The organism is Saccharopolyspora cebuensis, assembly GCF_039542665.1.
GTDB lineage: Bacteria > Actinomycetota > Actinomycetes > Mycobacteriales > Pseudonocardiaceae > Saccharopolyspora > Saccharopolyspora cebuensis.
Genome location: NZ_BAABII010000026.1, coordinates 1 through 56,025, shown reverse-complemented (window position 1 = coordinate 56,025; position 56,025 = coordinate 1). Strand labels below are relative to the sequence as shown.

53 protein-coding genes, 2 pseudogenes and 1 riboswitch are annotated in these 56,025 nt (G+C 73.0%); of the genes and pseudogenes, 34 read left to right on the top strand and 21 right to left on the bottom strand.

The window, feature by feature from the left end; all coding sequences use genetic code 11:
* Window positions 1-109 precede the first annotated feature (109 nt).
* Entirely contained in the window at window positions 110-772 is a 663-nt protein-coding gene (locus tag ABD976_RS28430) for a copper homeostasis protein CutC (protein ID WP_345368154.1), read from the top strand.
* Between the two features lie 67 nt (window positions 773-839).
* Complete coding sequence (locus ABD976_RS28425) at window positions 840-2,828, top strand: glycoside hydrolase family 84 protein (protein ID WP_345368153.1); 1,989 nt, start codon at window positions 840-842, stop codon at window positions 2,826-2,828.
* 46 nt (window positions 2,829-2,874) lie between these two features.
* Here ABD976_RS28425 and ABD976_RS28420 read toward each other — a convergent pair whose 3' ends face one another.
* Window positions 2,875-3,093: a PspC domain-containing protein gene (locus ABD976_RS28420; RefSeq protein ID WP_345368152.1), complete on the bottom strand. Its 219-nt coding sequence runs from the start codon at window positions 3,091-3,093 to the stop codon at window positions 2,875-2,877.
* Window positions 3,094-3,198: 105 nt separating this feature from the next.
* Entirely contained in the window at window positions 3,199-3,756 is a 558-nt protein-coding gene (locus ABD976_RS28415; RefSeq protein WP_345368150.1) for a suppressor of fused domain protein, read from the bottom strand.
* A 417-nt stretch (window positions 3,757-4,173) separates the two neighbouring features.
* Here ABD976_RS28415 and ABD976_RS28410 point away from each other — a divergent pair, with 417 nt between their 5' ends.
* The 7 genes from ABD976_RS28410 (at window position 4,174) to ABD976_RS28380 (ending at window position 12,509) form a co-directional block, all read left to right on the top strand.
* Window positions 4,174-5,058, top strand: a complete 885-nt coding sequence (locus tag ABD976_RS28410; RefSeq protein ID WP_345368149.1) for an AAA family ATPase — start codon at window positions 4,174-4,176, stop codon at window positions 5,056-5,058.
* A gap of 53 nt (window positions 5,059-5,111) precedes the next feature.
* Window positions 5,112-6,155 (top strand): vWA domain-containing protein, encoded by a 1,044-nt coding sequence (locus tag ABD976_RS28405; protein WP_345368222.1) that lies wholly within the window; start codon window positions 5,112-5,114, stop codon window positions 6,153-6,155.
* A 206-nt stretch (window positions 6,156-6,361) separates the two neighbouring features.
* A complete protein-coding gene (locus tag ABD976_RS28400; protein WP_345368148.1) occupies window positions 6,362-7,480 on the top strand; it encodes an XdhC family protein in 1,119 nt (372 codons plus the stop codon).
* 90 nt (window positions 7,481-7,570) lie between these two features.
* Window positions 7,571-8,113 carry a (2Fe-2S)-binding protein gene (locus tag ABD976_RS28395; RefSeq protein WP_345368147.1) on the top strand — a complete coding sequence of 181 codons (543 nt, stop codon included), beginning with the start codon at window positions 7,571-7,573 and terminating at the stop codon, window positions 8,111-8,113.
* Window positions 8,110-10,536: a xanthine dehydrogenase family protein molybdopterin-binding subunit gene (locus tag ABD976_RS28390; protein ID WP_345368146.1), complete on the top strand. Its 2,427-nt coding sequence runs from the start codon at window positions 8,110-8,112 to the stop codon at window positions 10,534-10,536. The genes ABD976_RS28395 and ABD976_RS28390 overlap by 4 nt, the downstream gene beginning before the upstream one ends.
* A complete protein-coding gene (locus ABD976_RS28385; RefSeq protein ID WP_345368145.1) occupies window positions 10,533-11,387 on the top strand; it encodes an FAD binding domain-containing protein in 855 nt (284 codons plus the stop codon). Before ABD976_RS28390 ends, ABD976_RS28385 begins: the two co-directional genes overlap by 4 nt.
* A 357-nt stretch (window positions 11,388-11,744) precedes the next feature.
* Window positions 11,745-12,509, top strand: a complete 765-nt coding sequence (locus tag ABD976_RS28380) for an SRPBCC family protein (protein WP_345368144.1) — start codon at window positions 11,745-11,747, stop codon at window positions 12,507-12,509.
* A gap of 241 nt (window positions 12,510-12,750) precedes the next feature.
* Here the strand turns inward: ABD976_RS28380 and ABD976_RS28375 are convergent, their stop codons facing one another.
* From ABD976_RS28375 to ABD976_RS28365, 3 genes are all read right to left on the bottom strand, one after another.
* Window positions 12,751-13,743, bottom strand: coding sequence for an o-succinylbenzoate synthase (locus ABD976_RS28375; RefSeq protein WP_345368143.1), 993 nt, complete (start codon window positions 13,741-13,743; stop codon window positions 12,751-12,753).
* 26 nt (window positions 13,744-13,769) lie between these two features.
* On the bottom strand, window positions 13,770-14,363 hold the full coding sequence (locus ABD976_RS28370) for a suppressor of fused domain protein (protein WP_345368142.1): 594 nt from the start codon (window positions 14,361-14,363) through the stop codon (window positions 13,770-13,772).
* Between the two features lie 180 nt (window positions 14,364-14,543).
* Window positions 14,544-16,205 carry a DNA repair helicase XPB gene (locus ABD976_RS28365; protein ID WP_345368141.1) on the bottom strand — a complete coding sequence of 554 codons (1,662 nt, stop codon included), beginning with the start codon at window positions 16,203-16,205 and terminating at the stop codon, window positions 14,544-14,546.
* Between the two features lie 167 nt (window positions 16,206-16,372).
* Between ABD976_RS28365 and ABD976_RS28360 the strand changes: the two genes are divergently transcribed.
* From ABD976_RS28360 to mdlC, 3 genes are all read left to right on the top strand, one after another.
* On the top strand, window positions 16,373-17,041 hold the full coding sequence (locus ABD976_RS28360) for an LppU/SCO3897 family protein (RefSeq protein WP_345368140.1): 669 nt from the start codon (window positions 16,373-16,375) through the stop codon (window positions 17,039-17,041).
* A gap of 59 nt (window positions 17,042-17,100) precedes the next feature.
* The gene (locus tag ABD976_RS28355; protein WP_345368139.1) at window positions 17,101-17,628 is read left to right on the top strand and encodes a hypothetical protein; all 528 of its coding nucleotides are present in this window, start codon (window positions 17,101-17,103) and stop codon (window positions 17,626-17,628) included.
* A gap of 121 nt (window positions 17,629-17,749) precedes the next feature.
* Window positions 17,750-19,345: a benzoylformate decarboxylase gene (gene mdlC / locus ABD976_RS28350; protein WP_345368138.1), complete on the top strand. Its 1,596-nt coding sequence runs from the start codon at window positions 17,750-17,752 to the stop codon at window positions 19,343-19,345.
* 149 nt (window positions 19,346-19,494) lie between these two features.
* Here the strand turns inward: mdlC and ABD976_RS28345 are convergent, their stop codons facing one another.
* From ABD976_RS28345 to ABD976_RS28330, 4 genes are read right to left on the bottom strand one after another with little or no spacing between them, the layout of a single operon-like run.
* Window positions 19,495-20,349, bottom strand: a complete 855-nt coding sequence (locus ABD976_RS28345) for an ABC transporter ATP-binding protein (protein ID WP_345368137.1) — start codon at window positions 20,347-20,349, stop codon at window positions 19,495-19,497.
* A gap of 7 nt (window positions 20,350-20,356) precedes the next feature.
* The gene (locus ABD976_RS28340; RefSeq protein ID WP_345368136.1) at window positions 20,357-21,163 is read right to left on the bottom strand and encodes an ABC transporter permease; all 807 of its coding nucleotides are present in this window, start codon (window positions 21,161-21,163) and stop codon (window positions 20,357-20,359) included.
* Window positions 21,160-21,927 (bottom strand): ABC transporter permease, encoded by a 768-nt coding sequence (locus ABD976_RS28335; RefSeq protein ID WP_345368135.1) that lies wholly within the window; start codon window positions 21,925-21,927, stop codon window positions 21,160-21,162. Before ABD976_RS28335 ends, ABD976_RS28340 begins: the two co-directional genes overlap by 4 nt.
* 18 nt (window positions 21,928-21,945) lie before the next feature.
* On the bottom strand, window positions 21,946-22,959 hold the full coding sequence (locus tag ABD976_RS28330) for an ABC transporter substrate-binding protein (RefSeq protein WP_345368134.1): 1,014 nt from the start codon (window positions 22,957-22,959) through the stop codon (window positions 21,946-21,948).
* A 689-nt stretch (window positions 22,960-23,648) separates the two neighbouring features.
* On the opposite strand from ABD976_RS28330, the gene ABD976_RS28325 reads away from it, so the two are divergent.
* The 4 genes from ABD976_RS28325 to ABD976_RS28310 all read left to right on the top strand — a co-directional run bounded on the left by ABD976_RS28325 (window position 23,649) and on the right by ABD976_RS28310 (window position 28,621).
* Window positions 23,649-26,843, top strand: a complete 3,195-nt coding sequence (locus tag ABD976_RS28325) for a sensor histidine kinase (protein ID WP_345368133.1) — start codon at window positions 23,649-23,651, stop codon at window positions 26,841-26,843.
* A 20-nt stretch (window positions 26,844-26,863) separates the two neighbouring features.
* Complete coding sequence (locus tag ABD976_RS28320; protein ID WP_345368221.1) at window positions 26,864-27,271, top strand: roadblock/LC7 domain-containing protein; 408 nt, start codon at window positions 26,864-26,866, stop codon at window positions 27,269-27,271.
* Window positions 27,272-27,363: 92 nt separating this feature from the next.
* Window positions 27,364-28,026: a DUF742 domain-containing protein gene (locus ABD976_RS28315; RefSeq protein WP_369774974.1), complete on the top strand. Its 663-nt coding sequence runs from the start codon at window positions 27,364-27,366 to the stop codon at window positions 28,024-28,026.
* A 10-nt stretch (window positions 28,027-28,036) separates the two neighbouring features.
* The gene (locus ABD976_RS28310) at window positions 28,037-28,621 is read left to right on the top strand and encodes a GTP-binding protein (protein ID WP_345368131.1); all 585 of its coding nucleotides are present in this window, start codon (window positions 28,037-28,039) and stop codon (window positions 28,619-28,621) included.
* A gap of 213 nt (window positions 28,622-28,834) precedes the next feature.
* Here ABD976_RS28310 and ABD976_RS28305 read toward each other — a convergent pair whose 3' ends face one another.
* Complete coding sequence (locus ABD976_RS28305) at window positions 28,835-31,081, bottom strand: helicase-associated domain-containing protein (protein ID WP_345368130.1); 2,247 nt, start codon at window positions 31,079-31,081, stop codon at window positions 28,835-28,837.
* Window positions 31,082-31,357: 276 nt separating this feature from the next.
* Here ABD976_RS28305 and ABD976_RS28300 point away from each other — a divergent pair, with 276 nt between their 5' ends.
* The 4 genes from ABD976_RS28300 (at window position 31,358) to ABD976_RS28285 (ending at window position 35,198) form a co-directional block, all read left to right on the top strand.
* A complete protein-coding gene (locus ABD976_RS28300; protein ID WP_345368129.1) occupies window positions 31,358-31,534 on the top strand; it encodes a hypothetical protein in 177 nt (58 codons plus the stop codon).
* A gap of 212 nt (window positions 31,535-31,746) precedes the next feature.
* On the top strand, window positions 31,747-33,201 hold the full coding sequence (locus ABD976_RS28295; protein WP_345368128.1) for an NAD-dependent malic enzyme: 1,455 nt from the start codon (window positions 31,747-31,749) through the stop codon (window positions 33,199-33,201).
* 517 nt (window positions 33,202-33,718) lie between these two features.
* On the top strand, window positions 33,719-34,198 hold the full coding sequence (moaC, locus tag ABD976_RS28290; protein WP_345368127.1) for a cyclic pyranopterin monophosphate synthase MoaC: 480 nt from the start codon (window positions 33,719-33,721) through the stop codon (window positions 34,196-34,198).
* Between the two features lie 85 nt (window positions 34,199-34,283).
* Window positions 34,284-35,198 (top strand): molybdenum cofactor biosynthesis protein MoaE, encoded by a 915-nt coding sequence (locus ABD976_RS28285; protein ID WP_345368126.1) that lies wholly within the window; start codon window positions 34,284-34,286, stop codon window positions 35,196-35,198.
* A 159-nt stretch (window positions 35,199-35,357) separates the two neighbouring features.
* Here ABD976_RS28285 and ABD976_RS28280 read toward each other — a convergent pair whose 3' ends face one another.
* From ABD976_RS28280 to moaA, 3 genes are all read right to left on the bottom strand, one after another.
* The gene (locus ABD976_RS28280) at window positions 35,358-35,999 is read right to left on the bottom strand and encodes a transglycosylase family protein (protein WP_345368125.1); all 642 of its coding nucleotides are present in this window, start codon (window positions 35,997-35,999) and stop codon (window positions 35,358-35,360) included.
* Between the two features lies 1 nt (window position 36,000).
* Window positions 36,001-36,161: riboswitch (cyclic di-AMP (ydaO/yuaA leader) on the bottom strand.
* A gap of 724 nt (window positions 36,162-36,885) precedes the next feature.
* Window positions 36,886-37,179 carry a MoaD/ThiS family protein gene (locus ABD976_RS28275; RefSeq protein WP_345368124.1) on the bottom strand — a complete coding sequence of 98 codons (294 nt, stop codon included), beginning with the start codon at window positions 37,177-37,179 and terminating at the stop codon, window positions 36,886-36,888.
* 4 nt (window positions 37,180-37,183) lie between these two features.
* The gene (moaA, locus tag ABD976_RS28270; protein ID WP_345368123.1) at window positions 37,184-38,236 is read right to left on the bottom strand and encodes a GTP 3',8-cyclase MoaA; all 1,053 of its coding nucleotides are present in this window, start codon (window positions 38,234-38,236) and stop codon (window positions 37,184-37,186) included.
* Between the two features lie 128 nt (window positions 38,237-38,364).
* Here moaA and ABD976_RS28265 point away from each other — a divergent pair, with 128 nt between their 5' ends.
* From ABD976_RS28265 to ABD976_RS28245, 6 genes and pseudogenes are all read left to right on the top strand, one after another.
* Window positions 38,365-38,778, top strand: a complete 414-nt coding sequence (locus tag ABD976_RS28265) for a TOBE domain-containing protein (RefSeq protein WP_369774978.1) — start codon at window positions 38,365-38,367, stop codon at window positions 38,776-38,778.
* Window positions 38,778-39,533: a molybdate ABC transporter substrate-binding protein gene (gene modA, locus ABD976_RS28260; protein WP_369774986.1), complete on the top strand. Its 756-nt coding sequence runs from the start codon at window positions 38,778-38,780 to the stop codon at window positions 39,531-39,533. Before ABD976_RS28265 ends, modA begins: the two co-directional genes overlap by 1 nt.
* Window positions 39,530-40,318 carry an ABC transporter permease gene (locus ABD976_RS28255; protein WP_345368120.1) on the top strand — a complete coding sequence of 263 codons (789 nt, stop codon included), beginning with the start codon at window positions 39,530-39,532 and terminating at the stop codon, window positions 40,316-40,318. Before modA ends, ABD976_RS28255 begins: the two co-directional genes overlap by 4 nt.
* Before the next feature lie 53 nt (window positions 40,319-40,371).
* Window positions 40,372-40,797, top strand: a pseudogene (locus ABD976_RS29680) (ATP-binding cassette domain-containing protein); the annotation flags it as partial.
* A 60-nt stretch (window positions 40,798-40,857) separates the two neighbouring features.
* A complete protein-coding gene (locus ABD976_RS29675) occupies window positions 40,858-41,403 on the top strand; it encodes a TOBE domain-containing protein (RefSeq protein ID WP_425570132.1) in 546 nt (181 codons plus the stop codon).
* Between the two features lie 26 nt (window positions 41,404-41,429).
* Entirely contained in the window at window positions 41,430-42,194 is a 765-nt protein-coding gene (locus ABD976_RS28245; RefSeq protein ID WP_345368220.1) for an HAD-IIA family hydrolase, read from the top strand.
* A 99-nt stretch (window positions 42,195-42,293) separates the two neighbouring features.
* Here ABD976_RS28245 and ABD976_RS28240 read toward each other — a convergent pair whose 3' ends face one another.
* Complete coding sequence (locus ABD976_RS28240; protein ID WP_369774980.1) at window positions 42,294-43,919, bottom strand: AMP-binding protein; 1,626 nt, start codon at window positions 43,917-43,919, stop codon at window positions 42,294-42,296.
* A gap of 320 nt (window positions 43,920-44,239) precedes the next feature.
* On the opposite strand from ABD976_RS28240, the gene ABD976_RS28235 reads away from it, so the two are divergent.
* Complete coding sequence (locus ABD976_RS28235; RefSeq protein WP_345368117.1) at window positions 44,240-44,530, top strand: hypothetical protein; 291 nt, start codon at window positions 44,240-44,242, stop codon at window positions 44,528-44,530.
* Window positions 44,531-44,533: 3 nt separating this feature from the next.
* Here ABD976_RS28235 and ABD976_RS28230 read toward each other — a convergent pair whose 3' ends face one another.
* Entirely contained in the window at window positions 44,534-45,505 is a 972-nt protein-coding gene (locus ABD976_RS28230) for a R2-like ligand-binding oxidase (protein WP_345368116.1), read from the bottom strand.
* A gap of 167 nt (window positions 45,506-45,672) precedes the next feature.
* On the opposite strand from ABD976_RS28230, the gene ABD976_RS28225 reads away from it, so the two are divergent.
* Complete coding sequence (locus tag ABD976_RS28225; protein ID WP_345368115.1) at window positions 45,673-46,287, top strand: HAD family hydrolase; 615 nt, start codon at window positions 45,673-45,675, stop codon at window positions 46,285-46,287.
* A 144-nt stretch (window positions 46,288-46,431) separates the two neighbouring features.
* Here ABD976_RS28225 and ABD976_RS28220 read toward each other — a convergent pair whose 3' ends face one another.
* Window positions 46,432-46,635 (bottom strand): hypothetical protein, encoded by a 204-nt coding sequence (locus tag ABD976_RS28220; RefSeq protein ID WP_345368114.1) that lies wholly within the window; start codon window positions 46,633-46,635, stop codon window positions 46,432-46,434.
* Window positions 46,636-46,963: 328 nt separating this feature from the next.
* Between ABD976_RS28220 and ABD976_RS28215 the strand changes: the two genes are divergently transcribed.
* Window positions 46,964-47,359 carry a cold-shock protein gene (locus ABD976_RS28215; RefSeq protein ID WP_345368113.1) on the top strand — a complete coding sequence of 132 codons (396 nt, stop codon included), beginning with the start codon at window positions 46,964-46,966 and terminating at the stop codon, window positions 47,357-47,359.
* 392 nt (window positions 47,360-47,751) lie between these two features.
* Here ABD976_RS28215 and ABD976_RS28210 read toward each other — a convergent pair whose 3' ends face one another.
* Complete coding sequence (locus ABD976_RS28210) at window positions 47,752-48,225, bottom strand: DUF2771 family protein (RefSeq protein WP_345368112.1); 474 nt, start codon at window positions 48,223-48,225, stop codon at window positions 47,752-47,754.
* Between the two features lie 839 nt (window positions 48,226-49,064).
* The gene (locus tag ABD976_RS28205; protein ID WP_345368218.1) at window positions 49,065-49,775 is read right to left on the bottom strand and encodes a glutaminyl-peptide cyclotransferase; all 711 of its coding nucleotides are present in this window, start codon (window positions 49,773-49,775) and stop codon (window positions 49,065-49,067) included.
* 219 nt (window positions 49,776-49,994) lie between these two features.
* Here ABD976_RS28205 and ABD976_RS28200 point away from each other — a divergent pair, with 219 nt between their 5' ends.
* Together ABD976_RS28200 and ABD976_RS28195 are read left to right on the top strand one after the other, a co-directional pair.
* On the top strand, window positions 49,995-50,813 hold the full coding sequence (locus ABD976_RS28200; RefSeq protein WP_345368111.1) for a DUF3027 domain-containing protein: 819 nt from the start codon (window positions 49,995-49,997) through the stop codon (window positions 50,811-50,813).
* Complete coding sequence (locus ABD976_RS28195) at window positions 50,810-53,785, top strand: sacsin N-terminal ATP-binding-like domain-containing protein (protein WP_345368110.1); 2,976 nt, start codon at window positions 50,810-50,812, stop codon at window positions 53,783-53,785. Before ABD976_RS28200 ends, ABD976_RS28195 begins: the two co-directional genes overlap by 4 nt.
* Here the strand turns inward: ABD976_RS28195 and ABD976_RS28190 are convergent.
* Together ABD976_RS28190 and ABD976_RS28185 are read right to left on the bottom strand one after the other, a co-directional pair.
* Complete coding sequence (locus tag ABD976_RS28190) at window positions 53,782-53,964, bottom strand: DUF397 domain-containing protein (RefSeq protein WP_345368109.1); 183 nt, start codon at window positions 53,962-53,964, stop codon at window positions 53,782-53,784. The two genes, ABD976_RS28195 and ABD976_RS28190, sit on opposite strands and share 4 nt — an antisense overlap.
* A gap of 12 nt (window positions 53,965-53,976) precedes the next feature.
* Window positions 53,977-54,828 (bottom strand): helix-turn-helix domain-containing protein, encoded by an 852-nt coding sequence (locus ABD976_RS28185; RefSeq protein WP_345368108.1) that lies wholly within the window; start codon window positions 54,826-54,828, stop codon window positions 53,977-53,979.
* 131 nt (window positions 54,829-54,959) lie between these two features.
* Between ABD976_RS28185 and ABD976_RS28180 the strand changes: the two genes are divergently transcribed.
* The 3 genes from ABD976_RS28180 to ABD976_RS28170 are packed head-to-tail and all read left to right on the top strand — an operon-like array spanning window position 54,960 to window position 55,691.
* Window positions 54,960-55,190 (top strand): HC3 family zinc finger protein, encoded by a 231-nt coding sequence (locus ABD976_RS28180; protein WP_345368107.1) that lies wholly within the window; start codon window positions 54,960-54,962, stop codon window positions 55,188-55,190.
* Window positions 55,191-55,221: 31 nt separating this feature from the next.
* A complete protein-coding gene (locus tag ABD976_RS28175) occupies window positions 55,222-55,494 on the top strand; it encodes a hypothetical protein (protein WP_345368106.1) in 273 nt (90 codons plus the stop codon).
* Entirely contained in the window at window positions 55,491-55,691 is a 201-nt protein-coding gene (locus ABD976_RS28170) for a hypothetical protein (RefSeq protein WP_345368105.1), read from the top strand. The genes ABD976_RS28175 and ABD976_RS28170 overlap by 4 nt, the downstream gene beginning before the upstream one ends.
* Window positions 55,692-55,755: 64 nt before the next feature.
* On the opposite strand, the pseudogene ABD976_RS28165 reads toward ABD976_RS28170, so the two are convergent.
* Window positions 55,756-56,025 (bottom strand): annotated as a pseudogene (locus tag ABD976_RS28165) (hypothetical protein); the annotation flags it as partial.

The following is a 56,025-nucleotide window of genomic DNA, read 5'->3' as shown; positions in this document are numbered from 1 at the left end:
CGCACTCGGTTCCCGATCCGGTGATCGCCCCCGGGCTGGCGCGGGCCGGGACCGACCGGGGCGTTCGGGGACGGGTGGGTGCGGGGACGGGTGGGTACGGTGTGCCGGTATGGGTGCGCTGCTCGAAGTGATCGTCGAGAACGCCGCTGATGCCACCGCCGCGCAGGAAGGCGGGGCGGACCGGCTGGAGCTGGTGCGGGACCGCGCGTCGGACGGCCGGACGCCGGAACCGGCGGTGGTGCGCGAGGTGCTGGCCGCCACGGACCTGCCGGTGCGCGTGATGGTGCGCGGCGAGGGCTACACCGCGGGCGACGTCGAGGCGCTGCGCCGCGAGGCGGTGGCGGTGCGCGAGGTCGGGGCGGCCGAGTTCGTCCTGGGATTCCTGGACGGGACCGGGCAGGTCGACGTCGGCACCACGCGGAACCTGGCCGACGAGCTCGCCGGCTGCCCGTGGACGTTCCACCGCGCCGTCGACCACGCCCTGCAGTACCAGCTCGCCTGGGACCACGCGGTGTCGCTCGGCCCGGACGCGGTGCTGACCGCCGGGTCCGCCGAGGGCGTCGAGGAGGGCCTCGGCACGCTGCGGGTCCTCGCCGACCAGCAGGACGTCGAGGGCGTCACGTTGCTGGTCGGCGGCGGGCTGCGGCCGGACCACGTCGACGAGCTGCTCGGCATGGGCGTGCGCGCGTTCCACGTCGGCCGCGCGGCCCTGGACGGTACGGCGGTGGACGCGGGCCGGGTCCGGGAGTGGCGTCGCCGGGTCGACGCCTGACCGCAACGCCGTGACCGGCGTGTGATCTCCTGGGGGCCGGAGCCCACCGGAGGAGGTCAGGGACTCGATGGTCCTTCGACGAGGTCGAGCGGCGCTGATCGGCGTCGCCGTCACCGCCGCGCTGGTCGCGTGCACCGACGCGCCGCCGCCCGCACCCGCCGCCCCCGAGTCGGGGGCGCTGCCCGGTGTCGAACTGCCCCAGGTGACGCCGCAGCCGAAGGAGATGCGGCGGCTCGGCGACGACATCGCGGTGCGCGGCCGGGTCGAGGTGGTGGTGGATCCGCTGGTCGACGAGCCGACGCGCGACCTGGCCCGGCAGGTGCTGAGCCAGGCCGGGGCCGAGGAGGTCGTGGTCCGCCAGCCCGGCGAGGAGGGCGGGGACGTCTCGCTGAGCGTGCGGGTCGGCGACCGCACGTCGCCGACCGTGGTCAAGGGCCTCCAGGAGCTCGGCGTCGACGCACCCGCCCCGCTCCCGCCGGAGGGCTACGTGCTGGCCGGGCGCGGCGGCGACGCGTTGTTCGTCGGGGCCTCCGACCCGGCGGGCGCCTACTACGGCGTGCAGACGCTGCGGCAGCTCACCTCGCCGGGCCGGATCGCCGGGGTCGCCGTGGTGGACGAGCCGTCGATGCCGTTGCGCGGCACCATCGAAGGCTTCTACGGCCCGCCGTGGACGCACCAGGAGCGGATGGAGCAGCTCGCGTTCTACGGCGACGTCAAGCTCAACACCTACATCTACGCGCCGAAGGACGACCCGTACCACCGGGAGCGCTGGCGCGAGCCGTACCCGCCGGATCAGCTCGCCGAGGTGCGGGAGCTGATCGGGCAGGCCGCCGCGCACCACGTCAAGTTCACCTTCGCGCTCTCGCCGGGCACCTCGATCTGCTACAGCGATCCGGCGGATTCCCAGGCGCTGCTGGACAAGCTCTCCGCCGTGCACGCGGCGGGCGTGCGGGACTTCTCGATCCCGCTGGACGACATCAGCTACACGCGGTGGAACTGCGCGCAGGACCGCGCCGTCTACGGCGAGCCGTCGCAGGCCGCCGCCGGGCGGGCGCAGACCGAGCTGCTCAACCGCGTGCAGCGGGAGTTCGTCGACCGCAATCCCGACGTGGCGCCGCTGCAGTTCGTGCCCACCGAGTACTCCGACCTGGACGATTCGCCGTACAAGGCGGCGCTGCGCGCGGGCCTGGACCCGCGGGTGCAGGTGATGTGGACCGGCGACGGCGTGGTGCCCGACGGCATCTCGGTCGACGACGCCCGGCGGGCGGGCGAGACCTGGGGCCGCGACCTGTTCCTGTGGGACAACTACCCGGTCAACGACTTCGACGGTTCGGCCGGCCGGTTGCTCCTCGGCCCCTACGCGCACCGCGAACCCGGACTGTCGCAGGAGCTCACCGGGCTCGTGGTGAACCCGATGAACCAGGCGGCGGCGAGCCAGGTCGTCGAGTTCGGCGCGGCCGACTTCGCCTGGAACGACGCGGCGTTCGACCCGGCGCGGGCGTGGCGCGCGGCGGCCGAGCACCTCGCCGGGGACCGCTCGACGGCTCCGGACCCGGGCCTGGTGGCCGATCCGGCGACGGCCGACGCGCTCGGCGTGTTCTTCGACCTGCTGCACGCGGCACCGCTGCCCAGCGGCGAGACCTGGCTGCCTCCGGCGCCGGAGCTGTCCCGCCGGATCGACGGGTTCCACCGCGCCTGGCAGGCCGGGGACCGGCGGGCCGCGCTGGACGGGCTCGACGCCTACGCGCGGGCGGTCGCCGAGGCGCCGGAGCGGATCCGGGCGGGCGCCCCGCCGAACTTCACCTCCGACGCGCAGCCGTGGCTGACCGCCGCGGACCTGTGGGGCGACGCGCTGCTGGCCTCGCTGGACGGCCTGCGGGCGCGGACCGACGGCGACGAGGCGCTGGCCGGTCGGCGGTTCGACGCGGCGGCCCGGCTGGCCGCCGAGGCCGGGGCGGTGCGGTCCTCGCCGGAGGAGGTCCGCCCGGACGCCCCGGTGCTGGTCGCCGACGGGGTGCTCGACGCGTTCGTCCGGCAGGCACCGACCCTGCGCTGAACGACCCTGCGCTGAACGACCCTGCGCCGAACGACGTCGCGCTGACTCACCCCTGCGCTGATTCCTGGGGCACGATCACCCAGCAGGCCAGGTAGATCAGGATGCCCGCGCCCATGCCGAGCAGGGTGGCGGCGACGAGCACGACGCGGACGATCGCGGCATCGATGCCGAGCATCGCGGCGAACCCGGCGCAGACCCCGCCGAGCATCTGGTCGTCGCGGCTGCGGCGGAGCTTGCGGGTGGTGGTGGAGCTGGTCTCGGTCATGGTTCCAGCCTGCGCCGCCCGGGCGCCGCGGACCTCCGGGTGCGACCCCGAGCCGACCCGGAACCGGCCCCGGAACGCACCCGCCCGCTGGTCGGGGGAGGGCGCTCAGGCCACCGACGGCCGGTGCACGTCGGTGAGGTCGCTGCCGTGCCGCTCCCACCGGTCGTAGAGGGCGTCGCGGCCGTACCGGGCGACGAGCTGCGCTTCGGCGCGGCTGACCGGCACCAGCGTGATGAGCTGGAGCACCGGCTGCCCGTCGGCGTCGAGCAGCACGTCGAACTCGTCGCCGAGGTAGGGGTGCGGCGCGGCGAGCGCCCCGGCGACCTCGGTGTCGGGCAGCAGGACGCGGTCGTTCATGATCAACGCGCCGTAGCCGACCCGGCTGCGGCTCTCGGCGAGCAGTTCGGCGAGCACGGTGAGCAGGTGCTTGGCGTAGCGCTCTTGGTCGGCGCGCAGCGTGCAGACCAGCTCCTGCGGCAGCGGGGCGCCCTCGACGCGATCCCGCAGCCCGCTGGTCAGCAGCGTGACGTGCGCGCCGTCGGAGTGGTCGCAGTACACGACGTGGTAGGACCGGAGGCGCTCACCGGTGGTCCGGCTGTCCGCGCCGCGCACCCGCCCGACGTGCTTCTCGACGTGCTCCGGGAATCCGCTGAACCGACCCATGTCCGCCTTCCCGCCGAGTACCGCCCCGCCCGATCCTAAGGAACGCTTTCGCCGATGGTCTGCGTGGCGGTGCGGGTGGCGGAACCTCAGCGGTCTTCTCGCTGCGGGATCGCCTCCTGATGTACCAACGACGTACCCGGCGTCGGCGCTGTCCTCGCGAGAAGATCGCTGAGCGGTCACGTCCGAGCACGGGCGGCGGTGCCGGTTGACGGCCGCACCGCATGCGGCTCCGCCGCATCCGGAAAGGACCCCTAAGCGGTCCCTTCCGGCGCCAGTCACCCGTTCGGGAGCTGAGTGAGGGGCACCCTTGCCCAAGTAACTGGGACAAGGGTGCCCCTCACTCAGAACCTCGGGGCGTCGGTCCCGGGTGGTTGCGGGGCCCTCACAAACCGCTTCCGTTCGCATACCCTCGGCCCCATGGCGGTGGACCGAGCGCACGACCTGACTTCCCCGGCCGAGGTGGCCAAGGCCCTGGACGGCACGGGCTACCTGCCCGACGACGGCATCGCCACGGCGGCGTTCCTGGCGATGCGGATGCGCCGTCCGCTGCTGTGCGAGGGCGAGCCCGGCACCGGGAAGACGGCGCTGGCGCAGGCGCTGGCCGGGGCGCTGGGCGTGGAGCTGATCCGGTTGCAGTGCCACGAGGGCATCGACGCGGCGCAGGCGCTCTACGACTGGGACTTCCCGCGCCAGCTCCTGCACCTGCGCACCCTGGAGGCCGCCTCGACCGGCGGGCTGGACGCCGACGCCGCCGAATCCTCGCTCTACACCGACCGGTTCCTGCTGGCGCGACCGCTGCTGCGGGCGCTGCGGGAGGCGCCGTGCGTGCTGCTGGTCGACGAGATCGACCGGGCCGACGACGAGTTCGAGGCGTTCCTGCTGGAAGTGCTCTCCGAGTACGCGGTGAGCATCCCGGAGTTCGGCGAGGTGCGGGCGGTCGAGCCGCCGATCGTGCTGCTCACCTCCAACCGCACCCGCGAGGTGCACGACGCGCTCAAGCGCCGCTGCCTCTACCACTGGCTGGAGCACCCGGACCAGGAGCGGGAGGTGGCGATCCTGCGCCGCAGGCTGCCCGGGCTGGACGACCGGCTGGCCGAGCGGGTGGGCGGTGCGGTGCGCCGGATGCGGGAGCTGGAGCTGCTCAAACCGCCCGGGGTCGCCGAGGCGCTGGACTGGGCGCAGGCGTTGCAGGCGCTCGGCCAGGACGAGGTGGACACCGAGGTGGCCGCGAGCACCCTCGGCGCGGTGCTGAAGTACCGGGAGGACGCCGAACGGGTGCGGGCCGCGGGCCTCGTGCCGTGACCCGCCCGCTGACCGGCCTGGTCGGGTTCGCCCGCGCGCTGCGGCACTCCGGGATGGCCTGCGATCCGGCGCGGGTGCAGGCGTTCCTCGCCGCCGCCGAACACGTGGAGCTGGCCGACCGGGGCGCGCTGTACTGGGCGGGCCGGGTGACGCTGTGCGCCGACCCGGACGACGTGCCGCGCTACGACGCGGCGTTCGCGCTGTGGTTCCGCGCCGAGCCGCTGCCGGTGGAGCGGCCGGGCCCGCCGGTGCCCCGCCCGGCGCGGATCGCGCCGCTGGCCGAGGACGGCGGCGAGGACGGGGAGGGCGGCGGTGATCCGCTGGCCGCGGCGGCCAGCGACGCCGAGCGGCTCCGGGAGCGCGACCTCAGCGATCTGGGCGAGGCGGAGCGGGAGCACCTGCGGCGGATGCTGGCGGTGCTGCGGCCCGATCCGCCGTCCCGGGCGGCGCTGCGCAGGCGCCGCAGCAGGCGGGGCGAGCTGGACCCGCGCGGCACGCTGCGGGAACTGCTGCGCTCCGGCGGGGAACCGGTCCGGTTCGCCCGGCGCAGCACCGCGCGCCGTCCGCGCCGGGTGGTGCTGCTGGTCGACGTGTCCGGGTCGATGACGCCCTACGCCGACGCGCTGCTGCGGTTCGCGCACGTGGTGGTGCGGCGGGCCCCGATGAGCACCGAGGTGTTCACCCTCGGCACCCGGATGACCCGGGTGAGCAGGCAGTTGCGGCAGCGCGACCCGGAGGCGGCGCTGGCGGCGGCGTCCCGCGCGGTGCCGGACTTCAGCGGCGGGACCCGGCTCGGCGAGACGCTGCGGGCGTTCCTGGACCGGTGGGGGCAGCGCGGTGTCGCGCGCGGCGCGGCGGTGGTGGTGTTCTCCGACGGCTGGGAGCGCGGGGACACGGCGTTGCTGGCCGAGCAGCTGCACCGATTGCGTCGGCTCGCCCGCGGGGTGGTGTGGGCGAACCCGCACGCCGGGCATTCCGGGTACCAACCGGTGCAGTCCGGGATTGTCGCGGCCCTGCCGCACGTTGATCGGTTGGTGGCCGGACACAGCCTGCGTTCGCTGGAGGACGTGTGGTCATGGGTGCGGCGGACGGGTTAGGACTGCTTTCACGATGACGTGCGCGGCGGTGCGGGTGGCGGAAACCCGGCGGCCTTCCCACTGCGGGAGCCGCTCGGCGAGGTACCCGCTTCGCGGCGCTGTCCTCGCGAGAAGGCCGCTGAGAACCCGCGGCGGTGCGAGTCGACGGCCTCACCGCGAAGCGGCTCCGCCGCTTCCTGGAAGGGCCCCTGAGCCGGAGGTGTGCTGTGCGTGACGTGCTGGACGAGTTGAGCAAGCGCTGGGAGGCGGGCGAGCCGGTCGGGCTCGGGACCGTGGTGGACACCTTCAAGTCGGCGCCGCGGCAGTCGGGGGCGGCGATGCTGGTCACCGGGGACGGCGAGGCGGTCGGCAGCGTCTCCGGCGGCTGCGTCGAGGGCGCGGTCTACGAGCGGGCCGGTGCCGTGCTCGGCGGTGATCCGCCGCTGCTGGAGCGCTACGGGGTGAGCGACGACGACGCCTTCGCGGTGGGGCTGACCTGCGGCGGGATCATCGACATCTTCGTCGAGCGGGTCGACCGGGAGACCTTCCCGGAGCTCGACGAGGTGGTGCGGGCGGTGCGCGACGAGGTGCCGGTGGCGGTGGCCACCGTGGTCGCGCACCCGGACGCCGGGCTGGTCGGGCGCCGGCTGCTGGTGTGGCGGGACCGGGTGGTCGGCGGGTTCGGCTCGGCCCGGGTGGACGACGCGGTGATCGACGACGCGCGGGGCATGCTGGCCAGCGGGCGCAGCGGGGTCCTGGAATACGGCCCGGAGGGGCAGCGCCGGGGCGAGGGGCTGAAGGTCTTCGTCAACTCCTTCGAGCCGCCGCCGCGGATGCTGGTGTTCGGCGCGATCGACTTCGCCGCCGCGATGGCGCGGATGGGCAGCTTCCTCGGCTACCGGGTGACGGTGTGCGACGCGCGGCAGGTGTTCGCCACCAAGACGCGGTTCCCGGAGGCCGACGAGGTGGTCGTGGAGTGGCCGCACCGCTACCTCGCCGCGGAGGCCGCCGCCGGGCGGCTGGACGAGCGCACCGCGGTCATGGTGCTCACCCACGACCCCAAGTTCGACGTGCCGGTGCTGGAGGAGGCGCTGCGGCGCGACGTCGGCTACGTCGGCGCGATGGGCTCCCGGCGCACCCACGACGACCGGCTGCGGCGGCTGCGCGAGCAGGGGCTCACCGAGGCGGAGCTGGCCCGGCTGTCCTCGCCGATCGGGCTGGACCTCGGGGCCCGCACGCCGGAGGAGACGGCGGTGTCCATCGCGGCGGAGCTGATCGCGCTGCGCTGGGGCGGTCGCGGAACGCGACTGAGCGAGGCCGACGGACCGATCCACCATCACCCGTGAGTCCGATTGCCGGGACTCGTTCGGCGTAGCAGGCTCGGGACGACGTGACCTCCATCACCCCAGTGGAGCACTCGTTGCCGAGGAGGCCCCATGCCGCGCATCACCGTCACCGTCGACGGCGATCGGTACGCCGATGACGTCGAACCGCGCCTGCTGCTCGTCCAGTACCTCCGCGAACGGCTGGGCAAGGTCGGCACCGTCGTCGGCTGCGACACCAGCAACTGCGGCGCCTGCACCGTGCACCTGGACGGGCGCAGCGCGAAGTCCTGCTCCGTGCTCGCCGTCCAGGCCGACGGCTGCGAGGTGCGGACCGTCGAAGGGCTGGCCGACGGCGAGCTGCACCCCGTCCAGCAGGCGTTCCACGACAACCACGCCTTGCAGTGCGGGTTCTGCACGCCGGGCATGATCATGCAGTCCCTCGACCTGCTCGCCGACGAACCGGACCCGACCGAGCAGCAGGTGCGCGAGGGCCTGGAGGGCAACCTCTGCCGCTGCACCGGCTACCAGAACATCGTCCGCGCGGTGCGGGACGCGGCCGGGCGGCTGCGCGCCACCGCCGAATCCGACGTCGAGCCACCGGCCCCGCGCGAGCCCGCCGACCGGGCCGCCGAGCTCTCCGGGGGCCGCTCATGACCTCGACCGCCGAACCGGAACTCGGCCGCGCCCGCCTCCGCAAGGAGGACGCGCGGCTGCTCACCGGGCGCACCCGGTGGACCGACAACCTGGTGCTGCCGGGGATGCTGCACCTCGCGGTGCTGCGCAGCCCGGTCGCGCACGCCCGGATCACCGCCGTCGACACCGCCGAGGCGCGCCGGATGTCCGGGGTGCGGGCGGTGTTCACCGGTCGCGACCTCGCCGACGTGCAGGGTTCGCTGCCGTGCGCGTGGCCGGTCACCGAGGACATGCTGGCGCCCGCCGCACCGCCGCTGGCCGTGGACGAGGTGCGCTTCGCCGGGGAGGCCGTCGCGGTGGTGGTGGCCCGCAGCGCCGCCGAGGCCCGCGACGCGCTGGACGCCATCGACGTGGACTACGCGGACCTGCCGGTGGTGCTGGACCTGGAATCGGCCGCCGCGCCGGATTCCCCGCCGGTGCACGCCGACCTCGGCACCAACCGCAGCGCCACCTGGACCTTCGACTCCGCCGCGGCGGGCACCGGCGGCGACGTGGAACGCGCGCTGGCCGAGGCGGAGGTGCGGATCGACCGGACCTTCCGGCAGCAGCGGCTCGTCCCGGCGTTCATGGAACCGCGCTCGGTGGTGGTGGATCCGACCGGGGAGCAGACGACGGTGTGGTCGGCGACCCAGGTGCCGCACATCCTGCGGCTGATGCTGGCCATGTCGCTGGGCGTGCCGGAGACCAAGATCCGGGTGATCGCCCCCGACGTCGGCGGCGGCTTCGGCGGCAAGCTCCAGGTGACGCCGGAGGAGGTCCTCACCTTCGTGGTGGCCCGCGAGCTCGGCCGCCCGGTGAAGTGGACCGAGACCCGCTCGGAGAGCATGGTCTCGGCGCACCACGGCCGCGACCAGGTGCAGAAGCTGTCGCTGGCGGCCCGGCGGGACGGCACGGTCACCGGGCTGAAGGTGGAGCTGCTCGCCGACATGGGCGCCTACCTGCGGCTGGTGACGCCGGGCGTGCCGATCCTCGGCGCGTTCATGTTCAACGGGATCTACAAGTTCCCCGCCTACCACTTCTCCTGCACCAACGTCTTCACCACCAAGACGCCCACCGACGCCTACCGGGGCGCGGGACGGCCGGAGGCCACCTTCGCGATCGAGCGGATGATGGACGAGCTGGCCGCCGAGCTCGGCACCGACCCGCTGGAGCTGCGGCGGCGGAACTGGATCGGGCACGAGGAGTTCCCGTTCGACACCGTCGCCGGGCTCACCTACGACTCCGGGAACTACGAGGCCGCCACCGCGCGGGCCGAGGAGCTGTTCGGCTACCAGGAGCTGCGCGCCGAGCAGCGGCGGCGCCGGGACGCCGGCGATCCGGTGCAGCTCGGGATCGGCGTGTCCACCTTCACCGAGATGTGCGGGCTGGCGCCGTCGCGGGTGCTGGGCTCGCTGTCCTACGGCGCGGGCGGCTGGGAGCACGCGGCGATCCGGGTGCTGCCCACCGGCAAGGTCGAGGTCGTCACCGGCACCTCGCCGCACGGCCAGGGGCACGTGACGGCGTGGAGCCAGCTCGTCGCCGACCGGCTCGGCGTGCCGTTCGAGGACGTCGAGGTGCTGCACGGCGACACCCAGAGCTCGCCGCGCGGGCTGGACACCTACGGCTCGCGGTCGCTGGCGGTCGGCGGCGTGGCGGTGGTCGAGGCCGCCGACAAGGTGGTGGCCAAGGCCAAGCGGATCGCCGCGCACCTGCTGGAGTGCGCGGAGGACGACGTCGAGTTCGACGCGGGCGGCTTCGGGGTGCGCGGCACCGGCCGCGGGGTCGCGCTCGGCGAGGTGGCGCTGGCCGCGTTCGCCGCGCACGACCTGCCCGACGGCGTGGAGCCCAACCTCGACGCCGAGGCCAGCTACGACCCGGAGAACTTCAGCTTCCCGCACGGCACCCACCTGTGCGCGGTCGAGGTGGACACCGAGACCGGCCGGGTGGGCATCCGCTCCTACGTCTGCGTCGACGACATCGGCACCGTGGTGAACCCGATGATCGCCGAGGGCCAGGTGCACGGCGGGCTCGCCCAGGGCATCGCGCAGGCGCTCTACGAGGAGGCGGTGCACGACGAGGAGGGCACCTTGACCACCGGCACGCTCGCCGAGTACCTGGTGCCCTCGGCGGTGGACCTGCCGGACTTCGTCACCGACCGCACCGAGACCCGGGCGACCTCGAACCCGCTGGGCGTCAAGGGCGTCGGCGAGGCGGGCACCATCGCCTCCACCCCGGCGGTCGTCGGCGCGGTGGTCGACGCGCTGCGCCACCTCGGGGTGCGCGACGTGCCGATGCCGTGCTCGCCGCAGCGGGTGTGGCGGGCGATCAGCGGCGCGCGGGAGAGCGCGGCGACCGCACCGGAAGCCGGGGGCGGTCTCGGCTCCACGAGGGGGGATGCCCGATGATCCCGGCCCAGTTCGACTACGTCGCGCCCACCTCGATCGCCCAGGCGGTCGGGGTGCTGGCCCGCGCCGACGACGACGCGAAGGTGCTGGCGGGCGGGCAGAGCCTGCTGCCGGTGCTGCGGATGCGGCTCGCCGACCCCGGCCTGGTCGTCGACCTCGGCCGGATCGAGGAGCTGCGGGGCATCCGCGAGGACGGCGACGCGCTGGTCATCGGCGCCACCACCACCCACCACGAGGTGCTGCGCGACCCGCTGGTCGCCGAGCACGCGCCGCTGCTCGCGCTGGCCACCCGCACCGTGGCCGATCCGCAGGTGCGCCACCGCGGCACCTTCGGCGGGGCGCTGGCGCACGCCGACCCGGCCGGGGACCTGCCCGCCCCGGTGCTGGCGCTGGACGCCGAGTTCGTGCTCGACGGACCGTCCGGGCGGCGCACCGTCGCCGCGGCGGACTTCTTCGTCGACCTGTTCTCCACCGCGCTGGGCCACGGCGAGCTGCTCACCGAGGTGCGGGTGCCGAAGTGGACCGGCTGGCGGGCGCACTACGAGAAGTTCCAGCGGGTCGCGCAGGCCTGGTCGATCGTCGGGGTGGCGGCGGCGGTGCGGGTCGACGGCGGCACCGTCGAGCAGGCCCGGATCGCGCTGACCAACATGGGACCGACCCCGGTGCGGGCCACCGCGGTGGAGCGCGCGCTGGTCGGCGGGCCCGCGACGGCCGAGGCGGTCCGGGCGGCGGCCCGGCACGCCGCCGAGGGCACCAGCCCGGCCGCCGACGCCGGCGCCGACGTGGACTACCGGCGGCACCTCGCCGAGGTGCTCACCGGCCGCGCGGTGCTGGCCGCCGCGGGCGGTTGAGCGGCTCCGGCAAGAGGGCGCCGTCGCCGAGCGGGGAGCAGCGTGGTGGTCGGCGAGGCGGAGGAGGGAGTCGCAGCGGAGCTGCGGCGACTGACGACAACGCCGCCGACCGCCACGCCGGCCCCGCGCAGGCAGGCAGTCCTGTCGCCGGAGCCGCTGAGGCGGCGATCATCGCGCCCGGCGGGGAAAGTTGGCAGAGTGGGATGGGCGGTCCACCGGGCCGCCCGTCCCGGCCGGCGGAGTCCGCTCCCCGCCGGGGCACCGCGCGATCGCGGGCCCGCCCACCGGGTCCGACGATGGCCGCGCAGGACAACGGCTCCGCGGAGCCGCGTTCGGTCGAACCAGGAGGACTCCCCCGTGCAGATGCAGCATCAGTTCACCGTCCCGGTGCCGGTCGACCAGGCGTGGAAGGCCATGCTGGACCTGGAACGCGTCGCACCGTGCATGCCCGGCGCCACCCTCACCGGGGTCGAGGGCAACGAGTTCACGGGTTCGGTCAAGGTGAAGCTCGGCCCGGTCACCCTGCTCTACAAGGGCACCGGCGAGTTCAAGGAGATCGACGAGGCGGGCCGGCGCGTCGTCATCGACGCCAGCGGCAAGGACTCCCGGGGCAACGGCACGGCGGCGGCCACCGTCACCGCGGTGCTCAGCGACGAGGGCGGGACGACGGCGGTGACCGTCGACACCGACCTCAAGGTGACCGGCAAGCCCGCCCAGCTCGGCCGCGGCCTGATCTCGGAGGTCGGCGGCAAGATCATCGGCCAGTTCGCCGACAGGCTCGCCGAGCAGCTCACCGGCGAGTCCGCCGAACCGGCCACCGCCGGGGGTCCGCCCGCCGCCGAGTCGGCCGAGGGCAGCACCGCCCCGAAGGCCCCGGCGGCCGACGAGCCCGCCGAGCGGCCCGCCCAGCCCTCGCCCGCGGACCGGTCCGTCGAGCCGAGCTGGCGGGTCACCCCGGTCGCCGGTCCCGAGCAGCAGCGCGCCCAGGACGACGAGGCGATCGACCTGCTCGGCACCGCGGGCGCCCCGGTGGTCAAGCGGGTGCTGCCCGCCGCCGCCGCGCTCCTGGCGCTCACCCTGCTGTTCCGCATCATCCGCCGCCGCAAGCACCGCAACAGCTGACCCCCAGCACACCACGGATCACCGGCGCCACTGGGACCGCCCAACACGCCCGGCCCCAACCGGGGGACACCCGGAAGTCCGCTGAGTGAGGGGCACCCTTGACCAAGTAACTGGGTCAAGGGTGCCCCTCACTCATGGCGAAATCGGGTGATGCGGGCGTGTCCGGCTTGAGCGAGAAGGCCGCTGAGGTTCCGCCACCCGCACCGCCACGCAAGCCATTCTGAAAGCGGTCCTTGGTTGGTCAGGACTCGGTGAGCAGGGCGTGGACCCGGCGGAGGCGGTCCAGCCAGCGGTGCCGGACCTGCGCGGGCGGGGTGGCCGCCGCGACCAGCGCCGGGTCCGGGGCGGGCGCGGTGGTGGGCACCGGCAGCTCGCCGTCGACCGGCAGCAGCGAGTCGGCGACCACGTCGCCCTCCAGCAGCGCCACCGTGCCGAGGCCGCAGGCGAAGGGGAGTTCCGGCAGCGCCCCGGCCAGCGCGAGCTGCGCGCTGAGCCCCACGCTGCTCTCCACCGCCGAGGACACCACGCACGGCAGTCCGCTGGCCTCGGCGACCCGCAGCGCCCGGCGCACCCCGCCCAGCGGGGTCGCCTTGATCACCGCGACGTCGGCGGCCCCGGCCAGCGCCACCCGCAGCGGGTCCTCGGCGCGGCGGATCGACTCGTCGGCGGCGATGCGCACCTCGACCCGGCGGCGCACGGCGGCCAGCTCCTCGACCGCGGGGCATGGCTGCTCGACGTACTCCAAGCCGCCCGCCGCCCGGTCCAGCTCCGCGATCCGGGCGACCGCGGTGTCGACGTCCCAGGCCGCGTTGGCGTCCACCCGGATCGCCCCGCCCGGACCGAGCGCGTCGCGCACCGCCGCCACCCGGTCCAGGTCCTCGGCGGGGGGTCGGCCCGGTTCGGCGACCTTGACCTTGGCGGTGCGGCAGGCCGAGCGGGCGACGATCGCGGCGGCCCGCTCGGCGTCCACCGCGGGCACCGTGCAGTTCACCGGCACCCGGTCGCGCACCGGAGCGGGCCAGCCGCCGGCGCAGGACTCCAGCGCGGTGCGCAGCCACGGCACCGACGCCGCGTCGTCGTAGTCCTCGAACGGGCAGAACTCGCCCCAGCCCGCCGGTCCGCCCAGCAGCACCCCGGTCCGCACCTCGATGCCGCGGAAGCGGTTGCGCATCGGCAGCGCGTACACCCGCACCGCGTCCAGTTCCGCCAGGTCGGTGAGCTCGGTCGAGGACATGCCCCGATCCTGTCACTGCGCGGTGGTCACGCCACGCTGGGCCGACCCAGGTCGAACACGTCGACCTCGAAGCGCGCCCACTGCTGGCGCAGCGCGGTGACGCCTTCGTCGAGGATGTAGTTCAGCTCGCCGAGGGTCACCGGGAGCAGGGTGAACACCTGGAGCTGCTCGACGCCCTCGGCGTCGGTGAAGCGGGTGAACTCCGCGGGGAACAGCGGGTGCCCGCTGGCCAGCACGCCGTGGAACTCGGTGCCCGGCAGCAGCGGCGCCTCGTTCGGCACGATCTGGTCGGGGACCAGGTAGGTGCGCTCCCGCACCAGCAGTTCGGCGGTGAGGTCCACCAGGTGCCGCGCGGCCTCGGCCTGCTCCTTGTAGACGGTGCAGGCGAGCTCCTGGGCCGGTTCGGCGCCCAGCGGCTGGAACCGCAGGCCGCTGCTGATCACGGTGCTCAGGTGGTGTTCGGCCTGGTGGAAGAACACCAGCCCGTAGCCGCGGTTGCTGCCCCGGACGTTCGGCGGTTCGGCTCCGGTGGGCGTCCCCGCGTGCCGCTCGAGGCTCTCCGCGAGCCCGACGAACCGGTGTGCCCCTCCCATCGCGGTGCGTTCCTGCTCGGTGGTCATCCGATCTCCAGTGTCGTGCGGGGGCACCGGTGACGGGCGACCGGTGCCGCGCTCGCACCGCCCGGCGCGCGTGGGCGACGAATCCGTGCGGGGCGGGACTGCTGTCGCCGCAACGGTATCCCCTCGACGGCCGAGCGAGGACCCGATCCGCCGACGGCGCGCCACCGAGTCGCCGAGCGGTCAGCCGACGTCGGGGATGGCGGGGCCCAGCAGGTCGTCCGAGTCGACGATCCGGTAGGCGTAGCCCTGCTCGGCGAGGAACCGCTGCCGGTGCGCGGCGTAGTCGGTGTCCAGGGTGTCGCGGGAGACCACCGAGTAGAAGTGCGCCTGCCGCCGCTCCGCCTTGGGCCGCAGCAACCGGCCGAGCCGCTGGGCCTCCTCCTGGCGGGAGCCGAACGTGCCGGAGACCTGCACGGCCACCGAGGCTTCCGGCAGGTCGATGGAGAAGTTCGCGACCTTCGACACAACGAGCCGGTTGATCTCGCCGCGCCGGAACGCGTCGAACAGCGCCTCGCGCTCCTTGTTCTTGGTGGAGCCCTCCACGATCGGCGCGTCCAGCGCCTCGCCGAGCTCGTGCAGCTGGTCCAGGTAGGCGCCGATGACCAGGGCCGGTTCGCCGGGGTGCTCGTCCAGGATCGCCTTGACCACCGGCGCCTTCGTGCGCGCCGTGGAGCACACCTTGTAGCGCTCCTCGGCCTCGGCGGTGGCGTAGCGCAGCCGCTCGTCGTCGGTCAGCGTCACCCGCACCTCGACGCACTCGGCGGGCGCGATCCAGCCCTGGGCCTCGATGTCCTTCCACGGCGCGTCGTAGCGCTTGGGGCCGATCAGCGAGAACACGTCGCCCTCGCGGCCGTCCTCCCGCACCAGGGTCGCGGTCAGCCCGAGCCGGCGGCGGGACTGCAGGTCGGCGGTCATCCGGAACACCGGGGCGGGCAGCAGGTGCACCTCGTCGTAGACCACCAGGCCCCAGTCCCGGGAGTCGAACAGCTCCAGGTGCTTGTACTCGCCCTTGGACTTGCGGGTGATCACCTGGTAGGTGGCGATGGTGACCGGGCGGATCTCCTTCTTCTCCCCGGAGTACTCGCCGATCTCGTCCTCGGTCAGCGAGGTCCGCTCGATCAGCTCCCGCTTCCACTGCCGCCCGGCGACGGTGTTGGTGACCAGGATCAGGGTGGTGGCCTGCGCCTCGGCCATCGCCGCCGCGCCGACCAGCGTCTTGCCCGCGCCGCAGGGCAGCACCACGACGCCCGAGCCGCCCGCCCAGAACGACTGCACCGCCTGGGCCTGGTAGTCGCGCAGCGTCCAGTCGTCCTGCTCCAGGGCGATCGGGTGCGCCTCGCCGTCGACGTAGCCCGCCAGGTCCTCGGCGGGCCAGCCGATCTTGAGCAGCATCTGCTTGAGCCGGCCCCGCTCGCTGGGGTGGACCACGACGGTGTCGTCGTCGATCCGGTCGCCCAGCATCGGCTTGATCTTCTTGTGCCGCAGCACCTCTTCGAGCACCGCGCGGTCCAGCGAGTTCAGCACCAGGCCGTGCGCCGGGTGGTGGGCGAGCTGGAGCCTGCCGAACCGGCCCATCGTCTCGACGATGTCCACCAGCAGCGGCTGCGGCACCGGGAACCGGGAGAACCGGACCAGCGCGTCGACGACCTGCTCCGCGTCGTGGCCCGCGGCGCGGGCGTTCCACAGCGCCAGCGGGGTGATGCGGTAGGTGTGCACGTGCTCGGGCGCGCGCTCCAGCTCGGCGAACGGGGCGATCCCGGTGCGCGCTTCCTCGGCGCGGGCGTGGTCGACTTCCAGCAGCAGCGTCTTGTCGGACTGGACGATCAGGGGTCCGTCGGTCACGGGTGCGTGCTCCCTCGGGTCGGTGAAGGCGCAGGTGGCGGTGGTCGCGGGGGCAACGTCGCGGTCGTCCGCCAGTATTCCACCGGTTGCGATTGGTGGAGGCCGCACCGTGGGTGAGGTGCGTCCGCTATGTTCCCGGATGAGGCGAACGCGACACCGGAGGAGCAGTGAGCTACCCACCGAATCCAGGGCAGTACGGACCGCAGCCGGGACCGTACGGCTCGCAGCCGGGCTGGGGACAGCCGGACCCGCACCAGTCCGGCCCGTACCCCGCGCCGGGTCACCAGGGTGACTCGCAGGACTTCTGGCGGCACGTCTCCGGGGGCGCGCCGCCACCGCAGCTGCCCAAGAAGCGCCGCGCCCCGCTGATCGTCGGGCTGGTGGCCGCGGTGGTCGCGGTGCTGGCCGTGGCGGCCACGCTGTTCATCGTGTTCACCGCCGAGGACGAGGTCGTGGCCGACGACTGCATCACGCTGGCCAGCCAGGAGGGCGGCCGGATGAGCGAGGCCGAGTGCGGCAGCGGCGAGTCGGACTACCGGGTCGTGGAGGTCGTCGAGGGCCAGCGCAACGACGTGTGCCCCGGCAAGGCGTACAACAAGATCGACGGCAAGACCTACTGCATGGTGCTCGACGTCGCGGTCGGCGACTGCCTGACGCCCTACGACGAGAACCTGCTGCCGATCAAGGCCGACTGCGCCCAGCGCGGCATCGAGAACCAGGTCGTCAAGGTCGCCGACGTCACCGACCACACGAAGGTCTGCGCCGAGCACCACGGCTGGTACTCCTACGAGAACCCGAACATGACCGTCTGCTTCGGCGAGATCCAGAGGCGCTGATCCGGGGCCGGGTGCCGGGCCGATAGCGTGGGGCCCGCCAGAACAGGAGGCCCCGCGCAGTGTTGCCCCCGCCGCCGACGGGCGGTCCCGAACCCCGGCCGCCCGGGCGGCTGATCGCCGCGGTCCTGATCCCGCTGGCGCTGCTGCTGACCGCGCTGCTGTTCGCGGTCGGCGGGTGGCTCGCGGCCGAGCGGCCGGTGCACGCCGGGCAGTGCGTGGACATCGCCGGGGGAACGTGGGGCGGGCACCGGGTGGTCGACTGCGGCTCGTCCGAATCCGACTACCTGGTGGTCCACCGCATCGCCCGCGACGGGCGGTGCCACCCCGACTACGACCTGTTCGAGCTCGACGGGAGCACCATCGCCTGCGGGATCCTGGACGTGCGCGTCGGCGACTGCGTCCACCAGCCGTCGTTCGGCCTCGGCACCAAGGTCCGCTGCGCGGATCCCTCGGCGACGCTGCTGGTCACCGCGGTGGAGGCGACCGCGGCCGGGGAGTCCGCCTGCACCCCGGACTCCGAGGTGTACTGGGTGTACGGGGAGGCGGCCCTGACCCACTGCTTCAAGGCGGTCCCGGCGTTGGTGTGAGCGCTCGGCGGCGCAGTTGACCAGTGATGCACACGATCTAGCTAGTGCGCGCCTCGTATGGTGTCGTGTAAAGCAGCCGCGCAGGTGAGCGGGGGGCGGCGCCAGATGAGGGAGAGGTGCGATGCGCGACGAGGGGCGCACTGTCAGTGACATCACCCGGGGGCTGATGCGGGAGCTCGGGCTGACGACGGTGTTCGGCAACCCGGGTACGACGGAGGTGCCGTTCCTCACGGGTTGGCCGGACGACTTCCACTACGTGCTGGGGCTCCAGGAGTCCGTCGTGGTGGCGATGGCCGACGGCTACGCCCAGTCGCGCCGCGAGCCGGTGCTGGTGAACCTGCACTCGGCGGGCGGGGTCGGACATGCGCTGGGCGCGATCTTCACCGCGTACCGCAACCGCACGCCGATGATCGTCACCGCCGGGCAGCAGACCCGCACCCTGATGTTCGACGAACCGTTCCTGGGCGCGACCGACGCCACCACCTTCCCCAAGCCCTACGTGAAGTGGAGCTACGAGCCCGCGCGCGCCGCCGACGTGCCCGCCGCGCTGGTGCGCGCCCACCAGCTCGCCACGACCCCGCCGTACGGCCCGGTGTTCGTGTCCATCCCGGCCGACGACTGGGACGAGCCGGGCGTGCCGGTCGCCGCCCGCCCGCGCATCGCGCCCCCCGCTCCCGCCCCCGAGGCGGTCGCCGACCTCGCCGAGGCCCTGCGCTCCTGCCACCGGCCCGCGTTCGTGGTCGGCCCGGCGGTCGACGCGGAGAACGCGGTGGACGAGATGGTCGAGCTGGCCGACGGGACCGGGGCCGAGGTGTGGGCGGCGCCGATGTCGCCGCGCTGCTCGTTCCCCGAGGACCACCCGCGCTTCGCCGGGTTCCTCCAGCCCGAGCAGCGCGCCGTCGCCGACGCCCTCGGCGGCTACGACCTGCTCGTGGTGTGGGGCGCCCCGGCGTTCACCTACCACGTCTACCGGGGCGAGGCCGAGACCGCGCTGCCGGAGACGATCCTGGTCCACGACGACCCGGAGGTGCTGGCCCGGGCCCGGCAGGGCCGCGGGGTGCTCGGCGGCCTCGGGCACGCGGTCCGCCAGGTCAACGCGCAGGTCGGGCAGGTGCGCCGGGCCGAACCGGTCGGCCCGGCCGAGACCGAGAAGCCCGCCGCCGGTTCCCCGATGTCGGCGGCCTACGTCTTCGACGCGATCTCCGGTGCGCTGCCCAGCGGCGCGGTCGTCGTGGAGGAGACCCCGAGCCACCGCAACGACCTGCACGAGCACTTCCCGATCCGGTCCACCGACGGCGGGTTCTTCACCGGCTTCTCGGGTGCGCTCGGCTACGGCATCGGCGCCTCGGTCGGGGTGGCGCTGGCGGACCGGTCCCGGCGCACCGTGGCGCTGCTCGGCGACGGGGCGAGCATGTACGGCATCCAGGCGGTGTGGACCGCGGTGCGGGAGCAGGCGCCGGTCACGTTCGTGATCATGGACAACGCGCGCTACGCGGCGGTGGCCGTGCTGGGCGAGGCCGCGGGCGGCAGCAAGCTCCCCGGCGTCGAGCTCGGCGGCATCGACTTCGCGGCCCTGGCCACCAGCCTCGGCTGCCCGGCGACCCGGGTCGAGCACCCCGAGGAGCTCAGCGCGGCGCTGGACCAGGAGTTCACCGACCGCACCGGCCCGAGCCTGCTGCACGTCACGGTCGACGCGGGCCAGCGCTACCTCTACTGACGTCCCACCAGGTGAACCGAGTGAGGGGCACCCTGTACCTCATGACGTGGTACAGGGTGCCCCTCACTCAGTTCGCCATCACCCGTTCGTGAGGTGAGTGAGGGGCACCCTTGTCCAAGTAACTTGGGCAAGGGGGCCCCTCACCTCGGTCAGCGGTGGGCGTTCGCCTTCTCCCTGGAGTCGGCGGACCGCTCGTCGGCGGACTGCTCGTCGGCCGGGGTTGCGGGGGCGGTGCGGACCCGGAGGAGGCGGGCGACCTCGCTGCGCAGGTGCACGAAGGACTCCGACTCGCGGGTGGTGATCTGGTCGCGCTCGTCGCCGAGCGGGATCTCCAGGTCGGCCACGATGGACGCCGGGGACTTCGACAGCACGAACACCCGGTCGCCGAGGTAGATGCTCTCGTCGATGTCGTGCGTGACCAGCAGCACGGTGCTCTCGAACTGGGTGCGCACCCGCAGCAGCAGGTCCTCCAGCTCGAAGCGGGTCTGGGCGTCGACGGAGGCGAACGGCTCGTCCATCAGCAGCAGCGCCGGGCGGCAGGCCAGCGCGCGGGCGATGGACACCCGCTGCTGCATCCCGCCGGAGAGCTGCCACGGGTACTTGCGGGCGGCGCCGGTCAGGCCCACCCACTCCAGCACCTCGTCCGCCCGCTCCCGGCGCTCGGCCTTGCCGACGCCCCGGGCGCGCAGCGGGAACTCCACGTTGGAGCGCACCGACAGCCACGGGAACAGCGAGCGGCTGTAGTCCTGGAACACCACGGCGAGGTCGGACGGCACGCCGCGCACCAGGTCGCCGTGCAGCCGGACCTCCCCGCTGGTCGGCCGGTGCAGCCCGGAGATCGAGCGCAGCAGCGTGGACTTGCCGCAGCCGGACGGCCCGACGATGCAGGCCAGTTCCCCGGTGCCCACCTGGAAGTTCAGGTCGTCGATGGCGAGGTGGCCGTTCGGACCGCCGTAGCGGTGCCCGAGACCGGACACGTCGAGCATGGTCTTCGGTTCGGTCATGATGGGGTCAGCCTCCCACTCCGGCAGACGTGGCCTGCGACGGTTGCCAGCGCAGCGCCCGGCGTTCCGCCGCGAGCAGCACCGTGTTGAGCGCGTATCCGAGGACGCCGAGCAGGACGATGCCCGCCCACATGGCGGGGAAGTCCCACTGGCGCTGGTCGAAGATCAGCCGGTAGCCGATGCCGTTGGTGGCGCCGACGAGCTCGGAGACGACCATGAGCACCAGGGCGATCGACAGGCTCACCCGCAGCCCGGCGAAGATCTTCGGGGTCGCGGCGGGCAGCACCACGCCGAGGACCCAGTGCGGCGTCGGGATCCGGAAGGACCGGGCGGTGTCGACCTTGACCTGGTCCACCGACCGCACGCCGTCGACGGTGTTCATCAGGATCGGCCACACCGCGCCGAACACGATGACCGTGATCTGCATCGTGCTGTCGATGCCGAGCAGCACCAGGAACACCGGGACGAGCACCGGCGGCGGGATCGCGCGCATGAACGCGAACAGCGGGCCGACGTAGTCCATCGCGGTGCGGGTGCGGCCGAGCAGCACGCCCAGCCCGACGCCGAGCACCACCGCGATGGCCCACCCGGCGGCGAGCCGGCCGATGCTGGTCAGCACGTCCTGGAACACCACCTCGCCCAGGAACAGCGAGGACGCCGGGCCGTTGAACCAGCTCTCGCCCATCGCCTGCACGATGCGGGTCGGCGGCGGGAAGAAGGTGCTGCCCGCCAGCCGCGCGGCGAGTTCCCACGCCACCAGCGCGATGGCGAAAACCAGCCAGCGGTTGAGGAATTCGCGGGTCTTGGTGCTCATGCCGCCTCCCGGTCCACCGCGCTCCAGCGCAGGCCGCGCTTGTGCACCTGCTCCAGGATCTCGTTGATCAGGTAGCCGATCAGCCCGGCCACCACGGTGCCGGCCAGCACCAGGTCCATCCGGCCCGCGCCGGTGCTGGCGTTGAGCGCGAAGTTGCCGAGGCCGACGCCGCCGCCCGCCAGGTACTCGGTGCTGACCACCAGAATCAGCGCCACCGCGGCGGACAGCCGGATGCCGGTGAGCACGAAGGGCGCGGAGTGCGGCAGCGCCACGGTGAACATGGTCCGGACCCGGCTGAAGCCGAACGACCGGGCGGTCTCGACCATCACCGGGTCGATCTCGTCGAGCGCGTAGATCGTGTTGAACAGGATCGGCCAGACCGCCGCGTACACGGCCAGCGCGATCTTGGTCTCCGGCCCGGAGCCGACGGCGACCAGGGCCAGCGGGATGAGCGCCACGGACGGCACCGGGCGGAGGAACTCGATGATCACCCGGCTCGCGGTGCGCACCTGCCGGACGCTGCCGAGCAGCAGCCCGGCCGGGACCGCGATGGCGATGGAGATCCCCAGCGCGATGGCCCAGGCCAGCACGGTGGCGACCAGTTCGAGCAGGAAATCGGCCTGGGTGAGCAGTTCGCCCAGGCGGAGCAGCACTGTGGACGGTGGTGGGAAGTACTTCTGGGGCACGAATCCTGATCGGCTGAAGGCTTCCCACACCACCAGGAAGCCCAGCAGGCCGATCAGTCCCCGACTCAGTTTGTTCATGTCCCTGTCGTGTCGAATTCAGTTCTTGGGCGGCTCGATGATCATGCTCGCGACGTCGAGGTCGCGATTGATGAATCCGTATTCCTTCATCAGCCGCGGAACCCGCTGCAACCGGGTGGCGTCCGGCCGCGCGTTGAAGTTCAGCAGGCTGATGATCGCGGCCGTTTCCGGGTCGATCTTGGCGAATTCGGGCAGCAGCGGTTCGATCTTGCTGCGGTCCTGGGACTCGGCGACGGCGCGGATCATGACGCGCTGGAACGCCGCGACGGTCTTCGGGTTGGTCTCGCAGAAGTCGGCGGTGGCGCCGTAGCCGGTCAGCGGCAGGTCCTCCAGCGGACCGGTCGCCGTGTCGACCACCGGCACCGCGCCGCTGTCCCGCGCGGCCTGGGTGAGGAACGGCTCGGTGAGGATCGCGGCGTCGACGTCCCCGCGCTGCAACGCGGCGGGCATGTTGATGAACGGGATCGCCGGGAACTCGGAGTTGGCGAAGCTCACACCGTGGGCGCCCATGGTCGCCTTCACCAGGAGCTCGGAGATCGTGCCCGCGCCGCTGATCGCGATCGTCTTGCCCGCGAGGTCCTGCGGCGTGCGCACGCTGGACTGCGGTGAGGTCATGATCACAGTGGTGTTCGGCGCCGCCGACGCGCAGTCCGCGACGATCTTCAGCGGTGCGATGCCCTTGGCCTGCGCGGCGAAGAACGGCACGTAGCTGCTGTAGGTGATGTCGTAGTCACCGCCGATGGTGGCGCTCAGCGCCGCGCCGCCGTCGGGGGCGGTGATGATCTCGACGTTGAGCCCTTCCTGCTGGAAGTAGCCGTTCTTGACCGCGAGGTGCAGCGGGGCCAAGTCGTTGATGGGCAGCGCGCCGACGCGCAGGTTGGCCTTCTCGACCCGGCCGTTGCCGCCTTCAGAGCCCTGCGAGCCGCCGAGGAGTCCGCAACCGGTGGTGCCCATCAGCGCACCGGCGGTCACCGCCCCACCAGCGAGCTTGAGCAGATTCCGGCGTGGAATCGCACTGGGAACGGGGCTCATGATTTCCTCCTTGCATCAGGTGCGATGTGGGGGTTCCGCGGGCAGGGTGGCTGGCCCCGGGTTGGGCAGCGCTGCCGGGTGCGGTTCCTGGCCAGGTTCGATCACCGGAGCGTCCCGGTGCGATGCGGCGCGCGCGGTTTCCGGCGCGTCGGATCGACCCGGTACGGGCGCGGATGTCCGAGCTGTCCGAGTTGGCCGGTGGGGATGCCGCTGCGGGGCGGCGGAGCATCGTGTCTCCCGGAACCTGGCGCGGGGGTGCACCCGAACTGTAGAAGGTCAATTCAGACGCAACAACCAGGTGTAACTAGCTCGTTGTCACACAACTGGCCCAACTGTTGTCTACACCACTCCCGCGAGTGATGGCGCTTCGCTCTGGGGGCCTGACTTGTGACGGGCAGTTAAGTATAGTCTCGCCCGTCGAGGTGACCTGCCTCTGCTTCGGGGGAACAGAAGGATGTGCGATCAGGGAGCGTGATGGCAAGCCCGGCTGACCGAGCCAGGCTCCGCGAGGGGCCGACCGGTGGAGCCGGTACCGCCGTCGTCGCGCTGCGGGCCGGTCCGTGCGAGCACGGGCCCGGGACGCCGGTACCTGCGCACGCTCCGAGCACAATGACCAAGACCGCCTCGGCATGGAGAGGGTGCTAGCCGTGGCGGTGCCGCACATGTCCGCCGCTGCGCAGGAAACAGGGATGCTCAACAACGACCCCGGGACCGGAGCCCGAGCCGGGGAGCACTACACGAGTGCTCCGATCACCGCTCAGCAGACGAAGTGGTGGCGGCTGCGCAACTGGCGCCTCCGGTACAAGATGGCCGCTGTCCTGCTCGTGCCGACGCTCGCCGCGCTCGGCGTCGGCGGAGTCCGCGTGTACGACGGCCTGGCCACGACCGCTCGCATGAACACCATCGTCGAGCAGGTCGAACTCGCCCAGCGCACCGCGAACCTGACCCACGAACTGCAACGGGAACGCGACTTCGCCGTCGTCTACACCACCAGCAACGGAGCCGACGACCTCGGCGACTACAACGCCCAGATCCAGCGGGTCGACCAGGCGGTGCAGCAGCTGGAGGCGTTCGAGGGGCGCGTCGAGGACTTCGTCCCCGAGGTGGCCGACGCCTACGACTCCGCCACCAACCGGTTGGACAGCCTCAGCGCGCTGCGCGGCACGATCAACGACCGGTTCACCAGCCCGCAGGCGCTGGTCGCCTACGGCTCGGTGATCGACAGCGTGCTCCAGGTGAGCCGCTCGGTGGCCACCTCCTCGTCGGACACCGGCGTGACCGGCACCGCCCGCGCCACCGAGGCGATCGCCCGGGCCAAGGAGCAGCTCGCCCAGCAGCGCTCGATCCTGCTCGGCGCCGCGCTGCGCAACGAGTTCCTCACCGGCCAGACCGACGCGATCCGGGCCGCCGACGCCCAGTTCGAGGCCGCCTACGCCGAGTTCGTCAACGCCGCGAGCCCGGCCCAGCAGGCGCTGTACTCGGCCCGCGTCGCCGGCGCCGAGGTCGACGGCTCCGAGCAGCTCATGCAGACCGCCCTGATCGCCGCCGAGGAGGACCGCGACGGCCTCGGGATCAACCCGCAGGAGTGGGGCGCCCAGTCGGGCGTGTGGACCGACCTGGTCCGCTCGGTGGAGACCGACCTGCTCAGCCAGTTCCACGACGAGTCCAGCGAGCTCGCCGGCTCCGCGCAGTGGACCGTGATCCGGGACGCCGGGCTGGTGGTCCTGCTGCTGGTGCTGGCCTTCGGCGTCGCGCTGTTCATCGCCCGGTCGATCGTCCGGCCGCTGCGGACGCTGCGCTACGGGGCGCTGGAGATCGCCCAGCAGAGCCTCCCGGACTCGATCACGAAGATCAACGAGAGCCCGAGCAGCGCCGGGCACGTCTCGGTCCCGCCGGTGCCGGTGCACTCCCAGGAGGAGATCGGCCAGGTCGCCCGCTCCTTCGACGCGGTGCACCAGCAGGCGCTGCGGCTGGCCTCCGAGCAGGCGCTGCTGCGGGCCAACGTCAACGACCTGTTCGTCAACCTCGCCCGCCGCAGCCAGACGCTGGTGCAGCGCCAGCTCGCGCTGATCGACCGGCTGGAGCAGGACGAGCAGGACCCGGACCAGCTCTCCAGCCTGTTCGAGCTGGACCACCTGGCCACCCGGATGCGGCGGAACAACGAGAACCTGCTGATTCTCGGCGGCACCGACCTGACCCGGCGGATGATGCGGCCGGTGCCGCTGTCCGAGGTCCTCGGCGCCGCGGTCTCCGAGGTCGAGCAGTACGCCCGCATCGCCGTCGCCGACTCCCCGGACCTGGCCATCCAGGGCCGCGTGGTCAACGACTTCGTGCACCTGGTCGCCGAGCTGCTGGAGAACGCCACGGTGTTCTCCAACCCCGACACCGAGGTCACGGTGCGCGCCGCCTACCGCAGGCGGGAGCTCGTGGTGGAGATCCGCGACCGGGGCGTGGGCGTCGACTCCGCCGACGTCGACGAGATCAACGAGCGGCTCACCCGGCCGCCGGAGATCGACGTCGCGGTGTCCCGCCGGATGGGCCTGTTCGTGGTCGGGCAGCTCGCCCGCCGCCACGACATCACCGTCGAGCTGCAGAACAACGGCGACCTCGAAGGCGGCGTCACCGCCACGGTGCACCTGTCCGGCGAGTACGTCGCGCAGCTCACCCCGGACGGCCCGGTGCCGATGCCGGACCTGCCGCGCGGGCCGGAGGAGCGCCGCGAGTCCGGTTCCGGCGACACCGGCACCCACCTCGGGCTGGCCGCCGCCTTCGGGCAGGGCGGTCGCGGGGGCGGCGCCGCCGAGCCGCCGACCGAACGCGCCGCGCTGCCGACCCGCTCCCGCCCCGAGGAACCGGCGGAGCTCCCGGACGAGCCGGAAGCCGCTCCGGAACTGCCCGCCGAGTACTCGGTGCGGCTGGCCTCCGGGAGTTCGTTCGGCGCCACCGACGTCCCGCAGTGGCAGGATGAGGATCAGGCGCCCGCGGACGACGGGGTCCGCGCCGTGGACTGGCCCAGCGAGGAGATCCCCGAGGAGTTCGCGGACAGCTCCTGCGCGGCCCCGGCCACCGGGGCGGACCTGTTCCGCAACCCCTTCGAGGCGGAGAAGACCGGGAACACCCCCGCCGTCGTCGACGATCCCCCCGGCCGCCCCGAGCCCGCCGGTCGCAGCAACGGCCACCAGCGCAACGGGCACCAGGACTCGGTGAGCGCCGCCGGACTGCCCCGGCGTCGACCGGCCTCGGCACCCGACTCCGACTCGGGAGCCGCCGCGCCACGGCCGCCGGCGGCTGCCGACGACGAGGCGAAAGGGGCCACCTGGGACATGGACGACGCGCCGACGCAGCGCTTGCCGATCTACGAAGCCGTGCTGTCGCAGTGGTTCCGCGAATCCGAAGGGGACGAGCCGGACACCACCGCCGCCGCGCCGCCGCCGGCGGCTCCCCGACCGATCTCGGAGGAACCGACGTCCACCAACGGTCATCGCGCCCCCGAGCCCGACCAGGGCGAGACGGAGCTGATCGAGGCGACCCCGGCCGCGTCGTCGGGCACCGGCCAGCACCCCGTGCTGCCCGCGCCCGAGCCGGGCTGGGGATCGGCCGATGACGGATGGGCCGCCGCCGAGGCGCTGGTCCAGCAGACCCAGCAGGCGCAGGAGACGACCACCTCCGCCGGACTGCCCAAGCGGGTGCCCAAGTCGAACCTGGTCCCGGGTTCGGCGGCGCCCCGCACCGAGCAGCCGGCCCGTCCGAAACCCGCCACACCGCGCTCCGCCGATGCGGTCCGGGGCAGGATGGCGAACTTCCAGCAAGGCATTCGACGTGGTCGGCACGCCAAGAACGACCAGCCCAGCTCGAATTCCAGCCGTCACGAGGAGCAGGAGTGAACGGGTCCGTGCAGCAACCGATGAGCAGCAACAGCTTCAGTTGGCTGATCACCGACTTCGTCCGCCGCGTGCCCGGCGTGGCCCACTCGGTGGTGGTCTCCGCCGACGGCTTGCTGCTCGCGGGATCCCAGGGACTGCCCCGCGATCGCGCCGAGCAGTTGTCCGCGGTGTCGTCCGGACTGGTCAGCCTCACCCAGGGCGCCGCGCGGTGCTTCGAGGCCGGTGAGGTCACCCAGACCGTCGTGGAGATGGAGCAGGGCTACCTGTTCCTGATGTCCATCAGCGACGGTTCGTGCCTGGCGGTGCTCGCCGCGCCGAACGCCGACATCGGCTTGGTCGCCTACGAGATGACCCTGCTCGTCGAGCGGGTCGGCCGGCAGCTCACACCGGAGCTCAGAGCCCAGTTGCAGGGCACGGTACGCCGGTGACCCCGGACCCGGAGAGCTGAGGGGAGCGCGCCATGAACAGCGGTTCCGAGCCGGACTGGGACGGTGACCTGTTCCGCCTCTACAACAAGCGCTTGGGCACGGAGTCCTGGCAGGACGATTTCGCCTCCGACTCCGATGCCGGGCGCTCCGGTGATTCGTTCGGCGGCCCCGAGGGGGTCGCCGGGTACGACCGCGCGCTGTTCGGCGGTCCCGGTGCCGACCTGTTCGGCTCCGGGTACTCCTCCGCCGACAGCGGCGAGCAACCCCGGCGGCGCCCGCAGGAGAACGGTCCGCCGTCGGTGTCGATGCCGTCGATTTCCCAGCCGATGGGACCGATCTCGCAGTCGATGCCGTCGATCTCCGGCTCCATGCCGGCGATCCCGCGCATCGAGCAGCCGGAGGAGGAGGCCGATTCCGGCGGTTCGCTGGTGCGTCCTTACGCCCGCACGCGGGGTCGTACGCGCACCGATTATGATCTTGCTATTGAAACGCTGGTGACCACCAGCGAGCGCGGTCGCACCCAATCGACACCGGCCAGGCCCGAGCACCGCTCGATCTCGGAGCTGTGTGTGGAGGCGCGATCGGTCGCCGAGGTGGCCGCTCACCTCCGCCTCCCGTTGGGGGTGGTGCGGGTGCTGATCGGCGACATGGCCGAACTCGGCCTGGTCCTGATTCACGAAAGTGGCATGGTCGTCGGTGATCGGCCGTCCATGGAGTTCTTGGAAAGGGTGCTCAGTGGGCTTCGCAGGCTCTGACCCCCGCGCGATGGGCGACAACAACGACGCCCGCGGCGGCAAGACCTCGACCAAGATCGTGGTCGCCGGCGGCTTCGGCGTCGGCAAGACCACGTTCGTCGGCTCTGTCTCCGAAATCGTGCCGTTGACCACCGAGGCGGTGATGACCGAGGCGAGTGTCGGCGTCGACGACCTGACGTCCACTCCCGGCAAGGTCACCACCACCGTCGCGATGGACTTCGGCCGGGTGTCCCTCGACTCGGACCTGATCCTCTACCTGTTCGGCACGCCCGGCCAGCACCGGTTCTGGTTCATGTGGGACGACCTGGTGAAGGGCGCCATCGGCGCCGTCGTCCTCGTCGACACCCGACGCCTCGCCGACGCGTTCGCCTCGATCGACTTCTTCGAGGACCGCGGTCTGCCCTACATCATCGCGGTCAACACCTTCGACGGCGTGCTGCACCACCGTCCCGAAGACGTCCGCGAGGCGCTGACCATCGACGCCTCGGTGCCGATGATCACGGTCGACGCCCGCAACCGGGAGTCGACCAAGCAGGCGCTGATCACGGTCGTCGAGCACGCCATGCGGCAGCGCATGGCCGCGGTCGGGCAGTGATCCCCGGGGAGCCCGGCACCCGACCGAGCTCCCGGCCTTCTCGACGAGTGAGGGGCACCCTGTACCACGTCACTGGGTACAGGGTGCCCCTCACTCAACGACCGAACGGGTGACCTGAGCCCGAAGAGGTCCCGAGGTGAGGGGCACCCTTGTCCGAGTAACTTGGGCAAGGGTGCCCCTCACTCACTTCACGGACGGGTGAGGCTCGGCGGCTCAGTCCTCGACGAGGGCGACCGACATGATGCGGTGCAGCGGGAAGTGGCCCAGCTCGTCGCGGCCCGTGTCGAGGCCCTGGAGGACACCACCGCCGACGCTCACCGGCCGGACGACGTGCTGGCTGCGGGTCCCGTTGGAGTCGACGAAGCCCAACCAGACGTCGCGCCGCTCGCGGGCGGCGTCGCGCAGGAGCTGCAACGTGGCCTCGGCGCTCGGCCGCCCGTGCTCGGGCACCACGGCGCTGCCCCGGCGGACGCCCCGGGCGCGGTCGCCGGAACGCAGGTGCGCGACCAGCTCGCCGAGCTGCTCCTCCGGCGGACCGGTCCGGGCCGGCGGCGCGGTGGCCCGCGCCTTGCCGCGCACCCGGGGGCCCGCCGCGCGCAGGTCCAGCACCGACCCGTCGGGGCCCTCGGCGACCGGGGCGAACCCCGCGCCGCGCAGGGCCTCGACCAGGTCCGACAGCGGCAGCGGGCTGATCAGCACGGTCGGCGCGATCTGGCGCAGTTGCAGCTCGGCGGTGGCCGGGTTGCCCAGCACCTCGGCGAGCACCACCGGATCGTCGCAGCGCAGGAAGGCCGCCGCCGTACCCGCCCGGAGCTTGCCGTGGCGGCGGGCGACGTCGTCGAGCAGGTAGGTCAGCGACTGCGGGATCGGCGTCCGGGAACGGGTCCGGAACAGCGCGTGCAGGTCCTCGGCGCCGTACCCGGCGTCGAGCGCGCGGCGCACGCTCGCCTCCGACACCCGGTAGACGGTGGCGCTGCCCGCGGACTCCACGTCGGCGACCAGCTTCATCTCGGCGGCCAGGTCCGGCTCCAGCCGACCCGGGGCCACCACCGTCAGGTCGGCCTGCACCAGCACGTGGTCCAGCGGTTCCGGCAGCGCGGACGCGAGCTGCCGGGCGGCCCCGGTCGGCCCGTCGGCCAGCAGCACCCGTCCCGCCGTGGTCAGCGCGCCGTGCGCGACCACGCCCAGCACCGTGGCCTCGGACAGCGTCGAGCGCACCGCCACGTCGCGGGCCCGGCCGCCGCGCCGCGGGGCCCGCCAGGACAGCACCGCGAGGACGTCGTCCGGCGCGGCCCCGTGCCCGGTCGGCAGCTCGTCGAGGTAGGACAGCACCCGGCGGCGTTCGCGCCCGGCGGTGGGACGGCGCAACTCCTCCGACAGCGGACCGATCAGCCGGTCCTTCTCGTCCCGCGCGCCGATCAGCCCCGGCAGCCGGGGCAGGTCGATCCACGCCTGCGCCAGCACCGCCCACTGCTGCTCGGGCATCGAGGCCGACCAGGTGTCGGACTGGTAGGTCGGCACCCAGCGGGGATCGGACTCCTCGCTGTTGGCGATCAGGTTCGCGGCCACCGCCAGCTCCACCAGCAGCGCGAGCACCTGCTCCTCGACCTCCAGGGCCTTCGCCGTGCGGCGCAGCTCGCGGACGCCGATCCCCCCGGAGCGCAGCACGTCCGGCGGGTCGTCGCTCCACGCGTGCAGCAGCGACTCCAGGTGCCGCAGCAGCTCCAGCGCCGCCCCCGCCGCGGTCGCGTCCACCGCGTCCTGGCCGGGCTCGGTCAGCTCCGGCACCGGCTCCTCGGCGACGACGCCGGTCATCGGCTCGTCACCCCGCACCGCCAGCGCCAACTGCCGGGGCAGCTCCACCGTCTCCGCGTCGCGGCGCAGCAGCAGGCCCTTGGCCAGCAGCCGCTGCACCGGGTTGGCCGCCCGCTCCAGCGGCACCCGGTTCGCGGCGTCCTTGGTCCGGCCCACCGGCGCGCCCCGGGCCAGCTTGCCGACCAGCTCGCGCTCCTCCTCGTCGAGCCCGGCCAGCGCCGCCGCCGGGTCGTCGAGGTCGTCGGCCGGGCGCCCCAGCCCGCCCGGGAACGTCGGCAGCGCCTCCCGCACCGCGGGCACCAGGTTCAGCGCGTCGTCCTCGCCCCACACCAACACCAGCGCGCGCAGCTCGCGGACCGTCCGGCGCACCCGCTGCGGGGTGATCGACGCGCCCAGCATCCCGGCGACCGCGGCCGAGTCGACCGGCTCCCGGTCGGCGTCGAGCAGCACCAGCGCTTCGAGGGTGGACAGCGCGAACGAGTCGAGGTCTTCGCAGGCCCGCGCCACCGACGAACGCACCCCGGCGCGGGTGGCCAGCACCGAGGTGTCGGAGGGCGGCGGGGTGGCCAGGTCGGGCCGGGCGCGCAACAGCGCGACGAGGTCGTCGTCGCTGCGCTCGCGCAGCCACTCGGCGAGGGGAGGCATCCCTACCACGATACCGAGCCGCCGCGGTGCGGTGGCCCCCTCGACCGGCCGGTCCCGCCGGCGGGGTGGCAGCAGGGGAACCTTCCTGTCACGGATGGCAGCAGGGGAACCTTCCTGTCACCGGTGGCAGCAGGGGAACCTTCCTGTCACCGCGGCCGCTCCCGCCACCGCCGGGGGAGTGGTCCGGCGGTGGTGTTCGCGAACACCCTTCGATGAACCGCCCGCGCTGATCCGGCAAACTGGCAGGAACCCACCAGCTCGACTCAGGAGGATGACGTGGCCGGTAAGAAGCAGGACCGCATCGACCCCGCGTGGCCGCAGGTGGCCGACGGTGAGCACCCGTTCACCGAGCTCCTCACCGACAAGCAGGGTGCGCTGTCGCCGTTCGGCGAGCTGGCCTTCCCGCTCGACGTGGTTCCCTACGAGCACCCGGAGACTCACCGGAACAAGTGATCCACGGCTGTCAAGGGGAACTCGGCGGTAACCAGGCCGGGCGTAGCTCACACTCGGGAAAGTTCTAGCCTTTTTCGTATTGGGTGAAGTTCCGGTCGCTGAGCAGCCCCGCGGGGTTGCCTCCCGGATGGCGATCTGCTCCGGCGGTCCGCGGGACCGCCGGAGAACGGCACCCGCCAAGTTCACAGCCGTTCGCTCGACAGGGGTGTGCCATGCCGGTTCCAGGTCCGGGTTATTCGATCACCGTCCGCGTCGAGGCGCCGCCGTCGACCACCGCCGCCGGTGACCTGACCAGCGCCATCGGTCGGGCCGGTGGCGTGATCACCGCGTTCGACGTCGTGGAGTCGCACGCCGATCGCATCGTCGTCGACATCACCTGCAACGCGCTGTCCGCCGACCACGCCAACGACCTCACCGTGCTGCTCAACGAGCTGCCCGGGGTCAACGTCCGCAAGATCTCGGACCGGACGTTCCTGGTGCACCTCGGCGGCAAGATCGAGGTCAGCTCGCGGGTGGCGCTGGCCAACCGCGACGACCTCTCGCGCGCCTACACGCCCGGTGTCGCCCGGGTGTGCACCGCGATCGCGGAGAACCCGGAGGACGCGCGGCGCCTGACCATCAAGCGCAACTCGGTCGCCGTGGTCACCGACGGTTCCGCCGTGCTCGGGCTGGGCAACATCGGCCCGGAGGCGGCGCTGCCGGTGATGGAGGGCAAGGCCGCGCTGTTCAAGAAGTTCGCCGGGGTCAACGCCTGGCCGGTGTGCCTGGACACCCAGGACACCGAGGAGATCATCCGCGCCGTCGAGCTGATGGCCCCGGTCTACGGCGGCATCAACCTGGAGGACATCGCCGCGCCGCGCTGCTTCGAGATCGAGGCGCGGCTGCGCGAGAAGCTCAACATCCCGGTGTTCCACGACGACCAGCACGGCACCGCCATCGTGGTGCTCGCCGCGCTGCGCAACGCGATGCGGGTGGTCGGCAAGGACATCGCCGACAGCCGGATCGTGGTCTGCGGGGTCGGCGCCGCCGGCTCGGCGATCATCCGGCTGCTCCAGCACAAGGGGCCCGCCGACATCGTCGCGGTGGACGTCGACGGCATCGTCCACACCGGACGCGGCGACACCGACCCGAACCTGCGCTCGATCGCCGAGGCCACCAACGCCGAGGGCCGCACCGGGACGCTGGCCGACGCGGTGCGCGGCGCCGACGTGTTCATCGGCGTCTCGGCGCCGAACCTGCTGCGGGCCGAGGACGTCGCCTCCATGAACAGCGACGCGATCGTGTTCGCGCTGGCCAACCCGGACCCGGAGATCGACCCGCTGGAGGCGCAGCAGCACGCCACCGTGGTCGCCACCGGCCGCAGCGACTACCCGAACCAGATCAACAACGTGCTGGCGTTCCCGGGCGTGTTCCGCGGACTGCTCGACGCCTACTCGCACGAGATCACCGACGACCTGATGGTCGCCGCGGCCAACGCGATCGCCGACGTGGTCGACGGCGAGCGGCTCAACGCCTCGTTCATCGTGCCGAGCGTGTTCGACTCGGCCGTGGCCCCGGCGGTCGCCGACGCGGTGAAGCGCGCCGCGCTGGCCGACCGCGCCGGCGATCCCGCGCCGGGCGGGGGGACGTCGCTACCCTGGGCAATGGCCGAAGACCTGGAGTTTTGAGGTTTCAGTGTGGTGGTCTTTTTGCGGGCCGGTGCGGGTAGCGGAACCTCAGCTGCCTTCTCGCGGTTGAAGGTGTTGTGGTCCCGTTGCTTGGGGGTGCCGGTGGCGGAACCTCAGCGGCCTTCTCGCTCCGGGCGCCCTTCTTGATGTATGCCAATACACGGCATCAGGGCGTCCTCGCGAGAAGGCCGCTGAGAACCCGCGGCGGTGCCAGTTGCTTAGGTGGGGCAAAGCGGAAGCGGGCTTCGCCGCTTGCCTGACGGTGGTTGCGATCGGCGCGTGCGTGGCTGGAAGCGGCTTTCGCCGCTTGCTTGACGGTGGTTCTGTTCGGCGCGTGCGTGGTGCGTCGCGCCTTTGGTCCCCGCCGGGGAGGTCTCGTCAGTCGGTTCAGGTTTCGTTGACCAGGTGAGGGGCACCCTTGTCCGAGTAACTTGGGCAAGGGTGCCCCTCACCTGGCTTCTGATCGGTGCTGCACGCGTGGTGAGGTGTGGTCGGGTCCGGTATTAGGCTCGGGTGCATGGCGCAGGACGAACTCACCCACGTCGATGCGGCGGGGGCAGCCCGGATGGTGGACGTCTCGGCGAAGGAGGCGACCGCCCGGACCGCGATCGCGACCGGCGTGGTGCGCACCACCGCCGAGGTCGTCGCGCTGCTGCGCCGGGACGGGTTGCCCAAGGGCGACGCGCTGGCCACCGCCCGGATCGCCGGGATCATGGCCGCCAAGCGCACCCCCGAGCTGATCCCGCTGTGCCACCCGATCGCGCTGTCCGGGGTCCGGGTCGAGCTGGAACCGGGTGAGGACGAGGTCCGGATCACCGCCACCGTCCGCACCACCGATCGCACCGGCGTCGAGATGGAGGCGCTGACCGCGGTCACCGGCGCCGGGTTGGCGCTGCACGACATGATCAAGGCGGTGGACCCCGCCGCCGTGCTCGACGCCGTCCGCGTCGAGCGCAAGGAGGGCGGCAAGACCGGCACCTGGGTCCGCGACCGCTGAGCGCCCGTCGCGGGGAGCCCCACCGGCTTTCCAGGACGAGGCGCGACGACTGCACGAGCAGGCTCTGAGCCCCGGGAGGCTGGGCATGACGAGAACGGCACGGGTGATCGCCGCATCCAACCGCGCGGCGGCCGGGGTGTACGAGGACCGCACCGGTCCGGTGATCGTCGACTGGCTGCGGGCGCGCGGCTTCGACGCCCCGGACCCGGCCGTGGTGCCCGACGGCGATCCGGTCGCCGCGGAGCTGCGGGCCGCGATCGCGGAGGACGTGCAGGTGGTGATCACCACCGGCGGCACCGGCATCAACCCGACCGACCGCACGCCGGAGGTCACCGCCGCGGTGCTGGACTACCCGATCCCGGGGCTGGCCGACGCGATCCGCGCGGCGGGCCTGCCCGGGGTGCCGACCGCGGTGCTGTCCCGGGGGCTGGCCGGGGTCGCCGGGCGGACCCTGGTGGTGAACCTGCCCGGCTCGCGCGGCGGCGTGAAGGACGGGCTCGGCGTCCTGGACGGCGTGCTGGAGCACGCGGTGGACCAGCTCCACGGCGGCGACCACCCGAGGCCGACCCGCACCCCGGCGGACGTGCTGCGCGCCGAGGTCTCCGGCGAACCGCTGGACGTCGACGCGCTGGCCCGCCTGGTCGAGCACCGCGCGGCCGGCGCGGTGGTGACCTTCGGCGGCGTGGTGCGCGACCACGACGGCGGCCGGGGCGTGCGCGAGCTGGAGTACGTCGGGCACCCGAGCGCCGACGAGGTGATCGCCGAGGTCGCCTCGGACATCGCGCTGCGCTTCGACGGGGTGCGGTCGCTGGCGGTGGCGCACCGGATCGGTCTGCTCGGCATCGGGGACGTGGCGCTGGCCTGCGCGGTCGCCGCCGAGCACCGCAAGCAGGCGTTCAACGCGTGCTCCGAGCTGGTCGACGAGGTCAAGCGGCGGCTGCCGATCTGGAAGCGCCAGGTCTTCGACGACGGCGCCGAGGAATGGGTCAACTGCCCCTGACGGTCCACCGCTCGCCCGTCCCGCTGCCGACTGCGGACGTGAACGGGCCCCCGCCGCTGGGGGCGTGCGGCGGGGGCCCGAGTTGGGGGGAGCACGTGCCGTGTCGGGGGGTACGACACGTGCTCCCGGCCGGTCGACCGGAGCCGACCGGCCGGCTCATCACCTGATGTCGAGCTGCTGGCCCGGGAAGATCAGGTTGGGGTCGTCGACGATGTCGGAGTTGCGCTCGAAGATCGACTGGTAGCTCACGCCGAACCGCTCGCCGATCTTGCCCAGCGTGTCACCGAGCTGGACGGTGTAGTCCGCGCCACCGGCCTTGACCTGGCTGCGCGAGCTCGACGTGGTCGAGGACTCGCTGCTGGACTCGGAGGATTCCGAGCTGCTGCTGGACTGCGAGTCGCTGGAGGACTCCGAGGAGCTCGTCGAGGAGCTCCCGCTGGTCCAGTTGGTCTTGGCGGTGCAGCCCGGCCAGGCGTTCGCGCCCTGCGCGGCGAGCACCTTCTCGGCGACCGCGATCTGCTGCTCGCGGGTGGCCTGGTGGGCGCTGGAGGCGTACTCGGTGCCGCCGAAGGCCGCCCAGGTGGACGGCGAGAACTGCAGGCCGCCGGAGTAGCCGTTGCCGGTGTTGATGCTCCAGTTGCCGCTGCTCTCGCACTGGGCCAGTTCGTCCCAGTCCGCTGCCTGCGCGGTCGGGGCCGCGATGGCGAGCGGGGTCGCGATCACCGCGCCCGCCACGGCGGCGCGGGTCAGCGTGCGACCGGAGTTGGTCTGTTTTCGGTGCTTGCCGTGATAGCGAGCCATGTCCCTCTCTCCTGCCGCGCCTGCGAGGTGAGCTGTCGGGTTCGGGCTGAGAGGCAGCCCGGCCGACTCGGGGAAGTCGGCTTCACCCCTAGGGCTTCGGGGAGCCCGGTGGTGGGTCCCCCGCCCCTGTCCGGTTTTCCTTCGTTTCGGGGTTGAGAAGTCCGCCGGACAGGGCTCGGCGCTGCGGACTTCCCGCTCCTTGCTGATCGGTTCGGGGCCGACCGATGAGCGACACTACGTAACCGAAGGGGAGATCGGAAATCTTGGAGTATGTGACGGTCGTCACGGTAACGAGCGGAAAGGGTGTGCCGATCCGGGGTATTTTCGCTGATCAGAGCGTTGTTATCGGTTCGTTTCCTGGCCGATATCGATCACCGTCCGTGAGGCGTGGGTCACCTCGTTTTCACCCTCAGATAAGGCTCGTCCCACCCGTCCAACGCGTCACCGCGCTCGTGGGGCGGCCTTCGCGCGCCCGATTCATGATCACCGAACGATATCAGAAGAATACTCAGAGTGTCCGATTCGCTCGCCGGGATGGAGGGCTTCTCGCCCGCGCGAGGGGGTCCCGCGCGACGCGCCCGGGCGGCACCCCCTTGACGACGCCCGGAATTCACTCGGATGAGACTCCACGACACGCCGGTGCGTGTTGTATTCGCACGCACGCGCGCGCCCGCGCGCGCGGATAGAAGAGGTGCGGCGCGGGGGTGGGAACGAGCTCTCAGCGGCTCTGCGCCGGAACGGAGGGGTCGTCGGGCCCCGCTGGGCACCCCGGCGCGCGCACGGCGACCTCAGCGGGCCGCACGGCCGCACTCGGTCCCGGGGACACCGCTGGAACGCCGGACGGCCCGCCGCGAGGGCCTGCGACGCGGCTCGGGGAACCGCGGGTTCAGCCGCCCGCGAACGGCGGCAGGACGTCCAGCGCGGAGCCGTCGGGCACGGCCACACCGCGGTCGCGCACCGCGACGCCGTCGAGCAGGAAGCTGCAGGCCGCGACCACCTTGGCCAGGGCCTCGCCGTGGCGTTCCAGGACCGCCTGGATCACGTCGGCGGCGGTCGCGGGGCAGCCGGGGCCGGGGGCCACGCGCACCGTCTCCTCGGCGACGCCCGCGGCGGCGCGGGCCCCGGCGAAGTACCGGACCCGCACGGCCACGGTCTCCGCCTGCTCAGCCGGGATCGTCATCGCCCTAACCCCCGATCGCGCTCATCGGCCGGGACGGCTGGGCGAAGCCCTCGGAGTCCACGCCGTGCCCGGCCGCCTTGCTCCACATCGTCTCCTGCCACAGCCGCACCAGTTCCGCGTCCTCGGCGCCGGAGCGCAGCGGCGCCCGCAGGTCGGTCTCGGTGGTGGAGAACAGGCAGTTGCGGAGCTGGCCGTCGGCGGTCAGCCGGGTCCGGTCGCAGGTCGCGCAGAACGGCCGGGTGACCGACCCGATGACGCCGACCGTCGCCGGGCCGCCGTCCACCAGCCAGCGCTCGGCGGGGGCCGAACCCCGCTCCGCCTCGTGCGGGGACAGCTCGAACTCGGCGCCCAGCCGCTCCAGGATCTCATCGGCCGTGATCATCCGGTCCCGGTCCCAGCCGTGCTGGGCGTCCAGCGGCATCTGCTCGATGAACCGGAGCTGGTAGCCGTGCTCGACGCAGAAGCGCAGCAGGTCGACGGCCTCGTGGTCGTTCTGGTCGCGCATCAGCACCGCGTTGACCTTGACCGGCTCCAGCCCCATCCGCTTCGCCGCGGCCAGGCCGTCGAGCACGTCGTCGAGCCGGTCGCGCCGGGTGAGCTCCTGGAAGACCTCGCGGTCGAGGGTGTCCAGCGAGACGTTGACCCGGTCCAGCCCGGCCGCCACCAGCGGTTCGGCGAACTTCCCGAGGTTGATGCCGTTGGTGGTCAGCGAGGTCTTCGGGCGGCTCGGCAGCGCGGCGGTGGCACCGATGATCTCCACCAGGTCCTGCCGCAGCAGCGGTTCGCCGCCGGTGAACCGCACGTTGGTCACGCCCAGCTCCTCGACGGCGATCCGGATCAGCCGGTTCATCTCCTCGGTGTCGAGCAGCTCCGCGCGCTTGAGCCAGGGCAGGCCCTCGGCGGGCATGCAGTAGGTGCAACGCAGGTTGCACTTGTCGATCAGGGAGACCCGCAGATCGGTGGCGACCCGGCCGAACCGGTCCACCAGGTGCGGCGTGTCGGGACGCCCTGCCGTGTCGGTCGCGCTGCGCACGACCGGAATTCCCAGGTCCGTCACCCCACGACCCTAACGCGAAATGGTGCGGGATTTCGATCGAGCGGGTGGAGTCACGTGCCGCCGCGACCGCACTCCCGATCTCCGGATTTTCGGAGATATTCCCTCTTCTGTTCCGCAGTTGCGGAGGTATGGTGCCCCTCGTGCCGCACTACCGTATCGCCGAAGTCGCCGGGCTGCTCGGGGTCAGCGACGACACCGTCCGCCGCTGGGTGGACGGCGGCCAGCTCCCCGCGGACCGCGACGGCGGCGGGCGCCTCGCCGTGGACGGCGCGGCGCTGGCCGAGTTCGCCCGCGCGCAGGCGCACGCCGCGCCCGATCCGTCCGGGGTGGGCCGCTCGGCGCGCAACCGGATGGTCGGGCTGGTCACCGAGGTCCGGTCGGACCGGGTGATGTCCCAGGTGGAACTGCAGTGCGGTCCGCACCGGGTGGTGTCGCTGATGAGCACCGAGGCGGTCCAGGACCTCGGGCTGGCCCCCGGGGTGCTCGCGGTCGCCGTGGTCAAGTCGACCAACGTCGTGGTCGAGACACCGGGGGAGCGATGATGCGCCGGATCCCGAAGTTCGTCGCGGCGCTGGTCGCGGTGCTGGCGGTGGCCGGGTGCGGGCAGCGGGCCGACACCGGTTCCCAGCAGCTCACCGTGCTGGCCGCCGCCTCGCTGACCGAGGCGTTCGAGGAGGTCGCCGCCCGCTTCGAGCAGCAGCACCCGGGCGTGTCGGTCCGCTTCGACTTCCAGGGCTCGTCCACCCTCGCCGAGCAGGTCGTGCAGGGCAGGCAGGCCGACGTCCTCGCCTCCGCCGACCCGGCCACCATGGCCGAGGTCGTGCGGACCGGGGCGACCGCCGGGCAGTCGGCGACCTTCGCGACGAACCGGCTGGCCATCGCGGTGCCGCCGGGCAACCCGGCGGGCATCCGGTCGCTGGCCGACCTCGGCGACCCGGGGGCCGTCGTGGTGGTGTGCGCGCCGCAGGTCCCGTGCGGTGCGGCGACCGAGGAGGTCGAGCGCGCCGCCGGGGTGCGGATCCAGCCCGCCAGCGAGGAGAACGACGTCAAGTCCGTGCTGCGCAAGGTCGTCGCCGGGGAGGCCGACGCCGGGCTGGTGTACCGCACCGACGTGCGGGCGGCGGGCGGTTCGGTCGAGGGCATCGAGTTCCCCGAGTCCGCGCGCGCGGTCAACGACTACCCGATCGCCGCGCTGGCCGACGCGCCGAACCCGGAGCTCGCCGACCGGTTCGCCGACTTCGTGCGCGGGCCCGCCGGGCGCGAGGTGCTGGCCGCGCACGGCTTCGGCGCGCCGTGAGCGCGCGCTCGGCCGTCCCCCGGGTGCTGTGGCTCCCGGCGGTGGCCGCGCTGGCGCTGGTGGTGCTGCCGGTGCTCGGGCTGTTCACCCGGGTCGATCCGACGCGCCTGCCCGCGCTGCTGCTCAGCCCGGCCGCGCTGGACGCGCTGCGGCTGTCGGTCCAGACGGCGGCGCTGTCCACCGCGCTGTCGCTGCTGCTCGGCGGCCCGCTGGCGGTGGTGCTGGCCCGGTCCCGGATGCGCGGGCTGCGGGTGGTGCGCGCGGTCGTGCTGCTGCCGCTGGTGCTGCCGCCGGTGGTCGGCGGGCTGGCGCTGCTCTACCTGCTGGGCCGGACCGGCCCGGTCGGCGGGCTCCTCGACGCGGTGGGCCTGCGGCTGCCCTACACCACGACCGCCGTGGTGCTGGCGCAGGTGTTCGTGGCCATGCCGTTCCTGGTCGTCGGCCTGGAGGGCGCGCTGCGCACCGCCGGGGCGCGCTACGAGCAGGTCGCGGCCACCCTCGGCGCCGGTCCCTGGCTGGCGTTCCGGCGGGTCACGGTGCCGCTGCTGCTGCCCGCGCTCGGCTCCAGCCTGGTGCTGACCTTCGCCCGCGCGCTCGGCGAATTCGGCGCCACGATCACCTTCGCGGGCAGCCTCCAGGGCACCACCCGCACGCTGCCGCTGGCCATCTACACCGAGGCGCAGTCCGATGTGGACGCGGCGGTGGCGATGTCGCTGTTGTTGGTGGTGCTGGCGCTGGTGGTGATCGTGGTGGCCCGGCCCAAGGCGGTGGAAGGACGGCTGTGAGCGGACTGCACGCGGAACTCGACTTCGAGCGCGGCGGGTTCGCGCTGCGGGCGACGCTGTCGGTGGCCCCCGGCGAGGTGCTCGCCGTGCTCGGACCCAACGGCGCGGGCAAGTCGACCCTGCTGTCGGTGCTGTCCGGGCTGGTCAGCCCGCCGCGCGGCCGGGTCGAGCTGGACGGCGAGGCGTGGCTGGACCCGACCCGCGGGATCGACGTGCCCACCCACCGGCGCGGCGTCGGCCTGCTCGCCCAGCAACCGCTGCTGTTCCCGTACCTCAGCGCCGCCGACAACGTCGCGTTCGGCCCCCGGGCCGCCGGGGTCGGCAAGCGCGCGGCCCGCGAGACCGCGGCGCACTGGCTTGCCGAAGTGGACGCCGCCGGGCTCGCCGACCGCAAGCCGGACCAGCTCTCCGGCGGTCAGCAGCAGCGCGTCGCGGTCGCGCGGGCGCTGGCCGCCGAACCGAAGCTGCTGCTGCTCGACGAGCCGCTGGCCGCGCTGGACGTCGACGCCGCACCCGCCCTGCGCGGGCTGCTGCACCGGGTGCTGCGGCGGCAGCGGCGGCCCACCGTGCTGGTCACCCACGACGTGCTCGACGCCGTGGTGCTCGCCGACCGGGTGCTGGTGCTGCTCGACGGGCGGGTCGTCGAGCAGGGCCCGACCCGCGACGTGCTGTCCCGGCCGCGCGAGCCGTTCACCGCGCGGCTGGCCGGGCTGAACCTGCTGCCCGGCACCGCGGACGAGGACGGGCTGGTCTTCGACGGCACCCCGCTGCGCGGCCGGACCGCCGAACCGCTCACCACCGGCGACCCGGCGGCCGCGGTGTTCGCCCCGGCGGCCGTCGCGGTGCACCGGGACCGGCCGGGCGGCAGCCCGCGCAACGCGCTCGCCGTTCGGCTGTCCTCGCTGGAGCCGCGCGGCGACGTGGTGCGGGTGCGCGGCGCGGTCGGGGACCGCTCGCTGGCCGCCGACGTCACCCCCGCCGCCGTCGCCGACCTGCGGTTGGAGCCCGGCGAGGAGGTCTGGTTCGCGGTGAAGGCGGCCGAAGTGGCCATCCACCCCCTCTTCGGAGGATCATCGGGGGCGTGACTGAGCTGGCTCCCTGGACGTACCTGATGGACATGGACGGTGTGCTCGTCCACGAAGAGCACCTGGTCCCCGGCGCGGACCGCTTCCTGGCGAAGCTCCGCGAGCACGGGGCACCGTTCATGGTGTTCACCAACAACTCGATCTACACCCCGCGCGACCTGCGCGCGCGGCTGGCGCGGACCGGTCTGGAGGTCGAGGAGGAGGAGATCTGGACCTCGGCGCTGGCCACCGCGAAGTTCCTGGAGGAACAGCGTCCCCACGGCTCGGCGTACGTCGTGGGGGAGTCCGGCCTGACCACGGCGCTGCACGGGATCGGCTACGTGCTCACCGACCGCGACCCGGACTACGTGATCATCGGCGAGACTCGCACCTACAGCTTCGAGGCGATCACCAAGGCGATCCGGCTGGTCGAGGGCGGGGCGCGGTTCATCGCCACCAACCCCGACGAGAAGGGCCCCAGCCGGGAGGGCACGCTGCCGGCCACCGGGGCCGTCGCGGCGCTCATCGAACGGGTCACCGGCCGCAAGCCGTACTACGTGGGCAAGCCGAACCCGCTGATGATGCGGTCGGCGCTGCGCGCGCTGCGGGCGCACTCCGAGCACACCCTGATGATCGGGGACCGGATGGACACCGACGTGCGCTCCGGGCTGGAGTCCGGGCTGCAGACCATCCTGGTGCTCAGCGGCATCTCCAGCGACAACACCGCGGAGCTGTTCCCGTTCCGCCCCACCAAGGTGATCTCCTCGGTGGCGGACCTGGTGGACCACGTCCTCGACCCCTTCTCGGCCTAGTGCGCTCCTCACCCGATCGTGACGTGAGTGAGGGGCACCCTTGCCCGAGTAACTTGGACAAGGGTGCCCCTCACTCACATTCCGAACGGGTGATGGCGGTCAGTCCTGGCCGAGGAGTCGCTTGGCCTCGGCGCGCATCTGGACCTTGCGGACCTTGCCGGTGACCGTCATCGGGAACTCGTCGACGACGTGGACGTAGCGCGGGATCTTGTAGTGCGCGAGCCGGCCGGTGCAGAACTCGCGCAGCGCGGGCGCGGTCAGCTCGGGGGAGCCGTCGCGCAGCCGCACCCAGGCCATCAGCTCCTCGCCGTACTTCGGGTCGGGCACGCCGATGACCTGCGCGTCGAGCACGTCCGGGTGGGTGTGGAGGAACTCCTCGACCTCCCTCGGGTAGATGTTCTCGCCGCCCCGGATCACCATGTCCTTGATCCGCCCGGTGATCTCCACGTAGCCGTCGGAGTCCATCACCGCGAGGTCGCCGGTGTGCATCCAGCGCGCCGCGTCGATCACCTCGGCGGTGCGGTCCGGCTGGTCCCAGTACCCGAGCATCACCGAGTAGCCGCGGGTGCACAGCTCCCCGGCCTGCCCGCGCGGCACGACCAGGCCGGTCTCCGGATCGACCACCTTGATCTCCAGGTGCGGTCCGACGCGCCCGACCGTGGAGACCCGCCGCTGCACCGAATCGTCGGCCCGGGTCTGCGTCGAGACCGGGGACGTCTCGGTCATGCCGTAGCAGATCGAGACCTCGGCCATCCCCATCCGCTCGATGACCTGCTTCATCACCTCCACCGGGCACGGCGACCCGGCCATGATCCCGGTGCGCAGCGAGGACAGGTCGTGGTCGGCGAAGTCGGGCAGGGCCAGCTCCGCGATGAACATCGTCGGCACCCCGTACAGCGAGGTGCAGCGCTCGGCGGCCACCGCGGCCAGCGAGGCCGCCGGGTCGAAGCCCTCCGCCGGGATCACCATCGCCGCGCCGTGCGTGGTGCAGGCCAGATTGCCCATGACCATGCCGAAGCAGTGGTAGAAGGGGACCGGCAGGCACACCCGGTCGGTCTCGGTGTAGCCGCACAGCTCCCCGACGAAGAACCCGTTGTTGAGGATGTTGTGGTGCGACAGCGTCGCGCCCTTCGGGAAGCCGGTCGTGCCCGAGGTGTACTGGATGTTGATCGGGTCGTCGCTGGACAGCGTCGCGGCGATCGCGGCGAGCCGCCCCCGGTCCGCCGAGCCGGCGGCCAGCGCCTCCCACTCCGGGGTGTCGAAGAAGACCACCCGCTCCAGCGCCGCCCGACCGTCCCGCACCTGCCCGACCATCGCGGCGTAGTCGGAACCCTTGAACCCGCGCGCGGCCACCAGCATCCGGACCCCGGCCTGGTCGAGCACGTACTCCAGCTCGTGGACCCGGTAGGCGGGGTTGATGTTCACCAGCACCGCGCCGATCTTCGCGGTCGCGTACTGGATCAGCGTCCACTCCGCCCGGTTCGGCGCCCAGATGCCCACCCGGTCGCCCTTGCCGATCCCCGCGTCGAGCAGTCCGAGCGCCAGCGCGTCGACGTCGGCGACGAACTCGCGGTAGCTCCACCGGCGCCCGGAGGTGCGCTCCACCAGCGCGTCCCGCCCGCCGAACCGCGCGGCGGTCCGGTCCAGGTTCGCGCCGATCGTGTCGCCGAGCAGCGGGACGTCGGAGATTCCCGAGGCGTAGCTCGGCTGTGCGGGTTCCACCACGACGACCTCCTCAGAAAGAGTGGTGCAGGACACTCATCCTGGTGGTCCGAACGCCCGTTCTCCACCCCCGGATGCGTTCCGATGTGCCGACTTCCGGGGGTGGCAGCAGGGGAACCTTCCGGTCACCGGTGGTAGGAAGGTTCCCCTGCTGCCACGTCGGCCGGGGCGGGGCTCACCCCGCGGTGGGATGGTCCGCGCGGTCCCGCGCGGTGATCGCGTGGCCCTGCGCGGTCGAGCCGTTACCGTCCTGAGCGGAGAACTCCTGATCTGAGCCGCACCGCACCGCCACGCCCGAGCACCGCACACGCCAGGGGGCGCCGTTGATCACCGAGCTGGAGCTGGAGCGGATCGCCGCGGCCATCGAACGCGCGTTCCGCCGGACCACCGAGGGCCCGAGCTGGGCGGAGGTCGAGCGGTTGCGCCTGCAGGCCGACCTGGTGGACCGGCTCGCCGCGGCGCAGCGGCACTGGAGCGGATCGCTGAGCGCCCGCGCCGAACTCCTCCGCGACGCCGCGGAGCGGATGGCCGACGAGCTCAACCACGTCACCTCGGCCATCGCCGCGACCCCGCCCGACGGCGTGCGAGGTGTCCGCACCCCGCACGCCGAGTGAAGTTCAGGCGGAGGACGCCCGCGCGAAGGCCTCGTCGTCCTCCTTGCCGAACTGGTCCTCCAGGTGTTCCGGGGAGGCGTCCACGTCGATCTGCGCCAGCGGCACGCCGCGCGCGCTGGAGATCGCGCCGAGCCGCCGGGTCAGCCGGTCGGTGGCGTAGGTGGTGAGTTCGTCCTTGTCGAGCTGGAAGGGCAGCACGTCGGGAGCGTCGTCCGGCCGCCACTGCACCTCGGCGATGACGTGCGGGAGCAGGCGCTGCATCTGGTCCTCGACGATCTCCCAGTTCTTCTCGTCGGCGGCGACGTGGCGGCGGCAGGTGAAGGTGCCCCAGGCCATGTGCCTGCGCTCGTCGTCGCCGATGAGCCGGATGACCTGCTGCATCCCGGGGAGGATGCCGTTGCTGCGGCAGATCTTCTGCCAGGCGAAGTAGCCGGTCAGCGCGAGGCTCCCCTCGACGACGTGGTTGTAGGTGACCGAGGCGCGGACCTGGTTCTCCGGGCTCGGGTCCTCGTGGAGCGCGTGCAGCGTCTCGGGCAGCGCCTCGTAGAAGATCGCCCGGTAGCCCTCGTTGCCCTCGATGTACTCGTGCAGGTCGTCGGTGAGGCCGACGGCGTCCATCCAGAGCCGGAACACCTGGGTGTGCTTGGCCTCCTCGAAGACGAACTGCGTCAGGTACATCTCGTCGCCGAAGCGGCCCTCGGCGGCCATCGCGGCCATGAACGGCTGGAGGTCCTCGGTGACGGCTTCCTCGCCCGCGATGAACTGCGTGCACAGGCCCGCGACGCTGCGCCGCTCGTCGTCGGTGAGGTTGCGCCAGTCCTCGGCGTCCTGGCTGAAGTCGATGTCGGTGGGGTTCCAGAACTTGGCGTTGCCCTTGGTGAACAGCCGCAGCGGGAGGGAGTCCCAGTTGAAGCCGTTGGCGCGCAAGGAGTGGAAGCCTGCGCGGTGGACGGAGTTCGCGGTGGTGCTCGTCATGGCCGACTCCAGCTCGCCGAAAATGTGAGGGAGATTACGAACTCGATTTTCGGTACGGAATAGTTTCGCGTCAAGGGAACAGCCCCGGCCGGTGGACGCGGTCCGGGCGCCGCGCTGACCCGCCGCGCGGCGCCCGGGCCTCGGGAGCAGGCGCTTAGGCTGGCCGGGTGGCCGGAGAGCTGGTGGTCGGATTCGACCTCGACATGACCTTGATCGACCCGCGGCCCGGCATGGTCGCGGCCTTCGACGTGCTGAACGCGGAGTTCGACGCCGAGTTGGACGGTGCGCACTTCGCGGCGCACCTGGGGCCGCCGCTGGCCGACGTGCTGCGCGGCTACGAGCTGGACGAGCCGCTGGTCCGCAAGCTGGTCGACCGGTTCCGCGAGATCTACCCCGAGGTGGTGATCGGCTCGACCGCGCCGACCGCGGGGGCGGCGTCGGCGCTGGCGGCGGTGCGCGCGGCGGGCGGGCGCACCCTGGTGGTCACCGGCAAGTACGAGCCGAACGCGGCGCTGCACCTCCAGGCGTGCGGGTGGACCGTGGACCGGCTCGCCGGGGACGTGTTCGCCGCGGGCAAGGGCGTCGTGCTGCGCGAGGAGGGCGCCGGGATCTACGTCGGCGACCACTACGGCGACATCGCCGCGGCGAAGGCGGCCGACGCGCTCGCGGTCGCCGTGGCGACCGGCCCGTACGACGCCGACGAGCTGGCGGCGGCGGGAGCCGACGTCGTGCTGCCCGACCTGACGGCGTTCCCGGACTGGCTCGCCGGCCACCGGGCGTGAGGACCCACCTCGCTCCGGCGGCGGCCCTTCGCCGCCGCGCCGAGCACCCGGGGCGCCACGTCGGTCGCGATCGGCTGAACGGGCGCGATCGGTCAGGTCGCGGCGTCGCCTGCCGCCGCTTTCGGGCAGCGGGGGCGTTGCGGACTACCGGCGGCGCGCGCGCAGCACGGTGGCGACCACGCCGAAGATGAACCCGGCGGGCGCGAGCAGCGTCGCCAGGTTCAGCCACACCGGCAGGTTCTGGTGGCCCAGGGCGTACAACCCGAAGATCGCGATGATCGACAGCAGCCCGGCGGCGAACAGGACGATCGACACCGGCAGCACCGCGGAGCGCGTTGAACTGGCCATGCCCAGCAGCGTAGGCCGCGCGGTCGGGTCCGCCGCAACGGGCCTCGGGCGGAAGGCTGGCCTGACCCCCGGGTCCCCGGGGTACCCTAGTGATGACGCGTCCCGGCGCGCCCGACTGCGTGGCGTATTCGGGGCGCTTTCGTCGTGCGGGGGTGGTTCGTCCCGGCGCGGCGGCCGACGCGGTCGGTCGGCTGACTGCCGCGCCGGTGCAGGTCACCGGCCAGGTTGGTCGGTCGGACCGACGGGTGGAACACCGGCGCGGCCGGTGGGACGGTGACAGGACAGGCGGGCCCGGAGACGGGCGGTTCGACAGGGAACGGTGAGGACAGTGCCGACCGGCAGGGTCAAGTGGTTCGACGCGGACAAGGGCTTCGGCTTCCTGACCCAGGATGATGGTGAGGACGTCTACGTCCGTGCCTCCGCGTTGCCCTCGGGCGTCGAAGCCCTCAAGACCGGGCAGCGCGTCGAGTTCGACATGGCGCAGGGTCGACGGGGGCCGCAGGCCCTCCGGGTGCAGCTCGTCGATCCGCTGCCGTCGGTGGTGGAGGCGCGTCGCCGCCCGGCCGACGAGCTGCACGGCATGGTCGAGGACATGATCAAACTCATGGAGGACCGCGTCCTGCCCGACCTGCGCCGCGGGCGCTATCCCGATCGCAAGGTCTCCAAGCGGATCGGCGAGGTCGTGCGCGCGGTCGCCCGCGAGCTCGACCCGGGCGGGTCGTGATCGACCGCCGCGACGCCCAGCGATCCGACGTGCTCGGCGGTGCGCCCTGCGCGCTCCGCCGAGCCGCGGCGTGGACGCGGTGATCGGGCCCGTCCGGTCCGCAGCGCTGGAACGCCCTTTCCGCCACGGCGAAGCCGGGGCCAGCACCTGAGCAGCCCGCACCGCTGAGGTCCCGCCACCGGCACCGCCACGCTGCCTCGCGGTCGTCCGCGGTCGTTGGCCGCCGCCGACGTCCAGTTCGGACTCCGCAGGGCGTCCCGGCCGTCGGCCCGCGCGCCCCAGCGCGGCCGGCCACGGGCGGGTGCGCTCCGCCTGCGCCGACCTGTCCCGGGCACCCCCGGAGTGGTGGCCGGGCGGCGACGTCGCACGCCGGAGCGCGGACGTGCCGCGCCTCAGCCGTGGGTCTGGAGCACCCAGGCGCCGCCGATGCCGAAGTTCACGCCGCCGTTGGCGCCCGCGGTGAGCACCGCGGAGAACCGCTGCACCTCGACGTGTTCGAGCTGGACGCCGTCCTTCGGCATGGTGAGCGTGTAGGCGTGCCGCTCGTCCGGGGCGAACACCGCGCTGCGGCCGTCGAGCTGGCGCCCGGCCGCGTCGCGGTAGAGGAACACCACCTGCCACGGGGTGCTGGCCACCTCCGCGGGCACCGAGATCTGCACCGGGGCGTGGTCCGGGACGCGGAGCCTGCCGAACGACCCCTCGGCCGTGTCGCACTCCTCGCCGGTCGGGTCGCAGAACAGCGTCGGGTCGACCGCGGTCGAGTTCCCGTGCGAGTAGAACGTGACCTGCGGTTCGTGCGGGGCGGCGCATCCGGTGGCGAGCACGACGCCCCCGACCGCCAGCAGCGACTTCCATCCTCGATGCACGACGCGAGCCTACGACGTGCGCTCCGCCGTCAACGGCCCCGGTGGTGACCACCGCCCGCCGCGCCACCACGAGCGGCGGAGACCGCCCCACCGCACCGGCGGACCGACCGGGCCCGCCGCGACCGGTGCGGTCGGAATCGGCGTGATCGGGCCGACCGCGACCGCACGTGCCGCGCTCGCAGCGATCCGGGCCGCAGCGGTCGCGACGGGGAGGCGGACACGGCGGGATCAGCAGGCCGGTCGTGGTGAACGGCAGCCGGGTCGCGGCGCGCGCCAGCACCGCGGCGAACCGCCCGGCGGGGCGCGGTCGACCCTCGGCGCGACCGCCGGACCGACGCCGGACCACCGCACGGCAGCGCGTCAGCAGCGGTCGCACGACCGCGCTGCGCGAGAACCGAACCGCGCACCAGTGCGATGCGACCGCGTGCCAGCCCGCGCACCAACCCACCGCGCCCGCCCACCAGCGCGCCAGCACATCGCGCGAGCCCGCCCAGCAGCGCGCCAGGGCCGCACGCCAGCGCGCGCGGGGCGTCGGCGGGGGAGCGGACCCGGGTGGGGGTCCGCCGTCGGGGACGAGCCGCAGCCGTGGTCGCCCGGCCGCCGGGTCGGGCTCCGGTCGCCCGCGCCGCGCCCACCACCGGCGCAGCGCGCCGATCAGCCCGCGCACCGGCCGGAGGCCGCCGACCGCCGACGTCCACCGACCGCGTTCCGTTCCGATCCCGTTCATCGCTGCCACCTCCGTCCCCGACCGCCCGATGCGATCGGTGTTCTCGGAGGAAAAGAGGCGCGCACCCCGCCGCCTGATGCACCCGCGGTCGCTACTTCCGCCGATCGGGTGATCAGGCCGGGACGAAGCGCACCCGGAACACGTGCGGCCAGTACTTGCCGGTGAGCAGGAACTCGTCCGTGCCGGGCACGGCGGCGATGCCGTTGAGGACGTCGGTGCCCCGGCGCTCGGCGGGCGAGAGCAGCCCCGAGGCGTCCACCACCGCGGTGACCTGGCCGGACGCCGGGTCGATCCGGGCGATCTCCTCGCTGCCCCAGACGTTGGCCCAGACCTGGCCGTCGACGCACTCCAGCTCGTTGAGCAGGTCCACCGGTTCGCCGCCGGCGCGGACCTCGACCGTTCCGCGCTCGGCGAACGTCGTCGGGTCGCGGAAGGTCAGCTCGTCGCTGCCGTCGCTCATCACCAGGCGGGAGCCGTCGAAGCAGAGCCCCCAGCCCTCGCCCTCGTACTCCACCCGGCGCAGCTCGGCGAGGGTCCGGCGGTCGCGCTCGAACGCAACCCCTTCCTGCCACGTGAGCTGCCAGATACGGTCACCGGTGATGGTGATGCCCTCGCCGAAGAACTCCCCCGGGAGCCCGACCTCCCGCACCACGTGACCCGTGGCCGGGTCGGTCGCGCGCAGCACCGATCCGCCGTGCGTGCCGGTGCCTTCGTAGAGGAGCCCGTCGGCGAGTTCGAGGCCCTGAGTGAACGAGGAGCGATCGTGCGGCAGCGTGCGGATCACCTCCGCTCGAAGGTGTGGCAGGCTTCCCGGGTGCCCTATGCCCTGATCGGATTGCTCGTGGTCGCCCTGGCCGTCGTGCTGCGTTGGTGCCTGCGGCGAACACGCCAGCAGGACGGCGCCGAGCACGAACACCACGCACCCGAACAGCACGCGTCGACCCGTCTGGAGTGGAATCCGCACCCCGAAAGCTTGACACGGGCGCAGGCGGTCACGACCCCGTACGGCACAATCGGGCACGTGACGCCTATGCCTGCTCCGATGACCAGCCCAGGCGCGGGTGCCCCGTTCGAGGACGCCGGGCAGCCGGGCGGCGATGCCGCGCACCTGGATCCGGAACTCGCAGCGGCGGTGGCCCTGGCCCGCGCGGCAGCCGAGGAGGAGGTGGAACCCGGCGCCGAGCCGGAGACCGCCGAACCGGTCGGTGCGCACGTCGGCGTGGAGGCCGAGGGTCCGCACGCGGCGACGCACTTCTTCGAGTCGAACTACTCCGGCTACGTCGGCTGGCGCTGGGCGGTGACCGTGGCCAGCGTCGGGCCGGGCGAGCCGGTGACCGTCAGCGAGGTCGTCCTGCTGCCCGGGCCGGACGCCCTGACCGCCCCGGACTGGGTGCCGTGGAGCGATCGGGTGCAGCCCGGCGATCTGGGCGCGGGTGATCTGCTGCCCACCGAGCCGGACGACCCCCGGTTGGTGCCGGGGTACACGGGCGGTGACGACCCGGCGTTCGACGAGGTCGCCACCGAGCTCGGCCTCGGCCGCAAGCGGGTGCTCAGCCTCGAAGGGCGGCTGGAGGCGGCCGACCGCTGGCACGCCGGGGACTTCGGGCCCCGCTCCGAGATCGCCAAGATGGCTCCCGCGACCTGCGGCACCTGCGGTTTCTTCCTGAAGATCGCCGGTTCGATGGGTGCCGCCTTCGGCGTCTGCGCCAACGACGTCTCGCCCGGTGACGGCCGGGTGGTGCACGTCGAGTTCGGCTGCGGGGCGCACTCCGAGGTGGAGGTCGACACCTCGTCCACGGTCCCGGTCGCCGAGATCGTGTACGACGACACCTCGGTGGAATACGAGCCGCGCAACCAGTGACGACCGATCCGTTCGGCACCGCCGCCCTGCGCGCGGACGTACTGCGCTCCTGGCGCGACTCGCCCACCCGGTTCCGGGAGGACGCCAACGCCGAGGAGGACCTCCGGCTCGGCGGCTACCGGGACCGGCTCCTCGTCGAGCTGGCCCAGAACGCGGCCGACGCGGCGGGCAGCGGTGGGGCGCTGCACGTCTCGATCGCCGACCGCGAACTGCGGATCGCCAACACCGGGGCGCCGCTGACCCCCGAGGGCGTCACCGGGCTGGCATCGCTGCGGGCCTCCACCAAGCGGACCGGGGCCTCGGTCGGCCGGTTCGGCGTCGGGTTTGCCGCGGTGCTCGCGGTCTCCGACGCGCCGCGGCTGGTGTCCACCACCGGCGGGGTCGGGTTCTCCGCGTCGCGCACCCAGGCCGAGATCGCCGACCTGGCCGGACCGGCGCGCGAGGCCGAGGCCCGCGGCGGCGCGGTCCCGGTGCTGCGGCTGCCGTGGCCCGTCGAGGGCGCCCCGCCGGAGGGCTTCGCCACCGAGGTCCGGCTGCCGCTGCGCGCCGACGTCGAGCCCGACGAGCTGCTCGCGTCGTTCACCGACCAGATCCCCGGCCTGCTGCTGGCGCTGCCCGCGCTGCGCGAGATCCGGATCGGCGACCGGACCTGGCGGCGCGCCGACGAGTCCGCCGACCAGGTCGTCGTGCACGGCCCCGTCCGCTCCGACCGCTGGCTGGTGCACCGGGAATCCGGTTCGCTCGGTGCCGAGGAGCTGGCCGGGCTCGCCACCGAAGCCCGGGAGGTGACCGGCTGGCGGATCTGCTGGGCGGTCCCGCTGGACGACGACGGGACGCCGATCGCGCTCGCCGAGGACGTGCTGCACGCGCCCACCCCGACCGAGGAGCGGGTGTCGCTGCCCGCGCGGCTGCTGGCCGACGTGCCGCTGGAACCCGACCGCAGGCGCATCGCGACCGCCGGGGCCGCCGAGGCGGTGCTCCGCCGCGCCGCCGAGCACTACCCCGAGCTGGTGCGGAAGCTGGCTCCCCGGCACCGGCCCGCGCTGGTCCCGCTGCCGGGCTTCCCGCTGTCCGACGTGGACGAGGTGCTGCGGCGGGGCGTCACCGACCGGCTGCGCGTCGCGGCCTGGTTGCCGGGCGCCGACGGCGAGGCGGTCGCGCCGGTGTCGGCGTCGGTCCTCGACCACGTCGCCCCGGAACTGGCCCGGCTGCTGCGCGAGGTGATCCCCGGGCTGCTCGACGCCGAGCTGTCCGAGCCGGGATACCGCCGCCCGCTGCACGTCCTGGAGGTGGCGCGCGTCGGTGCCGCCGAGGTCGTCGAGGCGGTCTCCGGGCTCGACCGCCCGCCGCAGTGGTGGCGCGAGCTCTACGACGCGCTGGCGGTGGTCGACGCCGCCGATCCGACCGCGCGCGAGGACCTCACCGCGCTGCCGGTCCCGCTGGTCGACGGGCGCACCGTCAGCGGCGTGCGCGACGTGCTGCTCGGCGACCGCGACGCCGACCCGGACCCGGCCGCGCTGCTGGCCGACCTGGACATCTCAGGACTGCGCATCGCCCACCCCGACGCGGTGCACCCGCTGCTGGAGAAGCTCGGCGCGCACCGCGCCGGTCCGGCCGAGCTGCTCGACGCGCCGCCGCTGGCCGAAGCGGTGCGCACCAGCGTCCCCGACGCCCGCGCCGGGATGGACGTGCTGCCGCTGGCCGAGGCCGTGCTGCGGCTCGTCGAGCGCGACCGCCCGCGCGACTGGCTGGGTGCCCTCGGGCTGCCCGACCGCGACGGCGACGTGCGCCGCGCCGACGAGCTGCTGCTGCCCGACGCGGCGCTGCTCGACGTGCTCGACCCGGAGAACCTCGGCGAGGACGCGGCGCTGGCGGTGCTCGACGACGACTTCGCCCGGCGCTGGCCGGCCGGGCTGCTGCGCTCCCTCGGCGTGCTCGACGGGTTCGCCGTGCACACCGAGGAGGACCCCACCGAACCGGACGACGACTTCGCCGACGTGCGGGAGTGGTGGTCCGAGCAGGAGAGCGCGCAGCCCGACCACTGGCCGCCGCCGGTCTTCACCGCCATCCGCGACCTCGACCTGGTCGCCGACGACGCCTGGCCGAGGGCGCTGCGGCTGCTGGTCGGCGAGCCGGAGACGGCGCACGCGCTGCGCGATCCGCGCGGCTATCCGGCGTGGTGGATCGCCCGGTACGCGGTGCTGGCCGGAGCTGCGCCGCGCGCGTGGCGGCTGCCCGGCGCCGAAGGGCTCGCGGGCCTCTACGACCCGGTCCCCGACGTTGGCGTCGACGAGTCGGCGCTGCGGCTGGCCGGGATCCGCGCCGAACTGCGGGTGCTCGACGTCGACGACGCGGCCGACCTGCTGGAACGGCTCGGCGACCCGGAGCGGGCGGTGCGGCCCGGAACCGCGCTGCGGGCGCACGAGGCGCTGGCCGAGGCGGTCGCCTGCGGGGTCGTCGACCCGACCGCGATCGACCCGCCGGAGCAGGTGCGCTCGGTGTCCGGCGCGGTGGTCAGCACGTCGAACGCCGTCGTGCTCGACGAACCGTGGATGCTCGGCGTGCTCGACGCGCCCCTGGTCGTCGCGGGCGGCAGCCCGGACGGGTTCGACGCCGAGGCGCTCGCCGAATTGCTCGACCTGCCGCTGGCCTCCGAGGAGAACACCATGCGGGTCGCCGGGCAGGGCGAGCGGCGCCCGTGGACCGAGGTCGCCCGCGTCGCCACGGCCTGCGAACTCCTCGGCGTCACGCTGCCGGGCGGTGCCGTCGACCTGCACGACGAGCTCCACGTCAGCACCGCCGAAGGGCAGCGGCGGGTGCACTGGTGGGTCGACACCACCGGGACGCTGCACGCCGAGCGCAACCCCGACGGCCTCTCCCGCGCCCTCGCCTGGTCGGCGGGGGAGTGGGGCGAGCGCTTCGCCCTCGCCGCACTGCTCGCCGACCCCGAGGCGACGACGCTGCTGCGCTAGCCCTTCAGCGCGGTGAGGAAGTCGGTCCAGCGCTCGCGGTCGAAGGTGAGCACCGGACTTGTCTCGCCGAGCTTCGAGTCACGGGCTCCGACGATGCCTCGGCCGAAGCCCACCTCTACGCACATGCCGCCGTTTCCGTTGCTCCTGCTGGACTTCCGCCAACGCGTGATGTCGTACATGAGATCACCTCTTTAGCCAACAGCGGTCAATGCTGCACGGAGCAGCTTCGCCGATTCTTCCGCATCACTGGCCATCTGCCGAAGAGTTCTGAAGGCTTTTCCGAACTGGGCCACTTCCTCCGCGCGCTCGATGTAGAGGCTCCCTGCCAGGTTGTCCAGGAAGACGACACTCGGGATGGGTTCCTGAAAGAAGAGGTGACCGAACGGCGAACCGCTGGCGGCGTGTGCACCAGCGCTCATCGGGAGCACTCGGAGGTCTGTGTGCGGATCGTCGAGGTGATCAAGCAGTTGCCGAAGCTGAGCGCGGCGTGTCGATGCGGACCCGATGCAGCGCAGTAGGGCCGACTCGTCGACGATTGCGCTCAAGTGCATGCCAGCCTCGCGAAACTTCGTCTGGCGCTGCATCCTCAGCTCGACTTGCGCTTCCGTCGCAGCAGGGCCGAGCTCACGTGCGTATGCGGTCATCAGCGCCGACGCGTAGTCCTTGGTCTGAAGAAGGCCGGGAACGAGGTCGATCTCGAAGTGGTGGATGGCGGTGGCTTCCGACTCCAGTTCCAGGTAGTCGCGGAATCGCTCGGGAAGCGCTTCGTCGTAGGCGTCCCACCAGTGGGTGCGGCGTGCGTCGCGGGCGGTGCGCACGAGCCAATCGCGAACTCCGTCCTCGGCTGCGTAGAGCTCGCAGAGCACGCGCACGTCTGCGACCGAGACGCCCATGTTCGCTGTCTCGACCTTGGACACCTTCGAACGGGACCAGCCCATCTCGTCCATGACCTGTTCCGGGGTGATCTCCGCTGCCTCCCGGAGGCTGCGCAGGGTCGCCGCGAGTCGTCGTCTGCGCACCGTTGACGCCGTGCCCTTGGTCATGTCCCCAACCTAGTTGATCACCCGAACTGGTTAATTAGGAAAATTTTCCGATCTGAAACGTTGACCTTGATCGATCCTGTTGGGACTCTCCGTACTGAGAGAACTCGCTCTGTGATCGAAGGAGGTCAGGGATGTTCGGATCGAGCAAGCTTCACTACATCTGGCGGCCGGTGACGGGTGGGCGGCATGCGTTCGCCGTCGAGGCTCGTGATCAGCCGAGCGGGGAGCTGGTCACCGCGTTCTGCGGGGTGGCGGCGGACGCCGCCGAACTCCGCGGTCGCACCGAACTGGACTGGATCCGCGAGGACACCTGCATGGACTGCTGGCGCCATCTCGCCGACCCGCAGCCGCGCCCGCGCTGACCGTTCCGCACCCACCGGAAGGACCCGACCCGTGTTCTGGCTCCACATCGGCACGTTCGTGCTCATCAACGTGCTGCTCCTCGCCCTGATCGGCACCGCGATGACCGGCCGCGCGCTCCCCGCGCAGCACGCCGGGGCGGGCGAGGGCGGCTACTCCGTCTGGCAGCTCATCGCCGCCGTCGAGGCCGAGCGCGACTGCGCGCCGCCGCCGAGATTCCCGTGCCACGACCCGGACGCGTACTACTACGACGACGAACCGGAACCCACCGGCCGCCACCACCTCCGCGCCGAGGCAGCGCCGTGAGCGAAGAGGTCCCGGTGGGGCGGTGGGTGGCCGCCGGGTACCAGAACCACGTGGTGCCCCGCTCGGAAACCCCACCGCTGCTCGCCGCCCTGTGCGGGGTGCTGTCCGAACCGGGCGAGCTGAGCGCGCCGGACGGCCGCCCCACCTGCTCGGTCTGCTCCGCAGCGGTCCGCGCGGGCCGGATCGTGCTCGGCTAGGGATCTCGTGGTGGGAAGCGAAAACGGCCCGCACCGGGGTCGGTGCGGGCCGCTCGGCTACGACTCAGCGGTCGTTGCCCCAGTCGCCGAAGACGGCAGGGGCGACCTTGGGCAGACCCAGCTCGTCCCACGCCTCGTCGGTGTCGACCATGTACTTGTTCTCGTGCTCGAGGTCGTCCTCGCCTTCCTGGCCGCGCCCGCGAGCACCGGCACCGCCCATGGCACCGGCCGCACCGCCGCGTCCACCCGCAGCGCCACCGGCGCCGCCAGCGGCACCGCCGACACCGCCGAGCCCACCGGCTCCGGCGCGACCACCGGCGCCGACTCCGCCCGC

Coding starts and splice junctions, on each gene's coding strand:
- ABD976_RS28310 (WP_345368131.1), top strand. CDS start 28,037: ATGGGCGACAACAACGACGCCCGCGGCGGCAAGACCTCGACCAAGATC.
- ABD976_RS28395 (WP_345368147.1), top strand. CDS start 7,571: ATGCCGCGCATCACCGTCACCGTCGACGGCGATCGGTACGCCGATGAC.
- ABD976_RS28285 (WP_345368126.1), top strand. CDS start 34,284: ATGACGAGAACGGCACGGGTGATCGCCGCATCCAACCGCGCGGCGGCC.
- ABD976_RS28345 (WP_345368137.1), bottom strand. CDS start 20,349: ATGACCGAACCGAAGACCATGCTCGACGTGTCCGGTCTCGGGCACCGC.
- ABD976_RS28325 (WP_345368133.1), top strand. CDS start 23,649: ATGCTCAACAACGACCCCGGGACCGGAGCCCGAGCCGGGGAGCACTAC.
- ABD976_RS28275 (WP_345368124.1), bottom strand. CDS start 37,179: ATGACGATCCCGGCTGAGCAGGCGGAGACCGTGGCCGTGCGGGTCCGG.
- ABD976_RS28430 (WP_345368154.1), top strand. CDS start 110: ATGGGTGCGCTGCTCGAAGTGATCGTCGAGAACGCCGCTGATGCCACC.
- moaC (WP_345368127.1), top strand. CDS start 33,719: ATGGCGCAGGACGAACTCACCCACGTCGATGCGGCGGGGGCAGCCCGG.
- ABD976_RS28405 (WP_345368222.1), top strand. CDS start 5,112: ATGGCCTGCGATCCGGCGCGGGTGCAGGCGTTCCTCGCCGCCGCCGAA.
- ABD976_RS28180 (WP_345368107.1), top strand. CDS start 54,960: ATGTTCGGATCGAGCAAGCTTCACTACATCTGGCGGCCGGTGACGGGT.
- ABD976_RS28330 (WP_345368134.1), bottom strand. CDS start 22,959: ATGAGCCCCGTTCCCAGTGCGATTCCACGCCGGAATCTGCTCAAGCTC.
- ABD976_RS28200 (WP_345368111.1), top strand. CDS start 49,995: ATGACCAGCCCAGGCGCGGGTGCCCCGTTCGAGGACGCCGGGCAGCCG.
- ABD976_RS28420 (WP_345368152.1), bottom strand. CDS start 3,093: ATGACCGAGACCAGCTCCACCACCACCCGCAAGCTCCGCCGCAGCCGC.
- ABD976_RS28280 (WP_345368125.1), bottom strand. CDS start 35,999: ATGGCTCGCTATCACGGCAAGCACCGAAAACAGACCAACTCCGGTCGC.
- ABD976_RS28385 (WP_345368145.1), top strand. CDS start 10,533: ATGATCCCGGCCCAGTTCGACTACGTCGCGCCCACCTCGATCGCCCAG.
- ABD976_RS28190 (WP_345368109.1), bottom strand. CDS start 53,964: ATGTACGACATCACGCGTTGGCGGAAGTCCAGCAGGAGCAACGGAAAC.
- ABD976_RS28245 (WP_345368220.1), top strand. CDS start 41,430: ATGGACATGGACGGTGTGCTCGTCCACGAAGAGCACCTGGTCCCCGGC.
- ABD976_RS28370 (WP_345368142.1), bottom strand. CDS start 14,363: ATGACCACCGAGCAGGAACGCACCGCGATGGGAGGGGCACACCGGTTC.
- ABD976_RS28340 (WP_345368136.1), bottom strand. CDS start 21,163: ATGAGCACCAAGACCCGCGAATTCCTCAACCGCTGGCTGGTTTTCGCC.
- ABD976_RS28320 (WP_345368221.1), top strand. CDS start 26,864: ATGAGCAGCAACAGCTTCAGTTGGCTGATCACCGACTTCGTCCGCCGC.
- ABD976_RS28335 (WP_345368135.1), bottom strand. CDS start 21,927: ATGAACAAACTGAGTCGGGGACTGATCGGCCTGCTGGGCTTCCTGGTG.
- ABD976_RS28410 (WP_345368149.1), top strand. CDS start 4,174: ATGGCGGTGGACCGAGCGCACGACCTGACTTCCCCGGCCGAGGTGGCC.
- ABD976_RS28390 (WP_345368146.1), top strand. CDS start 8,110: ATGACCTCGACCGCCGAACCGGAACTCGGCCGCGCCCGCCTCCGCAAG.
- ABD976_RS28415 (WP_345368150.1), bottom strand. CDS start 3,756: ATGGGTCGGTTCAGCGGATTCCCGGAGCACGTCGAGAAGCACGTCGGG.
- ABD976_RS28425 (WP_345368153.1), top strand. CDS start 840: ATGGTCCTTCGACGAGGTCGAGCGGCGCTGATCGGCGTCGCCGTCACC.
- ABD976_RS28375 (WP_345368143.1), bottom strand. CDS start 13,743: ATGTCCTCGACCGAGCTCACCGACCTGGCGGAACTGGACGCGGTGCGG.
- modA (WP_369774986.1), top strand. CDS start 38,778: ATGCGCCGGATCCCGAAGTTCGTCGCGGCGCTGGTCGCGGTGCTGGCG.
- ABD976_RS28230 (WP_345368116.1), bottom strand. CDS start 45,505: ATGACGAGCACCACCGCGAACTCCGTCCACCGCGCAGGCTTCCACTCC.
- ABD976_RS28305 (WP_345368130.1), bottom strand. CDS start 31,081: ATGCCTCCCCTCGCCGAGTGGCTGCGCGAGCGCAGCGACGACGACCTC.
- ABD976_RS28295 (WP_345368128.1), top strand. CDS start 31,747: ATGCCGGTTCCAGGTCCGGGTTATTCGATCACCGTCCGCGTCGAGGCG.
- ABD976_RS28220 (WP_345368114.1), bottom strand. CDS start 46,635: ATGGCCAGTTCAACGCGCTCCGCGGTGCTGCCGGTGTCGATCGTCCTG.
- ABD976_RS28265 (WP_369774978.1), top strand. CDS start 38,365: ATGGTGCCCCTCGTGCCGCACTACCGTATCGCCGAAGTCGCCGGGCTG.
- ABD976_RS28185 (WP_345368108.1), bottom strand. CDS start 54,828: ATGACCAAGGGCACGGCGTCAACGGTGCGCAGACGACGACTCGCGGCG.
- mdlC (WP_345368138.1), top strand. CDS start 17,750: ATGCGCGACGAGGGGCGCACTGTCAGTGACATCACCCGGGGGCTGATG.